Annotated in this window: 52 protein-coding genes, 1 tRNA gene, 1 pseudogene and 1 riboswitch (1 of these 55 running past the window's edge); of the genes and pseudogenes, 32 read left to right on the plus strand and 22 right to left on the minus strand. The window is 69.1% G+C overall.

Annotated elements, in window-relative coordinates; genetic code table 11:
- Positions 1–186: 186 nt before the first annotated feature.
- The 4 genes from ddaH (at position 187) to RCH12_RS12025 (ending at position 6,612) form a co-directional block, all read left to right on the plus strand.
- A complete protein-coding gene (gene ddaH, locus RCH12_RS12010) occupies positions 187–999 on the plus strand; it encodes a dimethylargininase (protein ID WP_327017011.1) in 813 nt (270 codons plus the stop codon).
- A 440-nt stretch (positions 1,000–1,439) separates the two neighbouring features.
- A complete protein-coding gene (locus RCH12_RS12015) occupies positions 1,440–3,290 on the plus strand; it encodes an ABC transporter ATP-binding protein (protein ID WP_088458105.1) in 1,851 nt (616 codons plus the stop codon).
- Positions 3,287–5,092: an ABC transporter ATP-binding protein gene (locus RCH12_RS12020; protein ID WP_088457111.1), complete on the plus strand. Its 1,806-nt coding sequence runs from the start codon at positions 3,287–3,289 to the stop codon at positions 5,090–5,092. Before RCH12_RS12015 ends, RCH12_RS12020 begins: the two co-directional genes overlap by 4 nt.
- A gap of 272 nt (positions 5,093–5,364) precedes the next feature.
- Positions 5,365–6,612, plus strand: a complete 1,248-nt coding sequence (locus RCH12_RS12025) for an NAD(P)/FAD-dependent oxidoreductase (protein ID WP_327017012.1) — start codon at positions 5,365–5,367, stop codon at positions 6,610–6,612.
- On the opposite strand, the gene RCH12_RS12030 is transcribed toward RCH12_RS12025, so the two are convergent.
- Together RCH12_RS12030 and RCH12_RS12035 are read right to left on the minus strand one after the other, a co-directional pair.
- The gene (locus RCH12_RS12030; RefSeq protein ID WP_088457110.1) at positions 6,587–6,907 is read right to left on the minus strand and encodes an MGMT family protein; all 321 of its coding nucleotides are present in this window, start codon (positions 6,905–6,907) and stop codon (positions 6,587–6,589) included. The genes RCH12_RS12025 and RCH12_RS12030 overlap by 26 nt on opposite strands.
- Before the next feature lie 3 nt (positions 6,908–6,910).
- A complete protein-coding gene (locus RCH12_RS12035; protein ID WP_088457109.1) occupies positions 6,911–7,363 on the minus strand; it encodes a GNAT family N-acetyltransferase in 453 nt (150 codons plus the stop codon).
- Between the two features lie 164 nt (positions 7,364–7,527).
- On the opposite strand from RCH12_RS12035, the gene RCH12_RS12040 reads away from it, so the two are divergent.
- The 5 genes from RCH12_RS12040 (at position 7,528) to RCH12_RS12060 (ending at position 13,532) form a co-directional block, all read left to right on the plus strand.
- Entirely contained in the window at positions 7,528–8,742 is a 1,215-nt protein-coding gene (locus RCH12_RS12040) for an NADP-dependent isocitrate dehydrogenase (protein ID WP_327017013.1), read from the plus strand.
- Between the two features lie 197 nt (positions 8,743–8,939).
- Positions 8,940–10,835, plus strand: coding sequence for a heavy metal translocating P-type ATPase (locus RCH12_RS12045; RefSeq protein WP_327017014.1), 1,896 nt, complete (start codon positions 8,940–8,942; stop codon positions 10,833–10,835).
- 44 nt (positions 10,836–10,879) lie between these two features.
- Complete coding sequence (locus tag RCH12_RS12050; protein ID WP_088457106.1) at positions 10,880–12,139, plus strand: MFS transporter; 1,260 nt, start codon at positions 10,880–10,882, stop codon at positions 12,137–12,139.
- Between the two features lie 69 nt (positions 12,140–12,208).
- A complete protein-coding gene (locus tag RCH12_RS12055) occupies positions 12,209–13,084 on the plus strand; it encodes a helix-turn-helix domain-containing protein (protein WP_327017015.1) in 876 nt (291 codons plus the stop codon).
- A gap of 55 nt (positions 13,085–13,139) precedes the next feature.
- The gene (locus RCH12_RS12060) at positions 13,140–13,532 is read left to right on the plus strand and encodes a DUF1761 domain-containing protein (RefSeq protein ID WP_088457104.1); all 393 of its coding nucleotides are present in this window, start codon (positions 13,140–13,142) and stop codon (positions 13,530–13,532) included.
- Positions 13,533–13,535: 3 nt separating this feature from the next.
- Here the strand turns inward: RCH12_RS12060 and RCH12_RS12065 are convergent, their stop codons facing one another.
- Both RCH12_RS12065 and purU read right to left on the minus strand, forming a co-directional pair.
- Entirely contained in the window at positions 13,536–13,895 is a 360-nt protein-coding gene (locus RCH12_RS12065; protein ID WP_103432199.1) for a YrdB family protein, read from the minus strand.
- 21 nt (positions 13,896–13,916) lie between these two features.
- On the minus strand, positions 13,917–14,792 hold the full coding sequence (gene purU, locus RCH12_RS12070) for a formyltetrahydrofolate deformylase (protein WP_327017016.1): 876 nt from the start codon (positions 14,790–14,792) through the stop codon (positions 13,917–13,919).
- Between the two features lie 233 nt (positions 14,793–15,025).
- On the opposite strand from purU, the gene RCH12_RS12075 reads away from it, so the two are divergent.
- Positions 15,026–16,294 (plus strand): MFS transporter, encoded by a 1,269-nt coding sequence (locus RCH12_RS12075; protein ID WP_327017017.1) that lies wholly within the window; start codon positions 15,026–15,028, stop codon positions 16,292–16,294.
- 92 nt (positions 16,295–16,386) lie between these two features.
- On the opposite strand, the gene RCH12_RS12080 is transcribed toward RCH12_RS12075, so the two are convergent.
- Positions 16,387–17,823: an amino acid permease gene (locus RCH12_RS12080; protein ID WP_327017032.1), complete on the minus strand. Its 1,437-nt coding sequence runs from the start codon at positions 17,821–17,823 to the stop codon at positions 16,387–16,389.
- Positions 17,824–18,066: 243 nt separating this feature from the next.
- Here RCH12_RS12080 and RCH12_RS12085 point away from each other — a divergent pair, with 243 nt between their 5' ends.
- The 8 genes from RCH12_RS12085 (at position 18,067) to RCH12_RS12120 (ending at position 26,900) form a co-directional block, all read left to right on the plus strand.
- On the plus strand, positions 18,067–21,135 hold the full coding sequence (locus RCH12_RS12085; protein ID WP_327017018.1) for a Na+/H+ antiporter subunit A: 3,069 nt from the start codon (positions 18,067–18,069) through the stop codon (positions 21,133–21,135).
- Complete coding sequence (locus RCH12_RS12090) at positions 21,132–21,632, plus strand: sodium:proton antiporter (protein ID WP_088457098.1); 501 nt, start codon at positions 21,132–21,134, stop codon at positions 21,630–21,632. Before RCH12_RS12085 ends, RCH12_RS12090 begins: the two co-directional genes overlap by 4 nt.
- On the plus strand, positions 21,632–23,191 hold the full coding sequence (locus tag RCH12_RS12095; protein WP_327017019.1) for a Na+/H+ antiporter subunit D: 1,560 nt from the start codon (positions 21,632–21,634) through the stop codon (positions 23,189–23,191). Before RCH12_RS12090 ends, RCH12_RS12095 begins: the two co-directional genes overlap by 1 nt.
- Positions 23,188–23,817, plus strand: coding sequence for a Na+/H+ antiporter subunit E (locus RCH12_RS12100; RefSeq protein WP_121678497.1), 630 nt, complete (start codon positions 23,188–23,190; stop codon positions 23,815–23,817). Before RCH12_RS12095 ends, RCH12_RS12100 begins: the two co-directional genes overlap by 4 nt.
- Positions 23,814–24,086 carry a monovalent cation/H+ antiporter complex subunit F gene (locus RCH12_RS12105; RefSeq protein ID WP_088457095.1) on the plus strand — a complete coding sequence of 91 codons (273 nt, stop codon included), beginning with the start codon at positions 23,814–23,816 and terminating at the stop codon, positions 24,084–24,086. Before RCH12_RS12100 ends, RCH12_RS12105 begins: the two co-directional genes overlap by 4 nt.
- On the plus strand, positions 24,083–24,421 hold the full coding sequence (gene mnhG, locus RCH12_RS12110) for a monovalent cation/H(+) antiporter subunit G (protein WP_103432207.1): 339 nt from the start codon (positions 24,083–24,085) through the stop codon (positions 24,419–24,421). Before RCH12_RS12105 ends, mnhG begins: the two co-directional genes overlap by 4 nt.
- Positions 24,422–24,426: 5 nt before the next feature.
- A riboswitch (ZMP/ZTP riboswitch) is annotated at positions 24,427–24,516 on the plus strand.
- A 30-nt stretch (positions 24,517–24,546) separates the two neighbouring features.
- Positions 24,547–25,845: a serine hydroxymethyltransferase gene (glyA, locus tag RCH12_RS12115; protein ID WP_279327050.1), complete on the plus strand. Its 1,299-nt coding sequence runs from the start codon at positions 24,547–24,549 to the stop codon at positions 25,843–25,845.
- A 170-nt stretch (positions 25,846–26,015) separates the two neighbouring features.
- The gene (locus RCH12_RS12120) at positions 26,016–26,900 is read left to right on the plus strand and encodes a bifunctional methylenetetrahydrofolate dehydrogenase/methenyltetrahydrofolate cyclohydrolase (RefSeq protein WP_327017020.1); all 885 of its coding nucleotides are present in this window, start codon (positions 26,016–26,018) and stop codon (positions 26,898–26,900) included.
- Between the two features lie 54 nt (positions 26,901–26,954).
- On the opposite strand, the gene RCH12_RS12125 is transcribed toward RCH12_RS12120, so the two are convergent.
- Positions 26,955–27,488 (minus strand): gamma carbonic anhydrase family protein, encoded by a 534-nt coding sequence (locus RCH12_RS12125; protein WP_327017021.1) that lies wholly within the window; start codon positions 27,486–27,488, stop codon positions 26,955–26,957.
- A gap of 136 nt (positions 27,489–27,624) precedes the next feature.
- Here RCH12_RS12125 and RCH12_RS12130 point away from each other — a divergent pair, with 136 nt between their 5' ends.
- A complete protein-coding gene (locus RCH12_RS12130; RefSeq protein WP_088457091.1) occupies positions 27,625–28,107 on the plus strand; it encodes a YbaK/EbsC family protein in 483 nt (160 codons plus the stop codon).
- Between the two features lie 475 nt (positions 28,108–28,582).
- Here the strand turns inward: RCH12_RS12130 and galK are convergent, their stop codons facing one another.
- Together galK and galT are read right to left on the minus strand one after the other, a co-directional pair.
- Positions 28,583–29,740 carry a galactokinase gene (gene galK / locus RCH12_RS12135; RefSeq protein WP_134408108.1) on the minus strand — a complete coding sequence of 386 codons (1,158 nt, stop codon included), beginning with the start codon at positions 29,738–29,740 and terminating at the stop codon, positions 28,583–28,585.
- The gene (gene galT / locus RCH12_RS12140) at positions 29,737–30,918 is read right to left on the minus strand and encodes a galactose-1-phosphate uridylyltransferase (protein WP_088457089.1); all 1,182 of its coding nucleotides are present in this window, start codon (positions 30,916–30,918) and stop codon (positions 29,737–29,739) included. The genes galK and galT overlap by 4 nt, the downstream gene beginning before the upstream one ends.
- Before the next feature lie 85 nt (positions 30,919–31,003).
- Here galT and RCH12_RS12145 point away from each other — a divergent pair, with 85 nt between their 5' ends.
- From RCH12_RS12145 to RCH12_RS12165, 5 genes are all read left to right on the plus strand, one after another.
- The gene (locus RCH12_RS12145) at positions 31,004–31,831 is read left to right on the plus strand and encodes a DeoR/GlpR family DNA-binding transcription regulator (protein WP_088457088.1); all 828 of its coding nucleotides are present in this window, start codon (positions 31,004–31,006) and stop codon (positions 31,829–31,831) included.
- Positions 31,832–31,845: 14 nt separating this feature from the next.
- Positions 31,846–32,811 carry an aldose 1-epimerase family protein gene (locus tag RCH12_RS12150; RefSeq protein WP_134497735.1) on the plus strand — a complete coding sequence of 322 codons (966 nt, stop codon included), beginning with the start codon at positions 31,846–31,848 and terminating at the stop codon, positions 32,809–32,811.
- Positions 32,812–32,882: 71 nt separating this feature from the next.
- A complete protein-coding gene (locus tag RCH12_RS12155; RefSeq protein WP_121678496.1) occupies positions 32,883–34,199 on the plus strand; it encodes a DUF445 domain-containing protein in 1,317 nt (438 codons plus the stop codon).
- Positions 34,200–34,263: 64 nt separating this feature from the next.
- Positions 34,264–34,875 carry a hypothetical protein gene (locus RCH12_RS12160; protein ID WP_134493529.1) on the plus strand — a complete coding sequence of 204 codons (612 nt, stop codon included), beginning with the start codon at positions 34,264–34,266 and terminating at the stop codon, positions 34,873–34,875.
- A gap of 84 nt (positions 34,876–34,959) precedes the next feature.
- Entirely contained in the window at positions 34,960–35,967 is a 1,008-nt protein-coding gene (locus RCH12_RS12165) for a serine hydrolase domain-containing protein (protein WP_088457085.1), read from the plus strand.
- Positions 35,968–36,097: 130 nt separating this feature from the next.
- Here the strand turns inward: RCH12_RS12165 and RCH12_RS12170 are convergent, their stop codons facing one another.
- Entirely contained in the window at positions 36,098–36,343 is a 246-nt protein-coding gene (locus RCH12_RS12170) for a hypothetical protein (protein ID WP_088457084.1), read from the minus strand.
- Positions 36,344–36,430: 87 nt separating this feature from the next.
- Here RCH12_RS12170 and RCH12_RS12175 point away from each other — a divergent pair, with 87 nt between their 5' ends.
- Both RCH12_RS12175 and RCH12_RS12180 read left to right on the plus strand, forming a co-directional pair.
- Entirely contained in the window at positions 36,431–36,871 is a 441-nt protein-coding gene (locus RCH12_RS12175; RefSeq protein ID WP_088457083.1) for a MarR family winged helix-turn-helix transcriptional regulator, read from the plus strand.
- A gap of 33 nt (positions 36,872–36,904) precedes the next feature.
- The gene (locus RCH12_RS12180; RefSeq protein WP_088457082.1) at positions 36,905–37,237 is read left to right on the plus strand and encodes a cupin domain-containing protein; all 333 of its coding nucleotides are present in this window, start codon (positions 36,905–36,907) and stop codon (positions 37,235–37,237) included.
- A gap of 87 nt (positions 37,238–37,324) precedes the next feature.
- On the opposite strand, the gene RCH12_RS12185 is transcribed toward RCH12_RS12180, so the two are convergent.
- Positions 37,325–37,600, minus strand: a complete 276-nt coding sequence (locus tag RCH12_RS12185) for a DUF6457 domain-containing protein (RefSeq protein ID WP_088457081.1) — start codon at positions 37,598–37,600, stop codon at positions 37,325–37,327.
- Positions 37,601–37,604: 4 nt separating this feature from the next.
- A complete protein-coding gene (locus tag RCH12_RS12190; protein ID WP_168195329.1) occupies positions 37,605–38,450 on the minus strand; it encodes a HesA/MoeB/ThiF family protein in 846 nt (281 codons plus the stop codon).
- Between the two features lie 328 nt (positions 38,451–38,778).
- Here RCH12_RS12190 and fdhD point away from each other — a divergent pair, with 328 nt between their 5' ends.
- On the plus strand, positions 38,779–39,627 hold the full coding sequence (gene fdhD / locus RCH12_RS12195; protein ID WP_088457079.1) for a formate dehydrogenase accessory sulfurtransferase FdhD: 849 nt from the start codon (positions 38,779–38,781) through the stop codon (positions 39,625–39,627).
- 82 nt (positions 39,628–39,709) lie between these two features.
- Here fdhD and RCH12_RS12200 read toward each other — a convergent pair.
- Together RCH12_RS12200 and RCH12_RS12205 are read right to left on the minus strand one after the other, a co-directional pair.
- A pseudogene (locus RCH12_RS12200) lies at positions 39,710–42,037 on the minus strand (FdhF/YdeP family oxidoreductase).
- 82 nt (positions 42,038–42,119) lie between these two features.
- Positions 42,120–42,542, minus strand: coding sequence for a hypothetical protein (locus RCH12_RS12205; RefSeq protein WP_165787893.1), 423 nt, complete (start codon positions 42,540–42,542; stop codon positions 42,120–42,122).
- A gap of 196 nt (positions 42,543–42,738) precedes the next feature.
- On the opposite strand from RCH12_RS12205, the gene RCH12_RS12210 reads away from it, so the two are divergent.
- The gene (locus RCH12_RS12210) at positions 42,739–43,140 is read left to right on the plus strand and encodes a VOC family protein (RefSeq protein WP_327017022.1); all 402 of its coding nucleotides are present in this window, start codon (positions 42,739–42,741) and stop codon (positions 43,138–43,140) included.
- A gap of 68 nt (positions 43,141–43,208) precedes the next feature.
- Here RCH12_RS12210 and RCH12_RS12215 read toward each other — a convergent pair.
- Positions 43,209–43,281: transfer RNA gene (locus RCH12_RS12215), tRNA-Lys, on the minus strand.
- 139 nt (positions 43,282–43,420) lie between these two features.
- On the opposite strand from RCH12_RS12215, the gene RCH12_RS12220 reads away from it, so the two are divergent.
- The 4 genes from RCH12_RS12220 (at position 43,421) to RCH12_RS12235 (ending at position 47,069) form a co-directional block, all read left to right on the plus strand.
- Entirely contained in the window at positions 43,421–44,050 is a 630-nt protein-coding gene (locus RCH12_RS12220) for a DNA-directed RNA polymerase subunit beta (protein WP_088457075.1), read from the plus strand.
- Positions 44,051–44,287: 237 nt separating this feature from the next.
- On the plus strand, positions 44,288–44,881 hold the full coding sequence (locus RCH12_RS12225) for a sigma-70 family RNA polymerase sigma factor (protein ID WP_327017023.1): 594 nt from the start codon (positions 44,288–44,290) through the stop codon (positions 44,879–44,881).
- Complete coding sequence (locus tag RCH12_RS12230) at positions 44,878–45,834, plus strand: anti-sigma factor (RefSeq protein ID WP_088457073.1); 957 nt, start codon at positions 44,878–44,880, stop codon at positions 45,832–45,834. Before RCH12_RS12225 ends, RCH12_RS12230 begins: the two co-directional genes overlap by 4 nt.
- Positions 45,835–46,178: 344 nt before the next feature.
- Positions 46,179–47,069: an aminodeoxychorismate lyase gene (locus tag RCH12_RS12235; protein WP_327017024.1), complete on the plus strand. Its 891-nt coding sequence runs from the start codon at positions 46,179–46,181 to the stop codon at positions 47,067–47,069.
- 246 nt (positions 47,070–47,315) lie between these two features.
- On the opposite strand, the gene pstB is transcribed toward RCH12_RS12235, so the two are convergent.
- From pstB to RCH12_RS12275, 8 genes are all read right to left on the minus strand, one after another.
- Positions 47,316–48,095, minus strand: coding sequence for a phosphate ABC transporter ATP-binding protein PstB (gene pstB, locus RCH12_RS12240; RefSeq protein WP_088457071.1), 780 nt, complete (start codon positions 48,093–48,095; stop codon positions 47,316–47,318).
- Between the two features lie 46 nt (positions 48,096–48,141).
- Complete coding sequence (gene pstA, locus RCH12_RS12245) at positions 48,142–49,233, minus strand: phosphate ABC transporter permease PstA (RefSeq protein WP_327017025.1); 1,092 nt, start codon at positions 49,231–49,233, stop codon at positions 48,142–48,144.
- Positions 49,233–50,177, minus strand: a complete 945-nt coding sequence (gene pstC / locus RCH12_RS12250; RefSeq protein ID WP_088457069.1) for a phosphate ABC transporter permease subunit PstC — start codon at positions 50,175–50,177, stop codon at positions 49,233–49,235. Before pstC ends, pstA begins: the two co-directional genes overlap by 1 nt.
- 153 nt (positions 50,178–50,330) lie before the next feature.
- Positions 50,331–51,425: a phosphate ABC transporter substrate-binding protein PstS gene (pstS, locus tag RCH12_RS12255; RefSeq protein WP_370028165.1), complete on the minus strand. Its 1,095-nt coding sequence runs from the start codon at positions 51,423–51,425 to the stop codon at positions 50,331–50,333.
- Between the two features lie 227 nt (positions 51,426–51,652).
- Positions 51,653–52,594, minus strand: a complete 942-nt coding sequence (locus RCH12_RS12260; RefSeq protein WP_327017026.1) for an NUDIX hydrolase — start codon at positions 52,592–52,594, stop codon at positions 51,653–51,655.
- On the minus strand, positions 52,591–54,765 hold the full coding sequence (locus tag RCH12_RS12265) for an RNA degradosome polyphosphate kinase (RefSeq protein ID WP_327017027.1): 2,175 nt from the start codon (positions 54,763–54,765) through the stop codon (positions 52,591–52,593). The genes RCH12_RS12260 and RCH12_RS12265 overlap by 4 nt, the downstream gene beginning before the upstream one ends.
- Positions 54,766–54,821: 56 nt before the next feature.
- Positions 54,822–55,739, minus strand: coding sequence for a mycothiol synthase (gene mshD / locus RCH12_RS12270; protein WP_327017028.1), 918 nt, complete (start codon positions 55,737–55,739; stop codon positions 54,822–54,824).
- Positions 55,714–56,177 carry the 3' portion of a winged helix-turn-helix transcriptional regulator gene (locus tag RCH12_RS12275; RefSeq protein WP_103432231.1) on the minus strand. The gene runs 229 nt beyond the window's last position, so only the last 464 of its 693 coding nucleotides appear in the window; its start codon lies off the right edge, out of view; it ends in the stop codon at positions 55,714–55,716. Before RCH12_RS12275 ends, mshD begins: the two co-directional genes overlap by 26 nt.

Consider the following 56,177-nt stretch of genomic DNA (forward strand, 5'->3'; position numbering starts at 1 on the left):
ACGCTCAACATGGCTACCCCAACCCAACGCCTCGCCGAACTGCTCACCGCAGCCTAGAAACCCGACCCGTTGCATCCACCACTTGACTTTGCCGTGGGTGAGAGGGCACTTTGCGGCAACTGACGGATGCTGCGCTTGCCGCGTTGTCCGCACGGGGAACAATTCGTCTGCGATTAGGCTGAGCGCATGACAACCTCCGGCGACTCGGCCCTCCCTGGCGATGTGACTCTGCCGGGCACCGCTCGGCGCGTGCTGGTCCGCCGGCCCGTCGACATCCTCGCCGAGGGCGAGATCACCCACATCGATCGTGTGCCGATCGACCTCGGGCTGGCCCGGGCGCAGTGGGACGGCTACGTGGCGGCGCTGCAGTCGGAGGGCTGGGCCATCACCGAGGTGGATCCGGCACCCGACCAGCCGGACTCCGTCTTCATCGAGGATGCCGTGATCCTCTTCGGCGACACCGCCGTGCTGGCCAGCCCTGGTGCGCCCAGCCGACGCGGCGAGACGGCCGGTGCCGAGGCGGCCGTGCGCCCCCTGGGACTCGCGGTGCGCCGGATCGACCTGCCCGGCACCCTTGACGGCGGTGACGTGCTCAAGGTGGGCGCCACCGTTTACGTGGGGCAGAGCCTGCGCACCAACGCTGAGGGTGCGGCGCAGCTTGCCGCCATCGTCGAACCCCTCGGCTACACCGTGGTCCCGGTTCCGGTGACCCGAGCCCTGCACCTCAAGACCGCTATCACCGCCCTGCCGGACGGCACCATCATCGGCTACCCGCCGCTCGTGGACGACCCGGGACTGTTCGAGAGGTTCGTGCCGGTACCCGAAGCGGAGGGTACCGCCGTGGTTGTGCTCGACGCGCACACCCTGCTGATGTCGGCCGCCGCGCCGCGCACCACCGAGCTGCTCACCGGGCTCGGCTATCGGGCCGTGACCGTGGACATCACCGAGTTCGAGAAGCTCGAGGGCTGTGTCACCTGCCTGAGCGTGCGCGTTCGCTGAGCGAAAATTCTGCTTGCGCCGGAGTCGTCCGTGGCCCTATCCTGAAAGGCTGCCTGAACAAGGGGGGCACAAGACGATGACACGAAACGCTCAGGAGGCCGACATGACCAAGACAGCTCGCACCAGGTACGCATCGATTGCGACCGGCGCTGCCTTCGTCCCGGCGCTCCGACTCGCCTCAATCTAAGGTCCCGGCCAGAGAACCCCACCCGCCCGCGTCTGCGCGGGCCGCACATTTCAGCGGGCGTCACCGCCCGCTTCCTCTTCCGGACGTGGTCATTCCGCGCCGGCACCGGGCACCACCGCACGCCGCCAGGAGCACCGTCGGCACCGCCGCCAGCACCAACGGCTTCGTCGCGGGTCCCGCACCCACCCAGCCCCGCACCATCCAGCCCACCGGCGCTTCAGCGCCGGAGCCGGCCCAGCCAGGAACCTCTCTCATGACCACCACTGCTCCACAGCATCCGCCGCACACTGCGCCCACGCCCGCTGCGCGCTCCAACACCTTCCGCACCCTGCTGCGGCTCTATCCCTATGCCAAGCCCGCGCTGCCGAGGCTGGGCCTGGGCATGCTCGCGGCACTGCTTGCCTCGCTGGTGGCCCTGGCCATCCCGCAGGTGCTGCAGCAACTCGTCGACGGCGCCCTCAGCCAGGGAGACACTGCACCGATCTGGCCCGCCGTACTCATCGTGCTCGGCCTCGGCGTGCTCGAGGCCGGCATGATCGCGCTGCGCCGCTGGTTCGTGCTCGTTCCCGGTACCCACATCGAATCCCGGATGCGCAACGCCCTGTACGCCCGGCTGCAGGACCTGCCCGTGACCTTCCACGACCGCTGGCCGAGCGGGCAGCTGCTCTCCCGCGCCGTCAGCGACCTCAACATGATCCGCCGTTGGATCTCGTTCGGTCTGGTGCTGCTCGTGGTCAACTTCCTCACCATCATCGCCGGCGTGGTGATCCTCCTGTCGATGAACTGGATCCTCGGCGTGATCTTCCTGGTCTGCTCGATCCCGATCTGGATCTACGGCTACGTGTTCGAGGAGAAGTACTCCGTGATCGCGAGGCGCAGCCAGGACCAGTCCGGCGACCTGGCGACCGCCGTCGAGGAGTCGGTGCACGGCATCCGGGTGCTCAAGGCGTTCGGCCGTGGCAGCTTCGCGCTCAAGAGCTTCGCCAGCCAGGCGGAGGAGCTGCGCGGCACCGAGATCGAGAAGGCCCGCGCCATCGCCGGGATCTGGCTCTGGCTGCTGCTGGTGCCCGACGTCGCGTTCGCGCTTTGCCTGGTCTCCGGCGTCTGGCTGACCAGCCAGGGCCAGCTCAGCGTCGGCGAGCTGGTGGCGTTCTTCGCCACCGCCACCGTGCTGCGCTTCCCGGTGGAGTCGATCGGCTTCCTGCTGTCGATGACCTTTGACACCCGCACCGCCACCGACAGGTTCTTCGACATCCTGGACACGCCAAACACCATCACCGACCCGCCCCGCCCGGTCACGATCACCAGCCCGCGCGGCCGACTCGCGTTCGAGAACGTGCACTTCCGCTACGCGGACTCACCCGAACGGTTTCCCGACCTGCTCGACGGGGTGAACCTGGTGCTCGAACCCGGCGAGACCATGGCGCTGGTCGGTCTCACCGGCTCCGGCAAGTCCACCCTGACGGCGCTCACCACCCGGCTGTACGACGTGACGGATGGCTCGGTGACCCTCGACGGGGTCGATGTGCGGGCCCTCCGCCGCGACGAGCTGCGCCGGCACATCGCCATGGCGTTCGAGGACGCCACCCTGTTCTCGGCATCCGTGCGTGACAACGTGCTGCTGGGCCGCCCGGAGTTCGCCGAGCGCACCCCGGAGGCCGACGCGGCCCTGGCCGAGGCGCTGCAGATCGCGCAGGCGGCGTTTGTGCACGACCTGCCCAACGGTGTCGACACCCTCGTCGGCGAAGAGGGCATGAGCCTTTCCGGCGGGCAGCGACAGCGCGTGGCGCTGGCCCGCGCCGTGGCCGCGGCACCCGCCGTCCTGGTGCTCGACGACCCGCTCTCCGCGCTGGACGTGAACACCGAGTCGCTGGTCGAGGCCGCCCTGCGCCGGGTGCTCGCGTCCACGACCGCCCTGATCGTGGCGCATCGCCCGTCCACGGTGATGCTCGCCGACCGGGTGGCGCTGCTCGAGGCGGGCAAGATCACCGCCGTCGGCACGCACTCCGAGCTGCTGGCCTCGAGCCCGCACTACAAGTTCGTCATCTCCAGCCTGGAGGACGAAGAACGACGAGAGTCCGAGCGAGCGGGAGAAGCACTGTGAGTGTCATCGGTGTCGAAGGCGAAGAGCGCCTCGACTACACCAAGGCCGAAAGCGCGCAGATCCGGCGCCGGTCGTTGCGCCTGCTCGGCTCGCTGCTGTTCCCGGTGCGCTGGTCGGTGGTCATGGCGATGCTCGTCGTCGTCGTGTCCACCGCCGCGCAGGTCGCCGGCCCGGCCCTGATCGCGTTCGGCATCGACAAGGGCCTGCCCGCCCTGCTCGAACAGGACTGGGTGCCGCTGGCGGCGACCGGGGCGATCTACCTGATCACCGGCATCACCGGGGCGCTACTGATCGCCTGGTACACCGTGCTCTCCGCCCGGATCAGCCAGGCCGTGCTCATCGACCTGCGGAAGCGCGTGTTCCTGCAGACCCAACGGCTGAGCCTCGAATTCCACGAGTCGTACACCTCCGGACGCATCATTTCCCGGCAGACCAGCGACCTGGATGCGATCAGGGAGCTGCTGGACTCCGGCATCAACCAGCTCGTGCAGGGCCTGCTCTACATGGCCTTCACCGGCATCGCCCTCTTCGCCCTCGACGGGGTCAGCGGGCTGGTGCTGCTCGTTGCACTCGTGCCACTGCTCGCGCTGACCCGCTGGTTCCAGGTGCGCTCGCAGCACCTGTTCCGCCAGTCCCGCACCGCGTCCGCGAGCCTGATCGTGCAGTTCGTCGAGACCATGACCGGCATCCGCGCGGTCAAGGCGTTCCGCACCGAGAAGCGCAACGAGGGTGTCTTCGGCAAGCTCGTCGAGTCGTACCGGCTGGTCAACGCCCGCGTTATCCAACTGTTCGGCGTGTTCGATCCCGGGCTGATCCTGATCGGCAACGTCACCGTCGCCGCGGTGCTGCTGGTCGGCGGCTTCCGCGTGGCCGACGGGCAGCTGGCCATCGGTGCGCTGCTCGCCGCGCTGCTGTACACCCGCCGGTTCTTCGACCCGATGGAGGAGATGGCGATGTTCTACAACTCCTACCAGTCGGCCGCAGCCGCGCTGGAGAAGATCTCCGGGGTGCTCGAGGAGCAGCCCGGTGTGCCCGACCCCGTCACGCCGGTGGACCTGTGGACCTCGAAGGGTGCCGTGCACTTCGACAACGTGCAGTTCGAGTACCAGGCCGACCGGGTCATCCTGCCGCACTTCAGCCTCACCCTGGAACCCGGGCAGACCATCGCCCTGGTCGGCTCGACGGGCGCCGGCAAATCGACCCTGGCGAAGCTGATCTCCAGGTTCTATGACCCGTCGCACGGCCGGGTGCTGTTGGACGGCGTCGACCTGCGCGACCTGCACCCCAAGGACCTGCGCCGGGCCATCGTGATGGTGACCCAGGAGGCGTACCTGTTCAGTGGCAGCGTCGCCGACAACATCGCGATCGGCAAACCGGATGCGACGCGGTCGGAGATCGAGGCGGCCGCGCGGGCCGTCGGCGCGCACGACTTCATCGTGGGCCTGCCCGGCGGGTACGACACCGACGTGAACAAGCGCGGCGGCAGGGTTTCCGCCGGCCAGCGTCAGCTGATCTCGTTCGCGCGGGCGTTCCTGGCCGACCCGGCGGTGCTGATCCTCGACGAGGCCACCAGTTCGCTGGACATCCCCAGCGAACGGCTGGTGCAGGAGGCTTTGCAGACGCTGCTCAGCGACCGCACCGCGGTGATCATCGCGCACCGCCTGTCGACCGTGGCGATCGCCGACCGGGTGCTGGTGATGGAGAACGGCGTCATCGTCGAGGACGGCACCCCCGACATGCTCATCTCGGGAACCGGCCGGTTCTCCCGGCTGCACGCCGCCTGGCGCGAGTCCCTCGTCTGACCACTCGCGAACTGTCAGCCAAGTACCCGAAACTTGAGGCTTTCGGTGCTTGGGTCGCGGTTCGCGGGTGGTTTGAGTCGGGGGTGTTTCGGGGATGTTGAGGGTCGGGAACCACTTGCCGGGAACCGGCCCGACGCGCTTGACACTCCCTGGGCTGGCAGCGAATCTGGTGCCAGAGAACACAACCGCCGTGAACGAGCAGCCTCGTTCCCGAGCCGGCGCCGCACGGTCATCTGTTGGTGTCAGCCTGTCTGATCGGGGGATCACCCAGCATGGACTCAGTCACCATCGTGGGTGCGGGGGTGGTGGGCCACGCCAGTGCCGTCGCCCTCCGCGCCCACGGCTACACCGGCCGCATCACCGTGCTCGGCAGCGAACGCCACCGGCCCTACGACCGGCCGCCGCTCGGCCGCGGCTTCCTCACCGGGCAGACCACGATCGATGAACTGGCGCTCGAGGCCCCTCACGACGACCTCGACGCCGACTGGCGCCTGGGGGTCGCGGCCGTCGCGCTCGACGCGGCCACGCACCGGGTGACGCTGGCCAACGGCCGCACCGTCGACTCCGACGCCGTGGTGATCGCCACCGGCTCCGCCGCCCGCCGCATGGCGACCATGCCCCGCGGGGTGCACACGCTGCGCACCGTGGAGGACGCCCTGGCGCTCCGCGAAGAACTGCTGCCCGGCGCCCACCTGGTCGTGGTCGGCTCCGGGGTCGTCGGCCTCGAAGTGGCGTCGACCGCCCGTGACCTGGGTCTGCGGGTGACGGTGTTCGTCAGTAGCACGGATGCGCTCCACACGGCCTTCGGCGCCACCGTCGCCGGCGCCGTGTTCGGGCTGCACGAGCGCCGGGGCATCACCGTGCGCACCGACCTGCGGGTGACCGAGCTGATCGGCCCCGGCTGGGTGTCCGGGGTGCGGCTGAGCAGCGGGGAAGAGATCGGAGCCGACCTGGTGCTGCTGGACATCGGCGCGGTGCCGCTGGTCGGCTGGCTCGGCGGCTCCGCACTCGACCCGGGTGGCTGGGACCTGCACGGCGGGGTGGTCGCCGACGCGGCCGGCGGCACCGGCGTGCCCGGGATCGTCGCGGTCGGCGATTGTGCGGCCTGGCTTGACCCGGAAACCGGGGCGCACCGCCGCATCGCGCACTTCAGCGACACCCGCAACCGACCGTCGATCGCCATGGCCGCGCTGCTCGGGGTCGACCCGGGCGGGGCGGCGGCGCCCGCCACGCTGACCTCGGAGCAGGCCGGCGCCCTGGTGCAGTTCGCCGGCCGGGTGCACGGTGGCGAGTCGATGACGATCGAGGCGGGCGGGGTCGACACCGGCGACCTGCTGGCCGTCTACCGCCGTGGCGAGACGCCGGTGGCGGTGCTGGGCATCGACCAGCCCGGGCGGGTCGAGGAGTGGCGGACCCGGTTGCTCGAGCTCAGCCTGAGCCTCACCGACACCGACACCGACGCCCACATTGACACTGCCGGGCCGGCCGGCCCTGTCAGGGACGCCAGCGCGCTCGGCTGAGGTCCACCCTGTAGCCGGACTCCGGCTCGGGACCGGGCAGCAACGGTGTCTGCTCGGCCCGGTAGTGCACCAGCGCCCGGCTCTCGTGGCCGATCGGCGGATGCCCACCGGCGCGGATCACCCGCCACCACGGCGCATCCGACCCGAATTGCGCCATCGTCTGGCCCACCACCCGGGCGGCGCGGGAGCCGAGGGCGGCGGCGACGTCGCCATAGGTCATCACCCGGCCGGGTGGGATCGCCTCGACGATGTCGAGCACGGCCTCCACGAACGGGCTGGCCGGGTTGAGGCGCACCGGCTAGAGGGTGAGCGCGCCGATGACCTCACCGAACTCGGTTTCGCCGATGTCGACGAAGCCGATGCGGTGGAAGAAGGCCTCAGGGCCGTCCTCGCCGGGCTCCCAGATCACCGTGATGCGGTCGAAACCGCGGTGACGGGCCTCTTCGGCGAGGGCATCGGCGGCGAACTTGCCCACACCCATGCCCTGGGCCTCGGCGTCGACGTTGATCCGCCAGATGCAGGCGCGGAATTCCTCCTGGGCGGATTCGGGGTCGAAATTACCGTGGATGAACCCGGCGACCTCGCCGTCGAGCAATACGACACGCTGCCAGGCGGTGGCCGGGTTGATCACGGATGCGGCGACCGAATACGAGACCGGCGCGATGAATTGCTCCTGACCGGGCTTGAGGCTCAGGTTATTGGCCGCGACGATGTTGCGCGCGGACAGTTCTTCAAGTCGGAGTTCAGGCATACACCCAAGGCTATCGCCCGGCCACGGCGGCAGGTAGTCGGGTTTGTGGGGGACTCGGCGGCCGTCACCGAAACGCCGGCCAACTGTCTCGATGTCGAGACAGTTACCGCCCTCGGCTAGGATTGTTGACGGCCACCACGCCCCGACTCACTGAGGAGAATCCATTGTCGAAGATCAAGGTTGCAGGTACTGTCGTCGAGCTTGACGGGGACGAGATGACCCGCATCATCTGGCAGGCCATCAAGGACTCCCTGATTCACCCGTACCTCGACATCGACCTCGAGTACTACGACCTCTCGATCCAGAAGCGTGACGAGACCGACGACCAGATCACCGTCGACGCGGCTCACGCCATCCAGAAGCACGGCGTCGGCGTCAAGTGCGCCACCATCACCCCGGACGAGGCCCGGGTCGAAGAATTCGGCCTGAAGAAGATGTGGGCGTCGCCCAACGGCACCATCCGCAACATCCTCGGCGGCACCATCTTCCGTGAGCCGATCATCATCTCCAACATCCCGCGCCTGGTGCCGGGCTGGAACAAGCCGATCATCATCGGCCGCCACGCGTTCGGCGACCAGTACCGCGCCACCAACTTCCGTTTCGAGGGCGAAGGCACCCTCACCATGACCTTCACCCCGAAGGACGGCGGCGACCCACAGCAGTTCGAGGTCTTCCAGGCGCCGGGCAGCGGTGTGGCCATGGGCATGTACAACCTCGACAAGTCGATCATCGACTTCGCCCGCGCCTCGCTCAACTACGGCCTGGAGCGCAACTACCCGGTCTACCTGTCGACCAAGAACACCATCCTCAAGGCGTACGACGGCCGGTTCAAGGACATCTTCCAGGAGATCTTCGACACCGAGTTCAAGGACCGCTTCGAGGCCGCCGGCCTCACCTATGAGCACCGCCTGATCGACGACATGGTCGCATCGGCGATGAAGTGGGAGGGCGGTTACGTCTGGGCCTGCAAGAACTACGACGGCGACGTGCAGTCCGACACCGTCGCGCAGGGCTTCGGCTCGCTCGGCCTGATGACCAGCGTGCTCTCCACCCCCGACGGCAGCGTCGTCGAGGCCGAGGCCGCGCACGGCACCGTGACCCGGCACTACCGCCAGCACCAGCAGGGCAAGCCCACCTCGACCAACCCGATCGCGTCGATCTACGCCTGGACCCGCGGCTTGTCGCACCGCGCCAAGCTCGACGGCAACCCGGCGCTCGCCGAGTTCGCGCACACCCTCGAGGATGTGGTCGTGAAGACCGTCGAGAGCGGCAAGATGACCAAGGACCTCGCGCTGTTGGTCGGCCCGGACCAGGGCTACCTCACCACCGAGGATTTCCTGGCCGCGATCGCCGAGAACCTGCAGACCCGCCTGGCCTAACCCGCCCGCCCGCACCCGAAAAGGCCCCGTCGATCCGGCGGGGCCTTTTCTGCGCCCAACTGTCGCCGAAACGGACAAATGTGCCCGGTACGCCGGGCGCAATTGTCCGCACCGGGAACAGTTGGCCCGACGGGTACGGCGACAAGCGGAGGCTCTCCTTGCTGGTGCCTACGGGCATCCGAGGTGACAATGGAGCCATGTCCACGCTCACGGGAGCATTCCGCCGGTATCCGGTTGTGGCGGCAACCATCCTCATCGGCCTGCTCGGACTGCTGCTGTGGGCCGCCGGGCTGACGGTCGCCGTGCAGTGGCTGTTCTCCGCCCTCGGCCTGGTCGTGGTCGGCATCCAGGGCGTCGGCATGATCAAACGGATGCGCCAGGGCTCGTTCGGCGTGGACCTGCTGGCGATCATGGCCATCATCGCGACCATCCTGGTGGGCGAGTACGTGGCCACCCTGCTGATCGTGCTGATGCTCTCCGGCGGCGCCGCGCTCGAGGACTACGCCGCGGGGCGGGCCCAGCGGGAGCTGAACGCCCTGCTCGACCGGGTGCCGCAGATCGCGCACCTGCTGCGGGGCGGCTCCTCCGACGTTGACGACGTGCCGGCCACCCTGGTGCAGATCGGCGACCTGCTGCTGGTGCGGCCCGCCGAGATCGTACCCGTGGACGCCGACCTGGTCTCCGCCTCGGCCGCGTTCGACGAGTCCTCGCTGACCGGCGAGAGCCTGCCCGTTGAGCGGCACGCGGGCGACCCTGTGCTCAGCGGTTCCATCAACGGGCAGGCCGCAGCGACAGTGCGCGCCACCGCTCTGGCCGCCGACAGCCAGTACCAGCAGATCGTGGCGCTGGTGGCGGAGGCCGCCGCGAGCAAGGCCCCGGTCGTGCGCCTCGCCGACAGGTACGCGGTGCCGTTCACCGCGGGGGCGCTGCTGATCGCCGGCCTGGCCTGGTTCGTCTCCGGTGACCCGGTGCGTTTCGCCGAGGTGCTCGTGGTCGCCACCCCGTGCCCGCTGCTGCTCGCCGCCCCGGTGGCGTTCATGGGCGGGATGAGCCGGGCGGCCCGGAACGGCATCATCGTCAAGGGCGGGGGAGTGCTCGAGAAACTCGCCCGCGCCAAGACTGTGGTCTTCGACAAAACCGGCACCCTCACCTACGGCACGCCGGCCATCGCCCGGGTCTGCCCGGAGGACCCGTTCAGCGAGGACGAGCTGCTCAGCCTGGCCGCGTCGGCCGAGCAGTACTCGTCGCACGTGCTCGCCGCATCCGTCATCACCGCCGCCGAAACGCGCGGCCTCCCGCTGCAGCGCACCGAGTCGGCCGTGGAGGTGCCCGCGCACGGCGTCACGGCCCGGTTCGGCGACCAGGAGGTGGTCGTAGGAAAGCTGTCGTTTGTGGCCGAGCACGCCCCGGATGCCTACCCGGCCGACCTGTCCGGCGGCGAACTGGCCATCTACCTGGCCGTGGACGGCCGGTACGCGGGCTGCATCGTCGCCAGCGACCAGGTGCGCGACAACGCCCGCGCCACCATCGCGGCGCTCGAGCGGCTGGGCGTGAGCGAATCCGTGATGCTCACCGGCGACACCCGGCCGACCGCGAACCACATTGCCCGGCTGGTGGGCATCACCAGGGTGCGGGCGGACTGCCTGCCGGCCGACAAGGTCGACGCCGTGCGGGCCATCCGGGAGCGGCCGGTGATCATGGTCGGCGACGGCGTCAACGACGCGCCCGTGCTCGCCGTGGCCGACGTGGGCATCGCGATGGGCGCCAAGGGGTCCACCGCGGCCAGCGAATCGGCGGATGCCGTGATCCTGCTCGACGACCTGTCCCGCGCCGCCCGGGCCGTCGCAATCGGCCGGGACACCGTGCGGATCGCCCTGCAGAGCATCTGGCTCGGCATCGCGCTCAGCATCGGCCTGATGATCGCCGCCGCGTTCGGGCTGATCCCCGCCACCGTGGGCGCGTTGCTGCAGGAGCTGGTGGACCTGGCCACCATCCTCAACGCGCTGCGGGCCATCGGCGGGCGCCGCGACGTGCGGGCACGCGGGGTGGCCGCCCGAATTCCCGCGGCCACACAGCCGGTGCCCACCCGCTGACTTTGGCGATCTTCCAGGGGCCCGCGAGCGCCTAATCTGGAGGGATGCGACGCATCCGTTTGCCGTTCGGGCCCACCACCAGCCGAACGGCTAACGAACCCCGCCTCGGCCGGGATGTCTATGTGCTCGGTGTGATCGCGTTCTTCGTCATGGTGGGCTTCGGCGTCGTGGTGCCGGTACTGCCGGTGTACGTGAAGAGCTTCGGCGTGGGCAACCTCGAGATCGGCGCGGTGGTGTCGGCGTTCGCCCTGATGCGCTTCGTCGCCAGCCCGGTCTGCGGCAAGCTCATCGACTGGGCCGGCGAACGCACCATCCTCGCCGTGGGCATCGGCATCGTGGCGGTCTCCAGCGGCCTGGTCGGCATCGCCGGCAGCTACCCGCAACTGCTGCTGTTGCGGGGAGTGGGCGGCATCGGCTCGGCGATGTTCACCGTCGCGGCGATGACCCTGCTGCTGCGCACCACCGCGCCGGGCATCCGCGGCCGCGCCGTGGGTTTCTACCAGGGCGGCTTCCTCATCGGCGGAATGGCGGGGCCGGCGCTCGGCGGCCTGCTCGCCACCATCTCGCTGACCGCGCCGTTCTTCTTCTACGCCGGCACCCTCGCCGTGGCCGGGGTGATCGGGCTGGTTCTGCTGCAGCCGGCCACGCGCGCCGGCGCCGGCTTGACGGGCGCTCCGACACCGATGCTCCCGCTCCGCAGCGTGCTCCGCGACCCCCGGTTCCGCGCCGCCTGCCTGGCCAACTTCTCCCAGGGCTGGTCGTCGTTCGGGGTGCGCGGCGCCCTGGTGCCGGTGCTCGTCGTCGAGGTACTCAAGGGACCGAGCGCCTGGACCGGAATCGCGTTCGCCGTCGCCGCGGTCGCGCAGACCCTTGCTCTGGCGCCCGCGTCCAGGTTCGTCGACACCGTCGGACGGAAACCTGCCATCATCGGCGCTTTCCTGGTGGCGGCCGTGACGATCACGGCGATCCCATTCGCCCCGAACATTTGGCTGCTCACCGCGCTGCTCTGTGTCTACGGCGTCGCCGCGGCATTCATGGGCACCGCGCCGGCGGCATCCGTCGGCGACGCGGCCGGCACCGCGGGCGGCCGCCCGGTGGCGATCTTCTCGATGTTCTCCGACTTCGGCGCCATCGTCGGCCCCCTCGTGGCGGGCCTGCTCGCCGACACCGTCTCGTACCCGGCCGCGTTCCTGCTCGGCGGGCTGCTCTTCGTCGCCACCTCCCTCTACGCCCTGCGGATGCCCGCCGGCCTGCCCGCGCACCCCGCCGCCGAGCCGCCGGTCACCGACGCCGTCGACCGCTGAGCCGCACAACTCCTGCAGACCCTGCCCGGTCGAGTAGCCAGCGGCAGCCGTCGGTCCTACGGTGGGGGCATGGCCTACCTCGAGGTGCCCGTGCCGGCCGATCTGGCCCCGGACGTGTTGCGGCTGTGGTACCTCGAGCAGCCCGCGGAGCAACGCTACGAGCGCATCTTCCCGCAGCCCGCCCTGCACCTGATCCTTAACCTGTCCGACCCGTATCGGGTATTCGACCTGGAGACCGGCGCGGCGCGCACGCTCGGGGCGGGCTTCCTGTCCGGGCTGCAGCCACGGTTCCTGATGACCCAGAGCCCGTCGGCGATCCGGCACGTCGCCGCCGAGCTGGCGCCGTTCGCCGCCGCCAGGTTCCTCGATCTGCCCGCCGACGAGCTGACCGGCACCGTGCGAGAGAGCCAGGGGTTGCTCGGTGACACCGACGCGCTGCGGCAGACCGCGCGGCGGGCCCCCGACCCCGCGGTGGCGGTGGCGCTGCTGATCGACCACCTGCGCGCCCGGCGACGGCCAGGCTCGGCGCCGCAGGCGGTGCTGCGGGCCTGGGCCGGCATCCACCAGAACCCGGATGCGCCGGTGCCGGAGATCGCGGCGGCCGCCGGGCTCAGCCACCACCGCCTGATCGACGACTTCAAGTCCTGGTGCGGGGTCACCCCCAAGGCCTACGCGGACATCGTCCGGTTCCGCCAGTTCATCCAGGCACTGCCGTTGCAGGGGCCGATGCCCAGCTGGGCCGATCTGGTGGCCACGTCCGGGTACTACGACCAGCCCCATTTCATCAGGGTCTTCCGGGCGTTCACGGGCTTCTCGCCCAGCCGGTACCTCGACATCGTCACCCGCGTCGGTGTGGACTACGCCGCCTTCGTGCCGCTGGATGAGCCGGAGGGTGTGCCGTCGCCGACGGTGCCGGAATTTTCTACAAGACGCACCGCGCCCTGATGGTTAGCGTGACAGTGTCCCGGAGTGGCCGGGACCAGGTATCCCGGGAGTAGACATGGACGTGTCATTCAACTGGCTGGCGGTCGCGCTGGCCGCACTCTCGTCGTTCGTGATCGGCGGGCTCTGGTACTCGGTGGTGTTCGCCCGCCCGTGGCAGCGCGCGGCGGGCGTCACCGACGAACAGCTGAAGCACGGCACCGCGCGGGTCTTCATCGGTTCGGCGATCCTGGCGATCGTCATGGCGATCAGCCTGGCCGCGTTCATCGGCTCGAACGGGCCGGGCTTCGGCACGTTCGCCGGATTCGCGACCGGCTCGACGTTCGTGGCCGCAGCCTTCGGCGTGAACTACCTGTTCGAACGGAGAAGCCTCGTGTTGTTCGCCATCAACGGGTCGTACAACGTGGTGTCCTTCACCGTGATGGGCGCCATCATCGGTCTGCTGCAGTAACGCTCAGGCGCCGAGCTCCTTGCGGCCGGAGAGCACACCGCTGACGGTGGCCACCACCGCGAAGACGCCGGCAACAATCGGCTGGCCCAGGTCCCACCAGGCCAACGCCGCGGCGCCGAACACGAAGATCTCCACGATCGCCTTGCCGAACGGGTCGAGCCGGAACACGGCCTTGGGCGAGCGGAACAGCGCCCAGACCAGGATCGCGAAGGCCGGCGCGAGGATGCCCACCAGGATGCCCGGCCACGGCAGCGGCCAGGCCAGGAACCCCCAGAGCGCCAGGCTCACGAAGGCGAACAGTTCAAGCACAAAACGCAGGATGTCGTTGGCGCCGATGGTCGGGGTGGGGCGGGTGTCGTTCACCCGCCAATCCTACCGACCGGGCTACTTGAAGATGATGGTGCGTGCTCCGTCGAGCAGCACCCGGTTCTCGGCGAACCACTTCACCGCCTGGGTGAGGGTACGGCTCTCCTCGTCCTGACCGATCGCGACGAGTTCGGCGGGGGTGCGGGAGTGATCCACGCGCACGACGTTCTGCTCGATGATCGGACCCTCGTCCAGGTCGCTGGTGACGAAGTGCGCCGTGGCGCCGATGAGCTTCACACCGCGGGCGTGGGCCTGCTTGTACGGGTTGGCCCCCTTGAAGCCGGGCAGGAACGAGTGGTGGATGTTGATCGCGCGGCCCTCGAGATACGCGCACAGCTCGGGGGAGAGGATCTGCATATACCGGGCCAGCACCACCAGTTCGATGTCGTTCGCCTCGACGGCGTCGACCACGCGAGCCTCGAACGCGGCCTTGCTGGCCGCATCCGTGATCGGCAGCGATTCGAACGGCACGCCATAGAACCCGACCAGGTCGCGCAGGGCGCCGTGGTTGCTGAGCACCAGCGGCACCTCGACGGCCAGCTGGCCGCCGCGCTGGCGGAAGAGCAGGTCGTTGACGCAGTGCCCGGCGGTGGAGGCCAGCACCAGGGTGCGCAGCGGCCGCCCGACAACGTCGATGACGGATGCCATGGCGTACCGCTCGATGATCGGCGCGAGCGCGGCCTGCAGTTCGTCGCGGTTCGCGGGGGACTCCACCTGCAGACGGATGAAGAACCGGCCGGTGTCGGCGCTGGAGAACTGCTGGCTCTCGGTGATGTTGCCACGGGCCTGAACGATCGCGCCGCTGACGGCGTGCACGATACCGGGCTGGTCGGGGCAGACGAGGGTGACGACCAGGTGGTGGTGGTGCACGGGAGCCGGAAGACTGGGGTTCATCGAACCAGATTACCGGGACTGCCGGTGCACACCGGCATCAGCGGCCGGCCGGCCGGTTACGCCGGGCGACCCTGTCGTTTGCGGGCTCACTCGGCTAAGCTAGTCCGTGGTCGGCGGAATCTCACCGGCCCCGGGCGCGCACGTCGGCGCGCACCGCTTGAAGAACCGCGCAGCCAGCCGTGACAGCCGCTGGCCTCGGGCAAGCGGCATCCTGTCTGTGAGCCACAGCACCCATGTCATTCACCGCGCCCATCACGCTGCCATCGACCGGCGTTCCCGGTCCGAACGAAAAAGCCCCCAGCGGACCGTTCCCCTGGATCGGCCTGATCGCCCTCTCCGCCGCTGTGTTCCTCTCGGTCACCTCGGAGATGCTGCCCACCGGCCTGCTGCCGGAAATGAGCAGCTCGCTGGGCGTGAGCCAGTCCCAGGTCGGGCTGCTCGTGTCCTGGTTCGCCTTCACCGTCGTGGTCACCAGCACACCGCTGGCGTTGCTGACCCGCCGGATGCCCAGGCACGGGCTGATCCTGATGGTCCTGGTCGTGTTCGCGCTGAGCAACGTGCTCACCGCGATCGCCCCCGACTACACCTTCGTGGTGATCTCCCGGGTGATCGGCGGGCTGGCGCACGGCCTGTTCTGGGGCGTCGTCGGCGCGTACTCCGCGCACCTCGTGCCCAGGGACCAGATCGCCCGCGCGGTTTCGATCACCATCGCCGGCGGCACACTGGCGTTCGTCTTCGGGGTGCCGCTGGGCACCTTCCTCGGCCACTTACTCGGCTGGCGGCTCTCGTTCGTGGTGCTCGCCGGGCTGATGCTCGTGGGCGCCGTGGTGATCTGGAAGTTCCTGCCCAAGGTCGACCACTACAACGCCAAGCCGGCACAGCCCGTGACGACGGCCACCGGCACGGTCACGCTGCCCGCGAAGCTGCCGCGGGATGCCACGATCGGCGCCGTCGCGCTGGTCTGCGTGATTACGGCGCTGACCATGATAGGGCACTACACCTTCTACACCTACATCGCCCCGTTCCTCAGCGACACCCTCGGCGTGGGCAGCGACGCCGTGGCACCCCTGCTTTTCGCCTACGGCATCGCCGGGGCGATCGGCCTGTTCATCAGCGGGGTGGTGTTCAGCAAGCGCCCGCAGCTGGGCCTGGTGCTCGGCCTGGCGGTCACCGCCGTCAGCGTGAGCGTGCTGGCACTGTCCACCGAGGTGCTGCCCGTGGCGATCATCGCGTTCCTGGTCTGGGGCCTGGCGTTCGGCTCATTCCCGCCGCTGCTGCAGACCCGGCTGCTGCACACCGCGTCGGTGCGCATCCGCGACACCGCCAGCGCCGTGTACACCACGGCTTTCAACATCGGCATCGGCCTGGGCGCGTTCGTGGGAGCGTTCCTGCTGGACCGGGTGGGGCTCGGCACGGTGCCGTTCGTGTACGTGGCCATCATCCTGCTGTCCCTGGCCCTGGTGCTGTTCAGCGACATCGTCATCCGCCGCCGCGCCGTCTGAGCCCCGCCGCAACTGGTGCCGAAACGGACAAGTGCGCCCGGCGTACCGGGTGCACTTGTCCGCACGGGCAACAATTGGCGGGGCAGACCGGCCTAGCGTTTGGCGGTGGGTAGCGGCGGCCGAGCTGCCGCGATCTCGAGGATCCGGCCACGGCAGGCGAACCAGCCCAGGATCAGCGCCGGGATGATCAGTCCGAGCGAGCTGATGGTGAGGGTGCCGACCGGCCAGTCGAACGCCATCAGCACGAGCACCGTCGCGAGGAAGGCCAGCGTGAGGTACCCGGTGAACGGGGCTCCGGGCATCCGGAACGCCGGCCGGGTGAGGATGCCCGCCTTCGCCCACGCCTGCAACCGCAGCTGGCAGAGCACGATCATGCCCCAGGCGCTGATGATGCCGATCGCGGCCATGTTCAGCACGATCTCGAACGCCTCGTCGGGAACAAGCGCGTTCAGGGCCACGCCGAGCAGGGTGACGACACCGGTGAGCAGGATGCCGCCGAACGGCACCCCATTGCGGCTCACCTTGTCGGCGAACCGGGGCGCCGACCCGGCCAGCGACATCGACCGGAGGATGCGTCCGGTGGAATACAGGCCGGCATTCAGTGAGGACAGCGCGGCGGTGAGGACAACGAGGTTCATGATCACGTCGACGCCCTCGACACCGATCGAACCGAAGAACGTCACGAAGGGGCTCACGCCGGCCTCGTATGCCGTGTACGGCAACAACAGCGAGAGCAACAGGACCGACCCGACGTAGAAGACCGCGATGCGCACGATCACCGTGTTGATGGCCTTGGGCATCACCTTCTCGGGGTTCTCGGTCTCGCCGGCGGCCGTTCCGATCAGTTCGATCGAGGCGTAGGCGAAGACCACGCCCTGCACCACGAGCACCGACGCGAGCAGGCCGTTGGGCAGCCAGCCGCCGTTGTCGGCGATCAGGGAGAAGCCCACCGTCGCGCCTTCCACCGGGGTGCCGAAGATGACCATCCAGGTGCCCACGATCAGGAACACCACGATGGCGACGACCTTGATCAGGGCGAACCAGAATTCCATCTCACCGAACACCTTCACCGAGAGCAGGTTGAGGCCCAGCACCACGGCGAGGGCCAGCAGCGCGAACAGCCACTGCGGCACGTCGCCGAACGGGGCCCAGTACTTGCCGAAGAAGTTCATGTACAGCGCCACCGCGGTCACGTCCACAATCGCGGTCATCACCCAGTTCAGCCAGTACAGCCAGCCGGTCACGAACGCGGTCTTCTCCCCGAAGAACTCCCGCGCATACGACACGAAGGAGCCGGAGGTCGGCCGGTGCAGCACCAGCTCGCCGAGCGCCCGCAGGATCAGGAACGCAAAAAAGCCGCAGATCGCGTACACGAACACCAGGGCGGGACCGGCGATGGCCAGCCGGCCGCCCGCGCCGAGGAACAGGCCGGTGCCGATGGCGCCGCCGATCGCGATCATCTGCACGTGCCTGGCCTTGAGGCCCTTGTGCAGGCCCTGGTCCTCGTGCACGCTCAGGGCGTCGTCGATGTGCTCGAGCGGGGTTTCCTCGTGGCCGGAGCGGTGCGGTGTGGCGCTGGTGCGTGCGGGCGAGTTCTCGGGGCGGTCAGGCCCGGTGGTGCGAGTGGTCACGTGAAGCATCCGATCTGGGGTTTGCGGCAACACTAGTCGACGGATGCTCAACGGTCAGGGTCGAAAGACCCCTCCTGTAGACTGGGCAGCGACACTCTGACCGTAGAGACGACACTCTTTTACAGAGAGCCGGGAGGCCCCATGGCGACAATTCTCCTGGTCTTCCTGCTCGTTTCCGTTCTCACTCCCACGCTCACCCGCCTGATCGGGTTGCGCGTTTTTTATGTCGTGGCCATCCTGCCCACTGTGGCGTTCGGCTACACCCTCACCCAGACGAGCGTGATCACCGCCGGCGGCGCCGTCACCCAGAGCCTGCCGTGGATCCCGCAGCTGGGCATCAGTCTGTCCTTCCGGGTGGATGCGCTCGCGTGGCTGCTGGCCCTCGTCGTCACCGGTGTCGGTGCGCTGGTGCTCATCTACTGCGCTCGCTACTTCGACGCCGACGAGCCCAGCCTGGGCCGGTTCGCCGCGCTGCTGCTCGCCTTCGCCGGAACCATGTACGGTCTGGTCACCGCTGACGACATCCTGGTGATGTTCATGTTCTGGGAGATCACCAGCGTGCTTTCCTACCTGCTGATCGGGCACTACACGACCAAACGGGAAAGCCGCGGTGCCGCCCTGCAGGCCCTGCTGGTGACCACCTTCGGCGGCCTGGTGATGCTCATCGGCGTTGTGATGATCTCCGTCGACGCCGGCACCACCTCGCTGGCCGCGATCGTCGCCGAACCCAGCGGGACCCCGATCGCGATCTGGGCGGTGCTGCTGATCCTGGTCGGTGCGCTGTCGAAGTCGGCTCTGATCCCGTTCCACTTCTGGCTTCCCGCCGCGATGGCCGCGCCCACCCCGGTGAGCGCCTACCTGCACGCCGCCGCGATGGTGAAGGCCGGCATCTACCTCACCGCCCGGTTCGCGCCCGGCTACGCGGACTCGCCGGGCTGGTTGCCGGTGCTGGTCACCATCGGCATCTGGACCATGCTCGTCGGCGCCTGGCGGTCGCTGCGCCAACACGACATCAAGCTGATGCTCGCCTACGGCACCGTCAGCCAGCTCGGCTTCCTCATGGTCGTCGTCGGCTTCGGCACCCGCGACGCTGCCCTCGCCGGGGCGGCGCTGCTGCTCGCCCACGCGCTGTACAAGGCCACCCTGTTCCTCGTGGTCGGCATCATCGACCACCGCGCCGGTACCCGCGACTGGCGCAAGCTCTCGGGGATCGGCCGCCGCGAACCGGCGCTCGCCGCCATCGCCCTCATCGCCGTCGCGTCGATGGCCGGCCTGCCGCCGCTCCTGGGTTTCGTCGCCAAGGAGTCGGTGTTCACCGCGTTCCTCGAGGCCGGCCTGGCCGGCGACGGCTGGGGCTGGATCGCCCTGGCCGGTACCGCGCTCGGTTCGGTGCTCACCGTCGCCTACAGCGCCAAGTTCTTCTGGGGCGCGTTCGGCACCCGCCCGGTGATCAGCGACACCCCCCTGCACGCCAGTCGGTGGGACTTCGCTCTGGCCCCCGGCATCCTCTCGGTCGCCACCGTGCTGCTGGGCCCATTCGTTATGCTGCTCGACCCGATGCTGGCCGCGTACGCCGACACCGTGCCCGGCGGCGGCGATTACCACCTGGCGCTCTGGCACGGGTTCGAACCGGCCCTGTTGGTCAGCACGATCGTGGTGCTGCTGGGCCTGGTCATTTTCGCCCAGCGCAAGCGGGTGGCCCGCTGGCAGGCCGCCGTGCCCGCCTGGGTGGACGCCGGCCACGGCTATGGCCACACCGTGCGATTCATCGACAGGGTGGCCGCCCGCACCACCCACCTGGCCCAGCGAGGCGGTCTGCCGCAGTACCTGTCCACCATCCTCGTGGTGTTCGTGCTCGTGCTGGGCGCGGCGTCCTTCGTCAACCGCACCTGGCCCGACGCCATCGTGCTCTGGGACTACCCGGGGCAGGTGATCATCGGCCTGGTCATGATCATCGCCACCGTGATGGCCGCCAGGGTCGGGCAGCGGATGACCGCGGTGCTGCTGGCCGGCGTCACCGGCTACGGCCTGGTCGCCCTGTTCGCCTTCCACGGCGCCCCCGACCTGGCGCTCACCCAGGCGCTCGTCGAATCGATCACCCTCGTGGTCTTCGTGCTCGTGCTCCGCCGGCTGCCCAGCCGCATCGCCGAGCACAACCGCCCGATGCACCGTCGCCGGCGGGCGATCATCGGCGCCCTCGTTGGCATCGTGATGGGCACCATCGCGGTCATCTCCCTCGGCGCCCGCCAGGCGCAGAGCATCGCCGCGGAACTGCCCAGGCTGGCCGTCGAAGAGGGCCACGGCAACAACATCGTCAACGTGATGCTCGTCGACATCCGGGCCTGGGACACCATGGGCGAGATCTCAGTGCTCATCGTGGTGGCCACCGGCGTCGCGAGCCTGCTGTTCGTGTCCGGTCGCAGCACAGAAATGCCCAGGCTCCGCGAGTCCCGCAAACGCCGCGAGCCGAAGAACCGCCGCCGCGTCGTGGCCGACCCGCACGCGAGCTCCGCCGGCCACGCCGTGACCCGCCAGTCCTGGCTGCTCGGCGGTCGCACCCAGTCGGCCGAGAACCGGTCGATCATCATCGAGGTGCTGGTGCGGCTGCTGTTCCACCCGGCCATCATCGTGTCGATCTACCTGCTCTTCGCCGGCCACAACCTGCCCGGCGGCGGCTTCGCCGGCGGCCTGCTGGCGGGCTTGGCCCTGGTGGCCAGGTACCTGGCCGGCGGCCGGTACGAATTGGGCGAAGCCGCCCCGATCGACCCGGGCAAAATCCTGGGACTCGGCGTGGTGCTCGCCGTCGGCACGGCCGTGGGATCGCTGTTCGTCACCGGGATCCCGCTGGAGTCGGCGTACTTCGAGGCGGACCTGCCGGTGCTCGGCCACCTCTCCTTCGGCACCTCCAGCATCTTCGACATCGGCGTGTACCTCGTGGTCATCGGCCTGGTCCTCGACATCCTCCGCAGCCTCGGCAGCGAGATCGACCGGCAGAGCGAACTCGACGAACCCGGTGACGACGGAGAAGACCACTCCACCGTGCCACCGATCGGCAACGCCTCCAGCGACGCCGGCGACGCTCTCGGCTTCGACGCGTCGTCGGAGTGGACCCCCGCCGAGGCGCCCGCGCCCGGCACCGGACCTGACACGGCCCCGATCACTCAGCCGGCCGGCGAGAGCCGTAACGCACCGGAAGGAGACCCGCGATGAGCGCCTCCCTGACCCTGGTGATCGTGATGGCGGTGATGTACGCCGCGGGCATCTACATCATGCTCGAGCGCAGCCTCACCCGGGTGCTGATCGGATTCCTGCTCGTGGGCAACGCCACCAACCTGCTCATCTTCATCATGAGCGGCCGGCCCGGCAGCTCACCGATCGTCACCGGCACGTCCCTGGACGACACCATGGCAGACCCGGTGCCGCAGGTGCTGATGCTCACCGCGATCGTGATCAACTTCGGCATCACCGCACTGCTGCTCGCGCTGATCTACCGGTCCTGGTGGCTGGCCCAGCTCGGCGACGAGGGCGACACCCTCACCGACGAGCACGCCGCGGAGACCTCCGGGGATTCCGAGGTCACCTTCCGCTCCTCCACCGACGACGAGGCCGCCGTGCAGGCGTCGCTCGACGCCAGCGAGGACGGCAGCGACGACGACAGCAGCGGAGCCGACAACACCGGCAACAGCGACCGGGAGGCCGGCACCTGATGAACATACTCGTGCCCCTCGTGGTCGCCATCCCGCTGCTCGGCGCCGCGCTCACCCTCGCCCTCGGCCGCCGCTCGCGCTACCAGGTGGCGGTGAGCGTGTTCTCGCTGGCGGCCGTCGTGGTGATCAGCGCCATCCTGCTGGTGCTCGTCGACCAGCAGGGACCCGCCGTGGTGCACGTGGGCGACTGGCAGGCGCCGTGGGGCATCGTGCTCGTCGTCGACAGGTTGTCGGCCATCATGCTCATAGTCTCGGCGCTGATGCTGCTGGGCGTGCTGCTCTTCGCCGTCGGCCAGGGCATCGTGGAGGGCGACCAAGAGACCCCGGTGTCGATCTTCCACCCCACCTACCTGGTCCTGGCGGCAGGGCTGTTCAACGCGTTCATCGCCGGTGACCTGTTCAACATGTACGTGGGCTTCGAGATGCTGCTCTCGGCCAGTTACGTGCTGCTCACCCTCGGCGGCACCGGTGCACGCATCCGCGCCGGCGTGACCTACATCGTCGTGAGCCTGGTCTCCTCGATCCTGTTCCTCTCCGCCATCGCCCTGATCTACGGCGCCACCGGCACCGTCACGCTGGCGCTGCTGGCCGAACGCATCCCGGAGCTGCCCGGCGACGTGCAGCTGATCCTCGGGCTGATACTGCTCATCGCCTTCAGCGTCAAGGCGGCGGTGTTCCCGCTCTCGTTCTGGTTGCCGGACTCCTACCCGACGGCGCCGGCCCCGGTCACGGCGGTGTTCGCCGGACTGCTCACCAAGGTGGGCGTCTACGCGATCCTGCGCACCCAGACGCTGCTCTTCCCCGACAACCGACTGCAGGTGCCGCTGATGATCGTGGCCCTGCTCACCATGGTCATCGGCGTCCTCGGCGCGCTGGCCCAGGCCGATATCAAACGACTGCTCTCGTTCACCCTGGTCAGCCACATCGGCTACATGATCTTCGGCATCGCCATCGGCACCGAGGCGGCGATCGGGGCCACCATCTACTACGTCGTGCACCACATCATGATCCAGACGACACTGTTCCTGTGCGCCGGGCTTATCGAGCGCATTGGCGGAACCACCTCGCTGGCCAGGCTCGGCGGGATGCTCAAGGCCGCCCCGTTCGTCGCCATCCTGTTCTTCATCGGGGCGATGAACCTCGGCGGCATCCCGCCGTTCTCCGGCTTCCTCGGCAAGGTAGCCCTGTTCGACGCGGGCGTGCAGGTCGGCGGGGGCCTGAACTACCTGCTGCTCGCCGGCGGTGCCGCGACGTCGCTGCTGACCCTGTACGCGCTGGCCCGGGCTTGGAACATGGCGTTCTGGCGGCCGCGTCGCGACGTGGAAAACTACGACTCCGCCATGCTCAGCGCCCTGCAGGACGACCCGCACGACGAGGGCACCGTGCTGACCAAGACCACATCACCGCTGATGACCGCGGCCACCGCGACCATGCTGGCGCTCACGGTGTGCCTCACCGTCTTCGCCGGCCCCGCCTTCGACCTCGCCGCCCGCGCCGCCGCGAACATCGAAGAGCCGTCGACCTACATCGACGCCGTCTTCCCCGGCGGTGCCCCGTGAGCGCGCGCCGGGAGCGCCTCGCCGCCGCCCTGAACCAATTGCCGCTGTTCCTTGGCCTGGTGCTGCTCTGGGCGCTGCTATGGGGCAAATTCTCCTGGCTGAACCTGCTCACCGGGGTGATCTTCGCCGCTGTCGTCTCCATCGTCTTCTACCTGCCGGCCGTGCAACTGAGCGGCCGAATCAACCTCTGGCGCAGCGCCTGGCTGTTCGGCAAGCTGCTCTTCGACATCGTGCGCGCCTCCGTCGACGTGTCCTGGCTCGCCCTGGGCCCCACCTACACCCCGAGCAACGCCATCGTCGCGGTGCACCTGCGCACCCGCAGCGACCTCATCCTCACCTGGACCGCCGTGGCCACCTCCATCGTGCCCGGCTCCATCGTGGTCGACATCGAACGGCTCGACTCCACCCTGTACCTGCACGTGATCAACATGCACGACGTGGCGGCGACCCAGAAGTTCCGGGCCCGGGTGCTGGCCACCGAGCGACGCATCGTGCTGGCGTTCGGCTCCGCCGAAGACGTCGAGCGGGTCTCCAGGGTGCGCGCCGAAGAAGACCTGCGCCACGGCCTCGACCGGTCGGCCGGGCCGCACACCCCCACAGACCCCCAGAACGGAGCCCCGGCATGACCCCCATGGATATCGTCGCGATCGTCGCCGGCCTCATGTTCGGCGCCGGCGCCCTCGCCGCCGTCTACCGCATCATCCGCGGACCATCGGTGCTGGACAGGGTGATCGCCTCCGACGTGCTCGTCGCCACCATCATCTGCGCGCTGGGCGCCGAGATGGCGTTCAACCGGCACACCGACAACCTGCCGGTGCTACTGGTGCTGGCCCTGTTCGCCGTGCTCGGTTCGCTCAGCGTCGCCCGATTCCTGCCCGGCCGGAACCGCGCATGAACGCCCTCTGGAGCGACGTGGTCACCGCGGTCCTGGTGCTTCTCGCCGCCCTGATGTGCCTCGCGGCCGGCGTCGGCCTGCTGCGCTTCCCCGATGTGCTCACCCGGCTGCACTCCGCCACCAAGCCGCAGATCCTCGGCCTCATGGCGGTCACCCTGGACATCGCGGTGACCAATTTCAGTGTCGGCACCGTGACCCTGGTGGTCGCGATCGTGCTCTTCCAGGCGCTCACCGCTCCGATGGCCGCGCACCTCGTTGCCCGCGCCTCCTACCAGACCGACCACCTGCGGCCCGATCTGCTCGTGATCGACGAGCTTCGGAACGCACGCGGCTGATAGTATTGCCGGGTCGCGACTGGCGTAGCACGAAAGATGGGTCACCATCGGGGAGCGACTGACACGGTTAGTGACCGCACGCCTGGGCCACGACACATCCATCGATAGTCTCAAGGAGTTTTCCCGTGTCCGACAGTGTGCTTACCAGTTCCGTACCCTCCACCTTCAACGAGCCCCTCGAGGTCGTCGACCCCGAGATCGCCGCGATCCTCGAGCAGGAGCTCGGTCGCCAACGCGACTACCTCGAGATGATCGCCAGCGAGAACTTCGTGCCCCGCGCCATCCTGCAGTCGCAGGGTTCGGTGCTCACCAACAAGTACGCCGAGGGCTACCCCGGCCGTCGCTACTACGGCGGCTGCGAGTACGTCGACGTGGCCGAGCAGCTCGCCATCGACCGGGCCAAGAGCCTGTTCGGCGCCGAATACGCGAACGTGCAGCCGCACTCCGGTGCCACCGCCAACGCCGCGGTGCTCTCCGCGATCGCCACCCCGGGCGACACCATCCTGGGTCTGGAGCTGGCGCACGGCGGCCACCTCACCCACGGCATGAAGCTCAACTTCTCCGGCAAGCTCTACAACCCGGTCGCCTACGGCGTCGACCCGGAGACCTTCCGAGTGGACATGGACGTCGTGCGCGACAAGGCGCTCGAGCACAAGCCGCAGGTCATCATCGCCGGCTGGTCGGCCTACCCCCGCCAGCTCGACTTCGCCGCGTTCCGCGCCATCGCCGACGAGGTGGGCGCCAAGCTCTGGGTCGACATGGCCCACTTCGCCGGACTCGTCGCCGCCGGACTGCACCCGTCGCCGGTGCCGTACGCCGACGTCGTCTCCAGCACCGTGCACAAGACCCTCGCCGGTCCGCGCTCGGGCTTCATCCTCTCCCGCGACACCGCGCTGGCGAAGAAGCTCAATTCCAACGTGTTCCCCGGCCAGCAAGGCGGCCCGCTCATGCACGTGATCGCCGCCAAGGCCACCGCGTTCAAGCTCGCCGCGCTGCCCGAGTTCAAGGAACGCCAGGAGCGCACCCTCCGCGGCGCCCGCATCCTGGCCGACCGGCTCACCGCCGACGACTCCCGCGCGGCGGGCATCGACGTGCTCACCGGCGGCACCGACGTGCACTTGGTGCTCGCCGATCTCCGCAACTCGGAGATCAACGGCCAGCAGGCCGAAGACGCCCTGCACGAGGTGGGCATCACCGTCAACCGCAACTCGGTGCCCTTCGACCCGCGCCCGCCGATGGTGACCTCGGGCCTGCGCATCGGCACGCCGGCCCTGGCCACGCGTGGATTCGGCGACGCCGAGTTCACCGTCGTGTCCGACGTCATCGCCGAAGCGCTCAAGCCCGGCGCCGACATCCCCGCGCTCCGCGCTCGGGTGAAGGGCCTCACCGACGCGTTCCCGCTCTACCCCGGCCTGTCCCAGTAGGTCCGTCGGGTCGTGACGGATGCGGCCACTAGCGTCAGCGCATCCGTCACCGCCCGCACCCGGCAGCACTCCGCCGCCCCCGCGTCGGGGGCAGGCAGGGCCGCTGCCCGATTGGCGCGTGGCCCCAGGCTGGGGCCGGCGCGCAGTACTACCAACAGATCGGATGTCGCATGACCGCACTCACCCTCGACGGCGTCGCCACCGCGACCCAGGTCAAGCTTGAACTCACCGAGCGCGTACGCGCGTTGGCCGCGCTGGGCTCTGTGCCCGGCCTCGGCACCCTGCTCGTCGGCGACGACCCGGGCTCGCGCTCCTACGTGGCCGGCAAGCACCGGGACTGCGCCGAGGTGGGCATCGAGTCGATCCGCGTCGACCTGCCCGGCTCCGCCACGTCGGCGGATGTGCGCGCCGCGATTGCCGACCTCAATGCCGCCCGTGAGGTCACCGGCTACATCATCCAGCTGCCGCTTCCGGTGGGCCATAACGAGAACGCCATGCTCGAGCTGATGGACCCGGCCAAGGACGCCGACGGCCTGCACCCCACCAACCTCGGACGCCTGGTACTCGGCATCGAGGGGGAGCTCAGCTCGCCGCTGCCCTGCACCCCGGCCGGCATCGTGGAGCTGCTGCGCCGCTACGACGTGCCGATTGCGGGCAAGAACGTGGTCGTCATCGGCCGCGGCCTCACCGTGGGTCGCCCGCTGGGCCTGCTGTTCACCCGCAAGGGCCTGGACGCCACCGTCACCCTCACCCACTCCCGCACCGTCGATCTGGCCGCCGAGGTGCGCCGCGCCGACATCGTCGTGGCCGCCGCGGGAGTGCCGCACCTGGTGCAGGCCGACTGGATCAAGCCCGGCGCGGCGGTGCTCGACGTGGGCATCACGAGGGTGGAGAACCCGGAGACCGGCAAGGGCATCCTCACCGGAGACGTGCACCCCGACGTCGCGTCAGTCGCCGGTTACCTCTCGCCGAACCCCCGTGGCGTGGGTCCGATGACCCGCGCGATGCTGCTGGCCAACGTGGTCAAGGCCTCCGAGCGCCTGCTCAAGCCCTAGTCTCGTTCCGCGAACCGTGAGGTAGGCCCCAGAATCCCGCCGATTCTGGGGCTCTCAGTTCGCGAGGCGATGCAGCGCTGCGTGGCCCAGGTAGGCCACGGCGTTGTGCCGGATGCCCTCGATTTCGTCTGGCGTGAGGGTGCGGCGCACCTTGGCCGGCACGCCGGCCACCAGGGAGCCCGGCGGCACGATGGTGCCCTCGAGCACCACGGCGCCCGCGGCCACGAGCGAGCCGGCGCCGATCACGGCACCGTTGAGCACCGTGGCGGCCATGCCGATCAGGGCGCCGTCCTCCACAGTGCAGCCGTGCAGCACGGCACCGTGGCCCACCGAGACGTCGCGGCCCACGGTCAGCGGGAACCCGCCGTCGACGTGGCAGGAGACGTTGTCCTGCAGGTTAGAGCGTGCGCCGATGCGGATGGGCTCTGCCTCGGCGCGCAGGACCGCGTTGTACCAGACGCTCGCGTGCTCCGCCAGGCTCACGGTTCCCGCCAGCACGGCGCCGGCGGCGACGAATGCGCTCTCGGCCACCCGGGGCCCCGGACGGTCGGGCAGGGTGATGAGGCGGGCGGCACTGTCGGCGGTCATGGCTCCACCCTAGTAATCCGACGCCGTGTTGCGCTGACCCCTTGAGCCCAAGGCCCAGAGCGTCCTATTTATCGGCCCATGTCCTTCCGACCGTTCGACCAGGTGGGCGGATGGCGGGGGGCTCTAGGATGCAGGAATGGTGAACACCGCGCATCCGGCCGTCGACAGAGTGCGCCTGGCGCTGAACGCCCAGGGTCTCGACCCCGAGATCCGCTGGTTCGACGACGCCGCCACAACCGCTGTCGCGGCAGCCGCCGCGTTGGGCATCGAAGTGGGCGCCATCGCGAACTCACTGGTCTTCACCCTCGACGGCGCCCCGCTGCTGGTGCTCACCTCCGGCGCGCACCGCGTGGACACGGCCTGGCTGGGGGAGCGGCTTGACGGCACCATCGGCCGGGCGTCGAAAGACCTGGTGAAAGAGGCCACCGGGCAGGTCATCGGAGGGGTCGCGCCCGTCGGGCATCCGTCGCCGATTCGCACCCTGGTTGACGAGGACCTGGCCGATTACCCCGTGGTCTGGGCCGCGGCTGGGCACGCGCACACGGTCTTCCCCACCACGTTCGCCGAGCTGCTCCGCCTCACCGGCGGCGAGGCGACCCCCGTCGTTCCGGCGAAATAGGCGTCCGCCACCAGCCTTCGGCACACTGGAACCGTCCGCGGCAGCTTGGGCAGGTCGCCGAGGCGGATCTCCGGAGCCTCACTCACTCGAAGCTGGGGTGGATCGTCGACTGCCTGCCCTCGATCTCGGGCCGGTCGACGATGGGTGATCCGTGACGCGGCCGATCACGCGCTCCAGGTGCTCGCGGTCCTGTACGGACATCTTGGCCAAGACTCTCTCGGCCGCCTGCGCGCGGCGCGCAGGTCCTGTTCGACCTGCTGCACGCGGCGGTGCCTGATGCCCGTGCTCTCGTCGAAGGCGCCGCCAAAGACGGTGTGGATGACGTCGTGGATGGTGGGGGGTCGGCTCGTTCATGTGGACAGCGTGAGCCGAGCCACCGACACTCGGGGCGCCCTGAGACTCAATTGCGGACTTCCCGCCTTAGCTGGTGAAACGAAGGCGGGAAGTCCGCAATTCGATCGCGGACGGTGTCTCGTTAGACGAGGCGGGCGGCCCCGGCCGCGGCGCGCACCACGAACATGTCGGGCGCGGTGAAGCCCGCGGCGGCGAACGCAGAAGACACGGCCTGCTGCACCGCGGGGATCAGTGCGTGCGGGGTGAGCGCGATGGCAGAGCCGCCGAAGCCGCCGCCGGTCATGCGGGCCCCGAGGGCGCCGGCGGTGCGGGCGGTCTCCACGGCGAGGTCGAGCTCGGCGACCGAGATCTCGAAGTCGTCGCGCATGGAGGCGTGCGACGCATCCAGCAATGCACCGATGGCGCTGGGACCCTCTTCGCGCAGCACCTGCACGGTGTCGAGCACCCGCTGGTTCTCGGTGAGGATGTGCCGCACCCGGCGGTATGTCTCCTCGTCGAGAACCGACGCGGCCCGCGGCAGGTCGTCCACGGTGAGGTCGCGCAGCGACCCGACGCCCATCAGCGCCGCGCCCTTTTCGCAGGAGGCACGTCGGTCGGCGTAGCCGCCGGTGGCGTGCGCGTGGCTGACCTTGGTGTCGATCACCAGCAGCTCGAGGCCCGCGGCGTCGAAGCCGAGCGGGATGACCTCGGACTCGAAGCTGCGGCAGTCCAGGAACACGGCGGCATCCGTCTGGCCCAGTAGCGACGCCGACTGATCCAGGATGCCGGTGGGCGCGCCAACGACCCGGTTCTCGGCCAGCTGCCCCACCCGCACGAGCACCCGCTTGTCGAAGCCGAGGTTCCAGACCTCGTCGAGGGCCACGGCGGTGGCGCACTCGATTGCCGCGGAAGACGACAGCCCGGCGCCGATTGGCACGTCGGAGTCGATGTAGGCGTCAAAGCCGGTCACCGCTTCGAGGTCCGCGCCGTGTTCGCCGAGGGCCCAGGCCACGCCGAGCGGATACGCCGACCAGCCCGACACTGTCTCGGGGGAGAGGTCGTCGAGCGAGATCTCGACGACCTCGTCGGTGAAGGAGCTGGCGACCCGTAGCATCCGGTCGTCTCGCACCGCGAGGGCCACGACGGCACGGCGGTTGATCGCGAACGGAAAGACGAAGCCGTCGTTGTAGTCGGTGTGCTCGCCGATCAGGTTGACCCGGCCGGGGCCGAACCACAGGCCGTCGGCGTCGCGGCCGAACCGGCCCTGGAAGCCGCTGAGAATGCTCTGGTGGTCGCTCACGAGTGGGCCTTTCCGGTGGTGCTGTCGGTGGCTGCGGCATCGGCGGCGTCCGACCGCGCGATCGCTGCACGGATGTTGTCGGCCGCCTGCTCGGGCGTCACGTCGCCGATCCAGGCGCCCATGGCGGCCTCGGAGCCGGCCAGGAACTTCAGTTTGTCCTCGGCGCGGCGCGGGCTGGTGAGCTGCAGCATCAGCCGGATGTCGTCCCGGTGCACGTTCACCGGCGCCTGGTGCCAGGCACCGATGTACGGGGTGGGCGTGGAGTAGAGCTGGTCGATGCCGCGCAGCAGCCGGCGGTACAGCACCGCGAGCTCGTCGCGCTCGGCCAGAGTGGTGCCGGCGAAGTCGGCCACCTGCCGGTGCGGCAGCATGTGCACCTCGACGGGCCAGCGGGCGGCGAACGGCACGAAGGCCGTCCAGTGCTCGCCCCGCAGGATGACTCGCTCGCCGGCCTGTTCGCTTTCCAGGATGTCGGCGAACAGGGTGGGGCCGTAGCTCTCGATCGAGTCGATCAGCCGCTGGGTGCGCGGGGTCACGTACGGGTAGGAGTAGATCTGGCCGTGCGGGTGGTGCAGCGTGACACCGATGGCCTCGCCACGGTTCTCGAACGGGAACACCTGCTCGATGCCGGGCATCTGGGAGAGCGCGTGGGTGCGCTCGGCCCAGGCTTCGATCACGGTGCGGGCGCGGGTGACCGAGAGGCTGCCGAACGAGCCCTCGGTGGCGGGGCTGAAGCAGACGACCTCGCAGCGGCCGACCGAGGTGCGGATGCGCCCCAGCCCGATCGTGCGCAGATCGTCCAGGCCGGTGGGCGCGTCGTCGTCGGTGAGCAGCGGGCCGAACGAGGGCGACTTGTTCTCGAACACGGCCACGTCGTAGTTGCTGGGCACCTCTGAGGGGTTCTCCGGGGTGGACGGCGCGAGCGGGTCCAGGTGCGCCGGCGGCAGGAACACCCGGTTCTGCCGGGCCGCGGCGATGGACACCCATTCGCCGCTGAGTGGGTCCTGGCGCATGCGCGCGTTCGCCGGACGCGGACCGAGGTCGCGCAGGTCGGGAGCCCGGTCGGGCGACAGGGTGGTGTCGGGGTCATCGAAGTAGATGAGCTCGCGGCCGTCGGCCAGGGTGTGCGCCTGGCGTGCGATGGCGGTGTCTGCGACGAATTCTGGGGTGGGAGTCATGATGGCATCAACGCTAGCCGATTTGCGCAACCGAAACCACTACTTGCGTATTGAAAAGCGACACAAAATAAGTGAAGATTGCGGTATGGCCTCAGCGGAACATCCGACCGACCGGGATTTGTTGCCCGCCCACCAGCGCCGGGAACAGATCCAGCGGCTCGTCGACGAACGCGGCTTCGTGCGCGTCAGTGAGCTCAGCGACACCTTCGGCGTCTCCGGCGTCACCGCCCGCGCCGATCTCGACCAGTTGGAGAGCGCCGGCACGCTCACCCGCATCCACGGCGGTGCGGTGCCCGCAGGGATCGCCACCACGAGCCGTCCCGACCGGGAGTTCTCCTTCGAGGAAGCGCTCGTCTCCTCGGTGATCCCCAAGCAGCAGATCGGCGAGCTCGCCGCATCGCTGGTGGCCAGCGGCCAGAGCGTGATCCTCGACGTGGGCACCACGACTCTCGCGATCGCCCGGGCCCTGGTGGCCCGCACCGACCTCACCGACATCGTCGTGATCACCAACGGGCTGAGCATCGCCCTGGCCCTGGAAAGCGCCATCCCACGGTTCACCGTGATCGTCACCGGCGGGTCGCTGCGCCCGCTGCAGCACTCGCTGGTCGACCCGCTCGCCGCGACCGTGCTCAGCCAGGTGCACGCCGACCTCGCCTTCATCGGCTGCAACGGCGTCGACGCCGACGGCGGCGTCACCAATATCAACCTGCCGGAGGCCGGCGTGAAGACCCTGATGCTCGCCGCTGCGGCGCGCGCGATCATCGTCGCCGACGGTGCCAAACTAGGGCAGGTGCACCTGGGCCGGATCGGCCCGCTTGCCGCCTTCGACACCCTGGTGACGGATGCGGCCGCCGACCCGCTCACCCTGGCCCCGCTCCGCGAGGCCGGCCTCGCCGTGCTCCAACCGAGCTGATCCGAAAGTCCACCATGTCGTTTGCTGCCGCCACCGGAACCCAATACAGCCTCACCCTGCAGACCCCGCAGGGCCCGGCCACGGCGACCATCACCGAGGTCGCCGCCGGCATCCGTGAATATGCACTCAACGGCACAGACCTGGTGGAGGGCTTCGCGGCGACGTCCGTACCGCCGCTCGGCGCCGGGACCGTGCTGGTGCCCTGGCCCAACCGCATCCGCGACGCGATCTGGACCCAGCACGGCGTGCGGCACCTGCTGGCCATCACCGAGCCGGCGCGGCTGAACGCCATCCACGGGCTGCTCGCCGTCACGGCTTATCGGCTGGTCGCCCAGAGCGACGCCGAGGTGACCCTGGCCGCCACGGTCTACCCGCAGGCCGGCTACCCGTACCAGCTGGACACCACCGTCAGCTATGCGCTCACGGCCGACGGCCTGGCCGTCACCCACACCATCCGCAACGTCGGCAGCGAGAGTGCCCCGGTCGCCCTGGGCACCCACCCCTACCTCAAGATCGGTGACGTGCCCACCGGCGACCTCGTGTTGCGCCTGAACGCGACCAGCCACATCGACGTTGACCACCGGCTCAATCCCATCGGCGTCAGCCCCGTCGACGGCACCGCGTTCGACCTGCGCGCCGGCGCCCGGGTGGACGACCTCGACCTTGACGACGGGTTCGGCGGTGTGATCGTTCGGGACGGCCGCGGGGAGCACTCCCTCACCGCTCCGGACGGCCGCCGGGTCACACTCTGGGGCGACGAGAACATGGCCTACGTGCAGGCGTTCACGCCGCGCAACTTCCCGGTGCGCACCGGCACCGCGGACGGCGGCGAGACCACCGAACTCGGCCAGGCCGTGGCGATCGAGCCGATGACCGCTCCGGCGGATGCCTTCAACTCCGGCCACGGCCTCCGTTGGCTGGCTCCCGGCGAGGACTGGGTCGTTCGCTGGGGAATCACCCCGACGGGTTTCGCAGCCTGAGCAACCCGGCCTAGGGTGGCGGGAGCGCTGCGCACACCGCGCTCCCGGACCGACGAGGAACGACCAGACCCATGGCAACACCCTCCCTGAGTACATCCGCCCCCACCGCTCCCGGCGGCCGAGCCCCACTCAGCGCCTCCGACGAGGCCCGCCGGGTCGCACTCGTGGGCATGAAGCGATTGGCCCTGGGTCTGCTCGTGGCCATGGCCGTGGTCTTCGCGGTGTCGTTCGCGCTGCAGGACCGCTACCCGTGGCTCGAGTACGTGCGTGCTGCCGCCGAGGGCGGCATGGTGGGCGCGATCGCCGACTGGTTCGCCGTCACCGCGCTGTTCCGCTACCCGCTGGGGCTGCGCATCCCGCACACCAACATCATCGCCAACCGCAAGGACGAGATCGGCGAGAGCCTCGGCGAATTCGTGGAGTCGAACTTCCTCTCCGATGCCGTGGTGCGCGGCAAGCTCGAGTCCATCGGCATCTCCCGCCGCCTCGGCGCCTGGCTGGTGCAGCCCGCCAACGCCGAACGGCTCACCGACGAACTCGCGCACGCCGGCACCGGGCTGCTCGACCTGCTCAGCGACGACGACATCAAGGACCTGCTCGAGGGCGTCGCCCGTGAGCACCTGCTCGAACCTTCGTGGGCGCCGAGCCTGGGCCGGTTGGGCGAGAACCTGGTGGTCTCCGGTCGGCACCACGCCGCGGTGGACCTGCTGGTGGACAAGGCCCAGAGCTGGCTGCAGACCCACCCCGAGGCCTTCGGCACCTCGGTGTCGACCCGGCTGCCCCGCTGGGTGCCCGGCTTCGTCGGCGAAATGGTCGACGACAAGGCCTATCGCGAGGTGCTCGGTTTTGTGGCGACGGTGCAGGCCGACCCCGAGCATCCGCTGCGCGCAGCCATCGACCGCTACCTGGCCGAGCTGATGGACGACTTGCAGCACGATGACACCATGATCGAGAGGGTCGAGGTGCTCAAGCTCGAGTTGGTCGACAACGCCAAGCTGCGCGAGTTCGCCGGCGACGCGTGGGAGTCCGTCAAGCAGTCGCTGCTGAGCGCCCTGGCCGATCCGGCCAGCGCCGTGCGCACCGGCATCACCTCGACGGTGCTGGATGTGGGCGGTCGGCTGGTGCGCGACGCATCGCTGGGCGCCCGCATCGACCGCTGGCTGGCGGATGCGGCCGGCTACCTGCTGCAGAAGTACCGGCACGAGATCGCCGGCGTGATCACCGAAACCGTGGAGCGTTGGGACCCGGCCGAGACCACCGAGAAGATCGAGTTGCAGGTGGGCAAGGACCTGCAGTTCATCCGAATCAACGGAACCGTCGTCGGTGCGCTGGCCGGCCTGCTGATCTTCTCGCTCGCCCAGGGGGCGGTGCTCGTGTTCGGCCTGTGACCGCCTGGCACCTGGCGGATCCGGCCGATGCGGATGCCCGGACACTCTGACGGCGCCCACCGCGGTGAGCCATACTGAAACGGTGGAGAACGGTTCGCACAACACCCAGGGCAGCGCCACCCCGGGCCCGGCCACGCCCTCCACCGGCAGGATCGTCGACGAGGGCATGCTCATCGCCCTCGCCGCCGTGCGGATGGCCCTGAAGAACCGCATCATCGTCGGCGCCCTCCGCGACCACAGCGACTATGACCCGGCACAGTATGCCGCGCTCGCCAGGCAGGAACTGCTCGAGGTGGCCCGGCAGAACGACGAGGACTCCACCCGCGTCGAACGCCTCGGCGCCCACCTCTCGCGCACCACCGGTGCGGGCAAGAGCCGGGAGCTGGAGAACAAGCGCAGGGACGTCGTGCGGCTGGGTCGGCGACGCACCCTGCACGACCACGTCGCCGAACGGTTGCGGGAGATAGCCGACGACGACGAACAGGTCGCCGCTCTCGTACAGAAAGCCCGAGCGGATGCGCTCCAGGAGATCAACGACGCGCTCGCGGCCCGTCTCCTGGCCCAGCGCGTCGACCCGAACCAGCCCGGCTACGAGGCCGCCCGCGCCGCCAGTATGCGGGCCGTCGGCAAGATCGACCTCGCCGCCCTGGCCAAGAAGTCCCGGCACCGCGGCTGATCGCTGAGCGCCGGGGCGTGCGGGGCGGCCGGCACCGGCCCAGCCGTCGGCACGAAAGCCGTCGCCGTTCGCTACGCTCGAAGGGTGGATACCCAGGCAATACAGACTTTTCTCGATGACAGCGATTTCTCCGGCGTGGTGTTGGTGCGTGACGGCGACCGCACCATTTTTGAGGCGGCCCGCGGGTTCGCCACCCCGCGTTGGCAGGTGCCCAATACTCTGGACACCCGCTTCGACACGGCGTCGATCACCAAGCTCTTCACCAGTGTGGCCGTGCTGCAGCAGGTGGAAGCCGGCCGGCTCGACCTCGAGGCGTCGATCCACGAGTACGTGGACCTGGGGGGCAGCTCGATCGGCACCGACGTCACCCTGCTGCACCTGCTCACCCACACCAGCGGCATCGCCGATGACGTCGACGAGGAGGCCGGCGAGGACTACGACGAGTACTGGGCTGTGACCCCCAACTACTCGCTGATCGAAACGATCGACTTCCTGCCGTTGTTCGCCGACAAGCCGCGCCTGGCCCCGCCTGGGGTGCAGGTCGAGGACTGCAACGTCGGCTATATCCTCGCCGGGCTGGCCGTGGAGAGGGCCAGCGGTCTGTCCTACCGCGACTATGTGCGCGAAGAGGTCTTTGCCCGCTCGGGCATGGCCGACTCCGGTTTCTTCGACCGCCGCGACGCTGTGGAGCGGGTCGCCGAGGGCTGGGACCGCCGCGAGGACGGCAGCTGGGTCTCGAACATCTACAGCTCCCCGGCGATCGGCTCGCCCGATAGCGGCGCCCACACCACCGCCGGTGACCTGATGAACTTCCTCAACGCCGTCCGCGGCGGCCAGCTGCTCTCCAAGGAGTACACCGACGAGTTCTTCACCCCGCAGGTGGATTACGACGACGACGTGAAGTACGGCTTCGGCCTCGAGTTCGACCTCGACGACAACGGCAAGGTGCGCTCGTACTACAAGGACGGCGTCAACGCCGGCGCCAGCGGCATCCTGCGGCACTACCCCAAGAGCGGTCTCGACGTGGTGGTGCTCAGCAACGCCGAAGAGGGCGCCTGGGACCTCGTGGTGGAGATCGACGCCCAGTTCTAGGTGGATGACGGTACCGGGTGCCGGTCGGCGGGTCAGGCGCCGGTATGCGGGTGGCACGCCACCCGCATAACGGCGCGGCGCCCGCACACCTGACCGCGTGCGCTCCGGCGACGGGATGGCGCGCAGGGTCCTACTCGGCCACCGTGGGCTGCGGGCAGCGCAGCTGGGTGCGCTCGCCGCTGCGGTCGATGTCGTGCGCGGTCATCGGCTCCCCGCAGAGCGGGCACCGGGCCACCGGGCGCTCCTGCGCAGGCACCTCGTCGTCGTACGGGCCCAGCGGCGGCGGGCCGATGAAGGGCAACAATCGACCGTTCAACCACGCCGTGAAGCCGCCGGCCTCCTTGATGGTCGGTTTGCGTTTCTTGGCAGAGGTCATAATAGTTAGTGTACTAACTAAATGGCGGCGTGGCCACGGGTGCCAGACGACGGATGCCCGGCCCCGGATGCCCGCTCAGGAGACGCGATGACCGAACCGAACGTGCTCGCCCTGGAGAACCAGGTCTGCTTCGCCCTCACCGTGGCGGCACGCACGACTGTGGCCCTGTACAAGCCGATCCTGGAGCCGCTGGGCCTCACCCATCCGCAGTACCTGGTGATGCTGGCGCTGTGGGAGCAGCATCCGCGCACCCTTCGCAGCCTGGCCGAGGTGCTGCGGTTGGAGCCGGCCACCCTGTCACCGTTGCTCAAGCGGCTGGAGGCGACCGGCCACATCCGCCGCGAGCGGTCGGCGACCGATGAGCGTGCGCTGCAGGTGACGTTGACCGAGCACGGCCGCGAGCTGCGCCACATCGCCGAAACCATCCCGGAACGGGTGGCCGGCACCCTGGAGATGTCGCCCGAGGCCCTGATCGCCCTGCGGGACACCCTCAACGAGGTCATTCGCGCCACCAGCGCGACCCGGTAACCCGAACCGGCGGCGGAGTCGTACGCTGGCGACATGCAGAAGATCTCGATCGACGCCCTCGCCCGCCAGCAACTCGCCGCGGCCACCACCGCCAGCAGCGGCCGGGCGGCCGACACCGTGTACGGCGGCCACGAGAAGGTGCTGCGCCAGACCGTCATCGGCATGGTCAAGGGCACCGTCCTGGCCGAGCACGAGAACCCGGGCGACGCCACCGTCTTCGTGGTGAGCGGGCGGGTGCGCCTGATCGTGGGGGAGGACTCCTGGCAGGCGCGCACCGGCGACCTGCTCATCGTGCCCGACGCCAGGCACAGCCTCGAGGCCGAAGAGGATGCGGCGATCCTGCTGACCGTCGCGAAGCGGCCCTAGGGAACGCCGAAATGCCCTGTTCCGGACGAGATGCCCCGGTGTGCCTGGGCAACTCGTTTGAGCGGGGGCTACTCGGTGGGAGAGCCGTTACTCGGGCGGGGCGGGCCAGCCCAGAGCGAGCTCGGTCGCAGCGGCGCTCGCCGCGGTGATGTCCTCGGCGCTGCCGCCGTTCTGCGCGGCAGCCAGCCCCACTAGGAACAGGCTCAGCGGCGCCGCCGGCCGGGCCACATTGTGCGCCACGTCCCGGGCCACGTCCAGTAGCAGTCCGGTGGGGACCACGTCGGCGTCGAGGCCGAGCCGGGTCGCGAGGGCGGCCAGCCACTCGTCGAGGGCTTCGGGAGGGAGCGGGATGTTAGTGCTCATGGTGTCACTCCTCGGTGGCGGTGGCGGTGGCAATAATGGTGGCACCGGGTGAGGCACCGGGCGCGGATTCCGCGCCGTCGGTCTCGATCACGGCACCGGAGGCGGCAGGCTGAGCCACCGGCAGCTGAGCGGCGTCGAACCGGCCGGACTCGGCATCGATGGTGAGCACCCGGCCGATCAGCGGCTCGCCGGTGCCGGTGATCAGGCGGACGGCCTCCGCCGCCAGGATCGCGCCGGCCTGGCCGCGCAGCGCACCGAGCACGCCGGGGTCGGCGGGGGCAGCGGCCGCGCCGGCCGCATCCGTGCCGAAGAAGTCGCGCAACCGGGTCGAGCGCTGGCCGCTGCGTCGTGGTGGGCTCGACCAGAACACCGACACCTCGGCGTTGCCGCGGGCCACGGAGCCCCACACCAGCGGCAGGCCGAGGCTGGCGCAGGTGTCGCCAACGAGGAACGGCTGCGGGGTGAGGTCGCTGCCGTCGATCACCAGGTCGTAGCCGCCGAGGATGCGGGTAGCCGACTCGGCCGTGAGGTCCTCGTCGTGCGCCGTCACGGCGGTGTCGGGGGAGAGGGTCAGGATGGTGGTGGTGGCGAGCACCAGGGCGTCGACGTCGAGCGGGCCCACGTCGGCCAGCCCGATGGTGCCCACCCCGGCCGCGGCGAGGGAACGCACGGCGGGCGCGCTGAGTCCCGTGGTGCCCAGCACCAGCACGCGGGCGGCCGCGAGGCGGCGGTGCCCGAGGTCATCGATCGGCGGCAGTCGCAGCTGGGGCAGGTTGCGCACCTGCTGCAGACGCGCGGTTTCGGTGGGGCTGAGCGGGCCGGTGGGCTCGACGAGAGGGGGAAGTGCCATGACACCACGGTACGCGGCAATCGTCCCCGGCATGCCCACGCCGCCCCGACCATCCAGCAACCACAGTCCCGCTCTAGCGTGTTGTCCCTTCCGCGAGAGCGGCCGGATGGCTACTTCGCGGCGCTCGAAGCAGCCACGCTCCCGCTCTCGCGTGTTGTCCCTTCCGCGAGAGCGGCCGGATGGCTACTTCGCGGCGCTCGAAGCAGCCATAGGCCCGCTTTCGCGAACGGCCCGGTCCCTCCCACCATTCGAATCCGAGGATTAGGCTCGAAGGAGGTTCCGGTGATCCCGCACGGGCACACCCGACGCACTCCCGAGGAGGGCACCCATGAGTAGAGTCACGGCACGGCGCAAGATCACCCGGCTTACGGTGGGCCAGCCGCCGATCCGCCGGGAGGACGTGCTCGCGGTGGAGGAGCCGCTCGAGATGCGGGTCAACGGCCGTTCCCTGGCCGTGACCATGCGCACCCCCGGCCACGACGTCGATCTGGCCGCCGGTTTCCTGGTCTCCGAGGGCATCCTCACCCAGGCGGAGCACCTCGCCACCGCCCGGTACTGCGCCGGTGCCACCGCCGAGGGCGTGAACACGTACAACGTGCTCGACCTGCGCCTGGCGCCCGGCGTCGCCGGGCCCACCCCCGGCATGGAGCGGAACTTCCTCACCACCAGCTCCTGCGGGCTGTGCGGCAAGGAAAGCATCGATGCCGTGCGCACCAAGTCCACCTGGGACGTGCGCGCGGATGCCGTCCGCGTCGACGCCGAACTGCTCACGACGTTCCCCGACACGCTGCGCCAGGCGCAGGCGGTGTTCGAGAAGACCGGGGGCCTGCACGCGGCCGCCCTGTTCGTCGGGGCCACGGGCGAGATGCTGGTGATGCGGGAAGACGTGGGCCGGCACAATGCCGTCGACAAGGTGATCGGCTGGGCGGTCAAAGAAAACCTGCTTCCTTTGCGCGGGACCGTGCTGATGGTCTCCAGCCGGGCCAGCTTCGAACTCGCCCAGAAGGCACTGATGGCCGGCATCCCGGTGCTCGCCGCGGTGTCAGCGCCGTCGTCGCTCTCCGCCGAGTTCGCGCACGAGGTGGGCCTGACACTGGTCGGCTTCGTCCGCGGCGACTCGATGGTGATCTACGCCGGTGAGGAGCGCATCGTGCAGGGCGCGCTCGCCGCGGTCTGACCCAGCCGCGACTGTGCCCCGATCGGACTTCTGCGTCCGGCGCACCGGGCGCAGAAGTCCGATCGGGCAACAGTTGCCCGCCTCAGCGGCCCGGCGTCAGCTCAGAAACCGGTAGCCCGGCCTCGTGTGCGATGAACCGCACGCTCATGGCCTTGTAGCCGGGGGTGTTCGATTCCCGGGCCACCAACTCCCGGTGCATCAGCTGGTTCGCCTCGGGGAAGTACGCCGCCGCGCAGCCGCGCGGGGTGGGGTACACCACGAGCCTGAACTTGTCGGCCCGGCGTTCCTGCCCGCCGAAGGTGCTGATCACGTCGACCAGATCGCGGTCCGCAAAGCCCAGCTCGGTGACGTCGTCAGCGTGGATGAGGATCACCCGGCGGCCGTCCTTGATGCCGCGGTAGCGGTCATCCAGCCCGTAGAAGGTGGTGTTGTACTGGTCGTGGCTGCGCATGGTCTGCAGAATCAGGTGCCCGGGCGGCGGGGTGAGGTACTCCAGCGGGCTCACCGTGAACCGGGCCCGGCCGATGTCGGTGGCGAAGCTGCGGGTGTCGCGCGGCGGGTTGGGCAGCACAAAGCCGTTCTTGTCGCGCAGCCGCTTATTGAAGTCCTCAAAACCCGGCAGCACCCGGGCGATGTGGTCGCGGATGACGTCGTAGTCCTCCGCCATCGCCTTCCAATCCACCGGGTGGTCGTCGCCGAGCGTGGCCCTGGCCATCCGCGCCACGATCACCGGTTCGGCCAGCAGGTGCTCGGAGACCGGGGCGAGCCTGCCCTGGGTGGCGTGCACCATCGACATCGAGTCCTCCACCGACAGAACCTGCCGGCCCGACGGATGCTTGTCATCGGTGTCGGTGCGGCCCAGCGTCGGCAGAATGAGCGAGGTGACCCCGTGCATCACGTGCGACCGGTTCGGCTTGGTGGAGATGTGCACGGTCAGGCCCACCCGCTGCATCGCGGCCTCGAGCAGGTCGGTGTCGCTGCATGCGAGCGCGAAGTTGCCGCCCATCGACACGAACACGTCGACGTCGTCGTTCTCGAACGCCTCGACGGTATTCACCGAATCGAGGCCGTGCTCGCGGGGTGAGACGATGCCGAACTCGGCGTCGAGCGCGGCGAGCATGGCCTCCTTGGGCTTCTCCCACACCCCCATGGTGCGGTCGCCCTGCACGTTGGAATGCCCGCGTACCGGGCAGGCGCCGGCGCCGGGCTTGCCGAAGTTGCCCTGCAGCAACAGCAGGTTGATGATCTCCTTGAGAGTGTTCACCGAGTGCGGCTGCTGGGTCAGGCCCAGCGCCCAGCAGATGATGGTGGCCTTCGACGCGGCCAGCATCTTCGCCACCACGCTGATCTCCAGACGCGACAGCCCGGTGGCCTTCTCGGTTTCGACCCAGTCGATCTCGGTGCGGGCGGCCCGGTACGCCTCGATGCCGTCGGTGTTCAGGTCGATGAACTCCTGGTCCACCACGGAACCGGGTACCCGGGCCTCCTCCTCGAGCAGCAGGTGGCCGAGCGCCTGGAACAGGGCCAGGTCACCGCCGACCTTGATCTGCAGGTACTCGTCGGCCAACGGCACCCCGTGGCCCACCAGACCGGTGGGGGTCTGCGGGTCCTTGAAGTTGAACAGCCCGGCCTCGGGCAGCGGGTTCACGGCGACGACCTTGCCGCCGTTGGCCTTGCAGTCGGCCAGGGCGGACAGCATCCGAGGATGGTTGGTGCCCGGGTTCTGGCCCACCACCAGAATCAGTTCGGCCACGTGGATGTCCTCCAGCGAGACGGTGCCCTTGCCAATGCCGATCGTGGGGTTCAGTGCCGACCCGGAGGATTCGTGGCACATGTTCGAGCAGTCCGGCAGGTTGTTGGTGCCGATCGACCGGGCGAACAATTGGTACAGGAACGCGGTCTCGTTGGCGGTGCGGCCCGAGGTGTAGAACACGGTGCGGTCCGCGGTGGTGGCGCGGATCTTCTCGCCGATCAGCGCGAAGGCGTCTTCCTAGGCGATGGGGGAGTAGTGGGTGTCGCCGGGGCGCACCACCACGGGCTGCGAGATGCGGCCCTGGTTGCCCAGCCAGTACTCGGTCTTGTCGGCCAGGTCGGCGAGCGAGTGCTCGGCCCAGAATCCCGGTCCGACGGTGAGGAGGGTGTTCTCCTCGGCCACGGCCTTGGCGCCGTTCTCGCAGAACTCGGCGGTTTTGCGGTGCCCGGTCGACTCCGGCCAGGCGCAGCCCGGGCAGTCGGTGCCGTTTCGCTGGTTGAGCCGCAGCAACGCCCGGGCGGTGCGACCGACCCCGGCCTGCGCGATGCCGCGGTCCAGCGCCACCACCACCGCCTCGAGGCCGGCGGCGGCCTTCTTGGGGGTGCCGATAACGAGGTCGTCTTCGTTGATGTCCTTGACCGGTGCGCGACGTGTCATGACCCCATCCTGCTCCTGTCGGAGCCGGATGCGTGCACCGGGTGCTCGCGGGTTTTGCGCTTTTACCGGGCCAAACGGATGCTCACGCGGCCAGCCCGTGTGAGCGGCGACCGTCCGCGCCCACGTTGCCTGCGGCCACGTCGGTGCCGTCGGGCACCCGGGTGTCCCGGTCCAGGCGTACACCGGCGGCGATCCGCACGTTGCGGCCGATGCGCACATGGCTGCCCAGGTGGGCACCGCCCGAGACGAGGCTGCCCTCGCCGATGTGCACGTTCTGGCCGACGAACACCTTGTCGCCGATGACGACGTCGTGGTCGATCCAGCTGCCCGGCCCGACCCACGACTCCCGGCCCACCTGCGCGCCTGACTCGATGTAGGCGGACTCGGAGATGAACGCGCTCGGTTGCACGGTCGACTTGCCGGACACCCACCCATTGCCGTTGGGGTGTCGGCGGTACTTCTCGATCACGCCGGTCTCCACCTCGACGTCGATGTTCTTGCGCACTGGGCTCCTCTCCTGACGCGCGGTATGTGCGCCGTCCTGCGCCGAAGCGCCGATTACGCGCCCGCGGCCGGACTACAGCACACCAGAATGCGCGTCTAGGGAGGGGGAAACACTGAAGACTCGCAGGACATTCCGTGCGCGTGCCCAGTCTCGGCCGGCCGTTGTGGGATTGCGGTGACGATCCTAGGGTGGGGCCATGGCCAGAGGTGAGCTGTTCCTGGTCGTCAATTGTGTCGATCTCGCGACCACCTGGAGATGGTATGTGAGCGTGCTGTCCGGCGTTGTCGACTACCGGTTTCCCGAGCGCGGTGAGCCGGACTACCTCACCCTGCGCATCGGTGACGGTCACGTGGCTCTCGGTCGGGGCACGGCGCCGGCCCTCTACGGCGAGACCCCCCGCCCGGCGACCGGCCACGCCGTGGACCTGTGTATGTACGTGCCCGACCTGGCGGCCGTGGTCGAGGCCGCGGCCGCGGCTGTCGTGGTGCCGCCGGCCGACATGCCGTGGGGTGAACGGGTCGCGTACCTGCGCGATCCCGAGGGCACCATGCTCCTGGTGATCCAGGATGCCGACAGCAACGAATCGGGGCCGTCCTGAGCCGTCAGACGCGGCACGATCGACCGGCCGTGTCCCGGCACCCGAGAACACCCCCGGCGTTAAGAAAGTGGGCCCCGTCGGGCTCGAACCGACGACCCAAGGATTAAAAGTCCTTTGCTCTACCAACTGAGCTAGAGGCCCGCGGTTAATAACTTAGCGTGGATTGGCGGACGGTTTTTGTGACTAGCGTGGATGCATCCGCCACAGACGTCGGCCGGCAACACCCACACCAACCGGCGACGTACCCGACTACGCTGCCCTGAAAGCCAGGAGGAGAGCGATGGCCGACGATTTCCACAAGCCCACCCAGTTCTCGGGCGCCAAGTTCGAATCGATGATGGGCGGCGAAGATCCCGCGCAGATCAGCCGGGTCGCCCACGAGACCGCCCAGGCGTTGATCGCCAGGGTGCGTGACAGCCCCGACCCCGAGGTCGTGGAGCGCCTGGTGGCGTACACCGACGAGCACGGCATAGACGCGGTGGCGGAGCTGTGGTCGCGGGCCACGCCGCGCAGCCTGCCGGGCGCGCTCTGGCGCATCTACCTGGTGCGGTTGCTGATCCGGCAGGATGCCGATGGCACGGCGTTCCTTTACCAGCGCGGTATCGACGTGGCCGTCACCATCGACCCCCTCGTCGCCGGTGCGGCCGTGCCGACCGGTCCAGCCGAGATCATCCTGCTCGCCGACGAGATCCTCCGGGGCGTATTCACCGGCGACTTCGCCGTCGCCCTGGACCGGGCAGCCGCCTTCTGCCGGGTGATCGGCGCCGGCTGCGCGAGTGTCGCCGACGACCTGGACAGCACCGAACCTGGCCGTTCCTCGGAGCTGACCACCCGGGCCCTGCGGTTCTCCACTACCGCGCAGGAGTTCACCTCCTGCGCCCGGCTGTGGCGCAGCGACTCCCTCGAATAATTTCCCGGGCATCCCGGAATGAACTCTCAGCCGATGTCGTTTACACTTGATGCTGGCCGGACCGTAGTAACCCCGGGCTCCAATATTCGCCGTCTAGAACGGCCTCACGCCGAGAGGCGTTCTGCGGTCCGGCCTTCACTTTGCCCGGCGGCCACCCGGGCGGATCTTTTTCGCTCCAGACCAATCCAGCAGGGACTCGGTACCGAACCCTAAGCATGGAAGGGGACTGGACCTGACATGCTGGATCTCATGACTGCTGAGTTCGACCTCGACGCCTCGTCGACAGCGCCTTCGAAAGAAGAGCTGCTCGCTCGGGTAGCCGAAGGCGACCAATCGGCTTTCGGTGAGCTTTACGACCAGATCGCTCCACGGGTGCTTGGCCTTGTCAAGCGCGTACTGATCGATCACGCACAGTCGGAGGAAGTGACCCAGGAGATTTTCCTGGAGATCTGGCAGACGGCATCGCGGTACGAGTCGCAGCGTGGCGGGGCCTCGACCTGGATCATGACCATGGCGCACCGACGTGCGATCGACCGGATTCGGTCGTCGCAGGCCGGCCGCGACCGGGACACCAAAATCGGAATCCGCGACCTCGCGGTGCCCTATGACCACGTCGCCGAAACCGTCGAGGTCAAAATCGAGCATGAAAGGGTGGAGAAGGCGATGTCCAGACTGACCGAACTGCAACGCCAGGCCGTGAGCCTGTCGTACTTCAGCGGTTACAGTCACCGTGAGGTCGCCGACCACCTGCACATCCCGCTCGGCACCGTGAAAACCCGGCTGCGCGACGGGTTAATTCGTCTGCGAGATGAACTGGGGGTGGGCGTATGAGCGACACCGACAAGCCCGACACCGATCTGACCGGCAACGGTCCCACCAACAACCCGGCCGACCTGGCCGGCGCATACGCCCTGCACGCCCTCAGCGCCGACGAGGCCGCCGAATACGAGCGGTACCTGGCTCAGTCGGAGCAGGCCCGCATCGAGGCCGCCGAACTCAGTGACACCGCCGTGGCCCTCAGTCTGTCGGTGGCGCCCGTGCAGCCCTCCAGCGCGCTCAAGGCCGGCCTGATGGCCCAGCTGGCCTCCACCCCGCAGCTCTCCCCGCTCCCGCCCGCGGCCGACTCGGTGACTCCTGACGAACCCACCGCCACGACGGATGCGCCGCCCGCGGCCATCCCGATCGGTTCCGCGTCCGCTCGCGCCGCTGCCGTTCCGGGCAGCGCCTCGACTTCGGCGTCCTCGGCCGACAAGTTCGCCGCCGGCAAGGGATCCGCCGGCGCCCCGGGCTCTGCCGCCGAACGGGCCCAGCGCCGCTGGTTCCAGCGTCCCGCCGGGTACCTCGTCGCGGCAGCGGCCGCCGCCGCCCTCTTCGTCGGTGGCACGTTCGCCGGCCAAGCCCTCTACGGCGATCCCAGCCAGGACTTCGCCCAAGAGCAGGCCGCCAGCCTCGCCGAGATCAACGCGGCCTCCGACAGCCAGCGGGCGTCGACCAAGACCGCCGACGGCCAGGATGCCACGCTGGTGTGGTCCGGAGAGCTCGGCCTGTCCGCGATCATCGTCGACGACCTGCCCGCCCTCGGCGACGACCAGGACTACCAGCTCTGGTACATCGGAACCGCAGGGCCCGTCCCGGCCGGCACCTTCGACTCCGACGGCTCCGGCACCGCCTGGCGGGTGCTCGACGGCACCATGTCCGCCGGCGACGCCGTCGGTGTCACGGTGGAACCCTCGGGTGGATCCGAGCAGCCCACCAGCGACCCGATCGTCGCCATCCAGAGCTAGCTCGCTCGCCAACGGGCCCGCACCCGGTGCCGGCACCTGCCGGTCCGGACCGGGCCGGCGCGTACCTGCCCGGCCGGCACGTACCTGCCCGGCCGGCACGTACCCGCCCGGGCCTGCCCGTACCTGCCCGTACCTGCCCGTGCCGGCAGCATCCTTACTTGCCGCAAAGCCCCCCCCGCCGGAAGGGGCAGCAACTGGCAAGTCGGCCCCGCACCCAGCGGTGAGTTGCCGGTTCGGGCCCCTTCAGGGAGCCGGAAGGGGCGCCAAATGGCAACTCGCTGGCGCATGCTCGCTGTGGGCCCTAGAGCTGGAGGCCGGCTGCGCCGGGTGGGTAGGCTCGAGACATGACCCTGCCTTTCACGCTGCTCATCGACCCGGAGCCGGCCGACTCCACCCGCACCGACTTCGTGGACACGTTCCACGAGATCGACTCCGGCGCCCCGGCACTGCGGGTCGCCGAGCTGAGCACCCAACGTGGCGACGGCATCTTCGAGACCCTCAGCGTGGTCGACGGGCACCCGCAAGAGGTTGAGCCGCACATCAGCCGGCTCATCAACTCCGCCCAGATCTGCGACCTGCCGGTGCCCAACCCCGCCCAGTGGCGCGCCGCGATCGCCTATGCAGTGGCCCGGATCCCCGGCGAGGGCGAACTGGCGCTCAAGTTCGTGCTCAGCCGCGGCGTCGAGCACGGACCCGCGCCCACCGCCTGGCTGCACGCCACCCGCGCCGCCGACTTCACCGCGGTACGCGAGAACGGCATCAGGGTGATCACCCTCGACCGCGGCTACCCGCGCGGGGTCGCCGAGCAGGCACCCTGGCTGCTGATGGGCGCCAAGACCCTCAGCTACGCCATCAATATGGCTGCCCTGCGCGAGGCCAAGCGCCGTGGCGCCGATGACACCATCTTCCTCACCCACGACGGCTATGTCATGGAGGGCCCCACGTCGAGCGTGATTCTGCGCATCGACGGCCGCTACGTCACTCCGGCGCCGAGCGGCGCCATCCTGCACGGCACCACCCAGCAGAGCGTGTTCGAGTACCTCACCGCGCACGGGGAGAGCGTCGAGTACCGCGATGTCACCGTCGATGAGCTGCGGGCGGCGGATGCGGCGTGGCTGGTCTCCAGCGTGCGTCTCGCGGTCGCTGTGATCGCCCTGGACGGCGTGGAGTTCCCCCACGACACCGAGCTCACCCGCGCCCTGAACGCGTCCCTGCTGGCCCGCACCGGCGCCTAGCGCAGCCACCCGTCGCGCGAGAGCGGCCGCGTGGCTGCTTCGCGGGGCACGAGGTGACCGTTTGGCCGCTCTCGCGACACGACGGTTCCGCGAGAGCGGCCGCGTGGCTGCTTCGCGGGGCACGAGGTGACCGTTTGGCCGCTTTCGCGACACGACGGTGGTAGACGGGGAACACGCACGGCGGGAACGAAAGACCGCCCGGGCGACCTTGGGGTCGACCGGGCGGCGGGAGCAACGGGTGCGTGGTTAGCCGAAGCGGCCGGAGACGTAGTCCTCGGTGGCCTGCACGGTGGGATTGGAGAAGATCGTGGTGGTGTCGTCGTACTCGATGAGCTTGCCCGGCTTGCCGGTGCCCGCGATGTTGAAGAACGCGGTGCGGTCCGAAACCCGCGAGGCCTGCTGCATGTTGTGCGTCACGATGACGATCGTGTAGTCGGTCTTCATCTCTTCGATGAGGTCCTCGATCGCGAGGGTGGAGATCGGGTCGAGCGCCGAGCAGGGCTCGTCCATCAGGATCACGTCGGGCTGCACGGCGATGGCGCGGGCGATGCAGAGACGCTGCTGCTGGCCGCCGGAGAGGCTCGAGCCGGGCTTGTCCAGGCGGTCCTTCACCTCGTTCCAGAGGTTCGCGCCGCTCAGCGAGCGTTCGATCAGCGCGTCGGCGTCGCTCTTGGCCATCCGACGGTTGTTCAGCTTGACGCCGGCCAGAACGTTGTCACCGATCGACATGGTGGGGAACGGGTTGGGCCGCTGGAACACCATGCCGACCTGACGGCGCACGAGCACCGGGTCGACGCCGGGGCCGTAGAGGTTGTTGCCGTCGATGAGCACCTCACCGTCGACGTGAGCGCCGGGGATGACCTCGTGCATGCGGTTGAGGGTGCGCAGGAACGTGGACTTGCCGCAGCCGGAGGGGCCGATCAGCGCGGTCACCGTGCGCGGTTCAATGGTCAGCGACACGCCCTCCACGGCGAGGAATTTGCTGTAGTAGACGTCGAGGTCGTTGACTTCAATGCGCTTGGACATGTGTTCCTTCGAATCTGTTGAAGCTGGAGTCTGGGCGGCGGCTGCGTCAGCGGCCGAGTTTGGGGGAGAAGGTGCGCGCGACCAGCCGGGCCACGAGGTTGAGCAGCATGACGATCACGATCAGGGTGAGCGCACCGGCCCAGGCCCGGTCGATGTAGGCCTGCGAATCGGCGCCCTGGCTGGCGTACTGGTTGTAAACGAACACCGGCAGGGTCATCATCCGCTCGTTGAACAGGTCGTAGTTCATGCTGGCGGTGAAGCCGGCGACGATCAGCAACGGCGCGGTCTCGCCGATCACGCGGGAGATCGAGATCATGATGCCCGTGACGATGCCGGCCAGTGACGTCGGCAGCACCACCTTCACGATGGTCAGCCACTTGGGCACACCGAGTGCGTAGGCGGCCTCGCGCAGCTCGTTGGGCACCAGCTTGAGCATCTCTTCGCTCGAGCGCACCACCACCGGGATCATCAGCACCGACAGAGCCACCGAGCCGCCGAAGCCGAACCGGATGCCGGGGTCGTTGAACAGCAGCGAGAACAGGGCGTAGGCGAACAGGCCGGCCACGATCGAGGGGATGCCGGTCATCACGTCGACGAAGAAGGTGATGCCGCGCGCGAGCCGGCCGCGACCGTATTCGGTGAGGTAGATGGCCGTGAGCAGCCCGATCGGCACCGAGATGAGGGTGGCCAGCCCGGTGACGAAGAGGGTTCCGACGATGGCGTGCAGGGCCCCGCCGCCGGCGCCCACGACGTTCCGCTGGGACTCGGTAAAGAAGGTGGGGGTCATGAAGGCGGGCAGCCCGTTGACGATGGTCGTGCCGACCAGGGAGACCAACGGGATCAGCGCCACCACGAACGCGATGGTGACCAGGGCGGTGACCAGGCGGTCTTTGGCCCGGCGGGTGCCCTCGACGAAGTAGGAGAACAGGAACAGGGCGATGCAGTACAGGACGGTTCCGAAGAACAGCGTGCCGGCCCAGTTGAAGCTCTCGGTGGCGCCGGAGAGGAAGATCACCAGGAAGATGGCGCCCACGACCAGCCAGCTGGCGGCGAGCACCATCATGGGGGCGTTCTTGGGCAGTTTGCCGGCGGTGAGGGAGTTCGTCACGGGAGAGGAGGCGGTCATGGTGATGCTCATCAATTCGCTCCTGAGAAGGCCTTGCGGCGGTTGATGATCACGCGGGCGATCATGTTCACGATCAGCGTGATGACAAAGAGTACGAGGCCGGTGGCCAGCAGGATGTTGACCCCCACGCCGTGTGCCTCGGGGAAGTTCAGCGCGATGTTGGCCGCGATGGTGTTGGAGTTCTGCGAGGTGAGCAGTTGGAAGATCACCTCGGGGTTGGGGGAGAGCACCATGGCCACGGCCATGGTCTCGCCGAGCGCGCGGCCCAGGCCCAGCATGGCGGCGGAGATGATGCCGGCGCGGCCGAAGGGCAGCACGGCCATGGTGATCATTTCCCAGCGGGTGGCGCCGAGGGCCAGCGAGGCTTCCTCGTAGAGCACCGGGGTCTGCAGGAAGATCTCCCGGCAGATGGCGGTGATGATCGGCAGCACCATCACGGCGAGCACGATGGCCACGGTGAGGATCGTGCGGCCGGTGCCGGACACGGGGCCGGCGAACAGCGGGAACCAGCCGAACCAGTCGACGAGGTTGGCGTAGAACGGCTGCACCATCGGGGCCAGCACTCCGATGCCCCAGAGGCCGAAGACCACGGAGGGAACGGCGGCGAGGAGGTCGATGAGGTAGCCCAGGCCCTGCGCGAGTTTGCGCGGGGCGTAGTGCGAGATGAAGAGGGCCACGGCGATGGCGACGGGCACGGCCATCAGCAGGGCCAGGAAGGCCGACCAGACCGTACCGAAGGCCAGCGGGGCCACGTAGGACCAGAAGTTGCTGAAGTCGCCCTTGAAGGCGTCAGCCGGCGCCACGAAGGCGGGGATGCTCTGCACGAAGAGGAACAGGGCCACGGCGGCCAACATGGCTAGGATCAGGCTGCCTGCTACCACCGTTGCGGTGGAGAAGATGCGGTCGCCCGGTCGTTCCTTGGCCTTGATCGCAATACGGTCAACTGCGGTCGTCATTCCGAGCGTCTCCCTGGAGGGGTGAGGTGATACCGGTAAGGGTGGATCTTGAGCCGGACCCCAAGCCTCAGTGTGCCCGGCAGGGCGACCGCGTGCAACGCGATCGCCCTGCCGGGCGGTGTTACTGAAGCCGGAAGCTCAGCGGATGTTGAGTTACTTGACGGTCTCGAGGACAGCGGCAACCTTGGCCTGCAGGTCAGCGGACAGCGGTGCGGCGCCGGCGGATGCCGCAGCCTCAGCCTGGCCGTCCTCGCTGGCCATGTAGCTGACGTACTCCTTGACGAGGGCGCCCTGTTCGGCGTCCGCGTACTCGGTGCAGACCAGCGCGTAGCTCACCAGAACGAGCGGGTAGTGCGTCGCGTCGGTGGTGAGGCGGTCCAGCTTGACGGCCAGATCGTTGTCGGCGCGGCCTTCGACGAGCGGCGAACCGTCGACGACTGCTGCGGCGGCCTCGGCCGTGTACTCGACGAACTCGTCGCCGACCTTGATCTTGGCGACACCGAGGTCACCGGCGCGGGAAGCGTCGGCGTAGCCGATGGTGCCGGTGCCGTTGGTGACGGCGTCGACGACACCGGAGGTGCCCTGGGCGCCCTCACCGGTGGCGTACGGGAACGGGTCGGCCGGCTTTTCGGTCCACACGTCGGGTGCGGCCTGGAAGAGGTAGTCCGCGAAGTTCTTGGTGGTTCCCGAGTCGTCCGAGCGGTGCACGGCGGTGATCGCGGTGGCCGGCAGGTCGGCGTCGGCGTTCAGCGCGACGATGGCCGGGTCGTTCCAGGTGGTGATGGCGCCGGTGAAGATCTTGGCGAGCGTGTCGGCATCCAGGTTGAGGTCGGTGACGCCCTCAACGTTGAAGATGACGGCGATCGGGGAGATGTAGACCGGCAGGTCGACGGCGAGGGTGTCGGGGGCGCAAGCGGCGAACGTGCCGGCCAGCTCCTCGTCGCTCAGGTAGGAGTCAGAACCGGCGAAGTCGGTGCCGCCGGCGATGAAGGTCTCGCGGCCGGCGCCGGAGCCCGACGGGTCGTAGTTGATGGTGACGTCCGGGTTGGCCGTCTGGAAAGCGGAGATCCACGCTTCCTGGGCCGAGCCCTGCGAGGAGGCGCCCGCGGCGTTGATCGTACCGGTGAGGGTGCTGTCGGCGGCGTCGTCGGTAGCCGTGCTGCCGGCTTCGTTCGAGGCGCAGGAGGAAAGAACGAGGGCTGCGGCAATAGCAATGACCGCGGGGCGGCCAAAACGCATGAGATTCACAAGGATCCTTTTCAGGTTGACTACAGGGAATGCGATCACAGGAGAATCCTGCGAACTTCGGGCCGGTGCTGGCCCTCGGTAGACGCTAATCCGTGTGGTTAACGACACTCCCCCTCCTTGGTGAACGGGAGGTAAACGACATCCGTCGAGTGGACCTCGTGCCACCTGCGCTGCGCACATCAGCGCCCGCAGTCCCGGTCGGGTCTGTGAGCGCTGGGAGAACCGGGTCAGAGGCGCGGCGGGTGGGTCTCGATGGCGAGGATGCCCGCGCTCGGGTTGTCGCTGGAGAGGTGCACGACCGAGAACCCGCTGGGCGACAACGCCGCGGCGTTGCCCAGCTGCTGGGTCATCGGGGAGCCCGTCGCCAGGGCGATCTCGCGCAGGATGTCTGGCAGCACTGGGCCGTGGCTGCAGAGCACCGCGGTCTTGCGGGCGCGGATGCGCTTGCCTACGTTGTGGCGCACATCGGAGGTGCCCTGCTCCCACGCATCCTGGCTGATCAGGTCGGTGCGCTTGAACGGCACCCCTGTCGCGGCCGACAGCGGTGCCACGGTGGTCACGCAGCGGGTGGCGGTGCTGGTGAAGATGCGCTGCGGCTGCCAGGCGCTCACCGTGGGGACCAGGGCGGCGGCCTGGGTCACTCCGCGTTCGCTGAGCGGGCGGGTGGCGTCCGGGCCAGACCAGTCGTGCGGCGCGGTGGCCTTGGCGTGGCGCAGCGCGATGATCGCGAAGGTGCTCGTGATGCCCTGGGCCACCAGGCGGGCGAACGCGTCGATGATCTCCACGTCCGGGGCGTAGCTGAGGTAGGTCCTGGCCTTCTTGATGGTCACCCATTCCAGGGCGGCGACCTCACCGTTGGGCACAAAGGTGGAGCGCAGAATGTGCTCCGGCAGCACCTCGGCGGCCCAGTAGTGCACGATCTTGGCCTTGCCGTTGGGCATCGGGTACTCCGACACGCCCAGCGGCACGCCCAGGGCGATGGCCAGCCCGGTCTCTTCCTCGGTCTCCCGCACGGCCGTGACCGGCAGTGTCTCGCCGGGGTCGACCTTGCCCTTGGGGATGGTGATGTCGCCGTGCACGGTGCGGTGGATCAGCAGCACGTGCATCCGGCCGTCGATGAGGCGCCAACAGACGGCTCCGGCCGCGAACACGGGGGCGAGGTCGCTCATCGGCGGCTCACGGGTCGCTTGCGCTGGCCGATCTGCTGCATCAACCGGTTCTGCATGTCGTCCAGCGGCTTCCCGTCGGCGTCCTGGTGGTGCCGGGTCCACTCACCGTTCTCGTCGAGCCACCACGACGAGGTGCGCTCGTCCATCGCCCGGGTGAACAGGGCATCCACCTCGCCCAGGTGCCGCGGGTCGACCAGGCGCACCAGCGCCTCCACCCGACGGTCGAGGTTGCGGTGCATCATGTCCGCGCTGCCGATGAAGACCTGGGTCTCGCCCAGGGTGTGGAACGAGAAGATCCGCGAGTGCTCGAGGTAGCGGCCCAGGATCGACCGCACCCGGATGTTCTCGCTCATGCCGGGCACGCCGGGCTTGAGGCTGCAGATGCCGCGTACCCACACGTCAACGGGCGCACCGGCCTGGCTGGCGCGGTACAGCGCGTCGATGATGTCCTCGTCCACCATCGAGTTGACCTTGATGCGGATGCCGGCGGGCTTGCCGGCCAGCGCGTTCGCGGTTTCATCGGCGATGCGCTTGAGCAGGGCCTTGCGCAGGTGGAGGGGAGCAACCAGCAGGCGCTTGAACTTCTTCTCGATCGCGTAGCCGGAGAGCTCGTTGAACAGCCGGGTCAGGTCCTTGCCGACCTGGTCATCCGCGGTCAGCAGCCCCATGTCTTCGTAGATGCGGCTGGTCTTGGGGTTGTAGTTGCCGGTGCCGATGTGGCTGTAGTGCCGCAGCACGCCCTTCTCATAACGCACCACCAGGGCCAGCTTGCAGTGTGTTTTCAGGCCCACGAGGCCGTAGACCACGTGCACGCCGGCCTTCTCCAGCTTGCGCGCCCAGGAGATGTTCGCCTGCTCGTCGAAGCGGGCCTTGATCTCCACCAGGGCGAGAACCTGCTTGCCCGATTCCGCGGCGGCAATCAAAGCCTCCACGATCGGGCTGTCGCCGGAGGTACGGTACAGGGTCTGCTTGATGGCCAGCACGTTCGGGTCCGCGGCGGCCTGCTCGAGGAACGCCTGAACGCTGGTCGCGAAGGATTCGTACGGGTGGTGCAGCAGCACGTCGCCGCGGCTGATGGCGCGGAAGATGTCGGGTTCGTCGTTGGGTTCGCCGGTGAGCAGCTGCGCGGCCGTGGTGGGCACGTGCTTCGTGTAGTGCAGGTCGGGACGGTCGATGCGCAGATCGAACAGCCCGCCGAGGTCCAGGGGCGCCGGCAGCCTGTACACCTCCTGCTCGGTCACGTCGAGTTCACGCACGAGCAGGCCCAGGGTCACCTCGTCCATGTCCTCGGTGACCTCGAGGCGAATGGGCGGGCCGAACCGGCGGCGCAGCAGCTCCTTCTCAAGGGCCTTGATCAGGTTCTCGGTGTCGTCTTCCTCGATGACGACGTCCTCGTTGCGGGTGACCCTGAACACGTGGTGTTCGAGGATGTCCATGCCGGGGAAGAGGTCCTCGAGGTGGTTGGCAATGAGGTCCTCGAGGGTGATGAAGCGCACCTTGTCGACGGACTCGGTGCGGTCCACCCGCACGAAGCGCGGCAGCATGGAGGGCACCTTGAGGCGGGCGAACTCCTGCTTGCCGGTCTTGGAGCTGTGCAGGCGCACGGCCAGGTTCAGCGACAGACCGGAAATATAGGGGAACGGGTGCGCGGGGTCGACGGCCAGCGGCATCAGCACCGGGAAGATCTGATTGCCGAAGTAGCCGCGCAACGACCGGCGGTCCACGTCGCTCAGGCTGTCCCAGGTGACGATGTCCACGCCGTGTTCGGCCAGCGCCGGGCGCACCAGCTCCTGGAACGCGTGAGCGTGCCGGTCCTGCAGCACGTGGGCGGCGGCGGCGATGTCGGAGAGCACATCCTGCGGGGCTCGGCCCACATTGGTGGGCACGGCCAGCCCGGTGAGGATGCGGCGCTTGAGGCCGGCGACCCGCACCATGAAAAACTCGTCGAGGTTGTTGGCGAAGATGGCCAGGAAGTTCGCCCGTTCGAGCACCGGCAGGGCCGGATCCTCGGCGAGTTCGAGTACCCGCTGGTTGAAGGCCAGCCAGCTCAGCTCCCGGTCGAGGTACCGCTCGCTCGGTAGCGCCGGATCGTTTTTGCCGATCTGGGGGTCAAAATCGTCGTCGAGTTCGCTCTCGAGCCCTGAGGTGCCTGGGATGTTGTCGCCGTCCATCTGTCCATCTTGACACCCGGCGCCGAGCGGGCGCGACGTTCACGGTGAACGGAACGTTAACGAGGCGAACGGTGGTACTGCACATCCACCGTGCGGTCGGTGAATCCGAGGCTGCGGTACAGGCGAACCGGCCCGGTGCTCTCGGCCTCCACATACAGTTCCACGCTCGAGCAGCCGCGCCGCCGGAGGCGGGCCAGGCCCGCCAGCATGAGGGCGCGACCGAGGCCTGCGCCGGCGGCATCCGGATGCACGCCGAGCACGTAGATTTCGCCGAGCGGGGCGCCCGGTTCGATCTTGACCCAGTTGTAACCCAGGATGCGTCCGGGCGCGGCGTCATCCGTGCTCGCCCGGGCCAGCAGCAGGTCGCCGGCGTCGAACCAGGGTTCGGCCATGCGGGCGGCCAGATCGGCCTCGGTGACGGCGCCCTGCTCGGGATGCGTGGCGAAGACCAGCGCGTTCAGGCTCACCCAGTCGGCGTTGTCGCCGGGCTCGTCGGCGGTGGCCGCCCGGAACCCGGTGATGGCGACACCGTCGGGCAGCACAGGGGAGGCCTCGGTGTCGGCGTCGGTCAGCGGACGTTCCAGCTGCAGCAGGGTGCGCACGGCGCTGAAGCCGAACCTGTCGGCCAGGGTGCGGGCGCCGGGCAGGTCGCCGTGGGCCCAGGCGGTGAGGTCGCCGGACATGCCGCCCTCATCCTCGAACAGGCGGCGAAGCGCCGCGGTGGCGTGGCCGCGCCGGCGATAGCGCGGATGCACGACGAGGGCGATCTGGCCTTCCCCGACGATCGCGGCGCCGACAGCGTCTTCGCCCTCGAGCAGCAGCTGCGGGCTGCGCCGCCCCGACCGGGCATCGAGCAGGGCCTGTTCGTTGAACGGGCGGTAGCCATCCGTGTGCGCCGCCGCATCGGTCACGTCGTGGAAGCGCGCCGCGAAGGCGGCGTCGGACAGGTCAGGCGCCGACAGAGTGCGGGACACGATCTCCTTCTTCCTCGTACACGTTGAACCTGTAGCCGACGTTCCGCACCGTCCCGATCAGGGACTCCTGGTCGCCGAGCTTGGCGCGCAGCCGCCGCACGTGCACGTCGACGGTGCGCGTGCCGCCGAAGTAGTCGTAGCCCCACACCTCGCTGAGCAGCTGCTCCCGGGTGAACACCCGCGACGGGTGCGCGGCGAGGAAGCGGAGCAGCTCGAATTCCTTATAGGTGAGGTCGAGCGGTTTGCCGTGCACCTTGGCGGAGTAACTGGCCTCGTCGATGACGACACCGGCGGCGCGGATGGTGGGGGAGGGCGAGTTGTGCGGGGTGCGGCCGGCGGCGAGCCGGATGCGCGCATCGACCTCGGCGGGGCCGGCGGTGTCCAGCACCACGTCATCGACACCCCAGTCCGGACTGACCGCGGTCAGACCGCCCTCGG

The organism is Cryobacterium sp. MP_3.1, from assembly GCF_035984795.1.
In the GTDB taxonomy this organism is placed as follows: domain Bacteria; phylum Actinomycetota; class Actinomycetes; order Actinomycetales; family Microbacteriaceae; genus Cryobacterium; species Cryobacterium zongtaii.

Excerpts from the sequence above, each read along its gene's own strand:
- ddaH (WP_327017011.1), top strand. The coding sequence starts at position 187 with ATGACAACCTCCGGCGACTCGGCCCTCCCTGGCGATGTGACTCTGCCG.
- RCH12_RS12015 (WP_088458105.1), top strand. The coding sequence starts at position 1,440 with ATGACCACCACTGCTCCACAGCATCCGCCGCACACTGCGCCCACGCCC.
- RCH12_RS12025 (WP_327017012.1), top strand. The coding sequence starts at position 5,365 with ATGGACTCAGTCACCATCGTGGGTGCGGGGGTGGTGGGCCACGCCAGT.
- RCH12_RS12035 (WP_088457109.1), bottom strand. The coding sequence starts at position 7,363 with ATGCCTGAACTCCGACTTGAAGAACTGTCCGCGCGCAACATCGTCGCG.
- RCH12_RS12045 (WP_327017014.1), top strand. The coding sequence starts at position 8,940 with ATGTCCACGCTCACGGGAGCATTCCGCCGGTATCCGGTTGTGGCGGCA.
- RCH12_RS12050 (WP_088457106.1), top strand. The coding sequence starts at position 10,880 with ATGCGACGCATCCGTTTGCCGTTCGGGCCCACCACCAGCCGAACGGCT.
- RCH12_RS12055 (WP_327017015.1), top strand. The coding sequence starts at position 12,209 with ATGGCCTACCTCGAGGTGCCCGTGCCGGCCGATCTGGCCCCGGACGTG.
- RCH12_RS12060 (WP_088457104.1), top strand. The coding sequence starts at position 13,140 with ATGGACGTGTCATTCAACTGGCTGGCGGTCGCGCTGGCCGCACTCTCG.
- purU (WP_327017016.1), bottom strand. The coding sequence starts at position 14,792 with ATGAACCCCAGTCTTCCGGCTCCCGTGCACCACCACCACCTGGTCGTC.
- RCH12_RS12075 (WP_327017017.1), top strand. The coding sequence starts at position 15,026 with ATGTCATTCACCGCGCCCATCACGCTGCCATCGACCGGCGTTCCCGGT.
- RCH12_RS12085 (WP_327017018.1), top strand. The coding sequence starts at position 18,067 with ATGGCGACAATTCTCCTGGTCTTCCTGCTCGTTTCCGTTCTCACTCCC.
- RCH12_RS12090 (WP_088457098.1), top strand. The coding sequence starts at position 21,132 with ATGAGCGCCTCCCTGACCCTGGTGATCGTGATGGCGGTGATGTACGCC.
- RCH12_RS12095 (WP_327017019.1), top strand. The coding sequence starts at position 21,632 with ATGAACATACTCGTGCCCCTCGTGGTCGCCATCCCGCTGCTCGGCGCC.
- RCH12_RS12105 (WP_088457095.1), top strand. The coding sequence starts at position 23,814 with ATGACCCCCATGGATATCGTCGCGATCGTCGCCGGCCTCATGTTCGGC.
- mnhG (WP_103432207.1), top strand. The coding sequence starts at position 24,083 with ATGAACGCCCTCTGGAGCGACGTGGTCACCGCGGTCCTGGTGCTTCTC.
- RCH12_RS12120 (WP_327017020.1), top strand. The coding sequence starts at position 26,016 with ATGACCGCACTCACCCTCGACGGCGTCGCCACCGCGACCCAGGTCAAG.
- RCH12_RS12125 (WP_327017021.1), bottom strand. The coding sequence starts at position 27,488 with ATGACCGCCGACAGTGCCGCCCGCCTCATCACCCTGCCCGACCGTCCG.
- RCH12_RS12130 (WP_088457091.1), top strand. The coding sequence starts at position 27,625 with ATGGTGAACACCGCGCATCCGGCCGTCGACAGAGTGCGCCTGGCGCTG.
- galT (WP_088457089.1), bottom strand. The coding sequence starts at position 30,918 with ATGACTCCCACCCCAGAATTCGTCGCAGACACCGCCATCGCACGCCAG.
- RCH12_RS12145 (WP_088457088.1), top strand. The coding sequence starts at position 31,004 with ATGGCCTCAGCGGAACATCCGACCGACCGGGATTTGTTGCCCGCCCAC.
- RCH12_RS12150 (WP_134497735.1), top strand. The coding sequence starts at position 31,846 with ATGTCGTTTGCTGCCGCCACCGGAACCCAATACAGCCTCACCCTGCAG.
- RCH12_RS12155 (WP_121678496.1), top strand. The coding sequence starts at position 32,883 with ATGGCAACACCCTCCCTGAGTACATCCGCCCCCACCGCTCCCGGCGGC.
- RCH12_RS12170 (WP_088457084.1), bottom strand. The coding sequence starts at position 36,343 with ATGACCTCTGCCAAGAAACGCAAACCGACCATCAAGGAGGCCGGCGGC.
- RCH12_RS12175 (WP_088457083.1), top strand. The coding sequence starts at position 36,431 with ATGACCGAACCGAACGTGCTCGCCCTGGAGAACCAGGTCTGCTTCGCC.
- RCH12_RS12180 (WP_088457082.1), top strand. The coding sequence starts at position 36,905 with ATGCAGAAGATCTCGATCGACGCCCTCGCCCGCCAGCAACTCGCCGCG.
- RCH12_RS12185 (WP_088457081.1), bottom strand. The coding sequence starts at position 37,600 with ATGAGCACTAACATCCCGCTCCCTCCCGAAGCCCTCGACGAGTGGCTG.
- RCH12_RS12190 (WP_168195329.1), bottom strand. The coding sequence starts at position 38,450 with ATGGCACTTCCCCCTCTCGTCGAGCCCACCGGCCCGCTCAGCCCCACC.
- fdhD (WP_088457079.1), top strand. The coding sequence starts at position 38,779 with ATGAGTAGAGTCACGGCACGGCGCAAGATCACCCGGCTTACGGTGGGC.
- RCH12_RS12210 (WP_327017022.1), top strand. The coding sequence starts at position 42,739 with ATGGCCAGAGGTGAGCTGTTCCTGGTCGTCAATTGTGTCGATCTCGCG.
- RCH12_RS12220 (WP_088457075.1), top strand. The coding sequence starts at position 43,421 with ATGGCCGACGATTTCCACAAGCCCACCCAGTTCTCGGGCGCCAAGTTC.
- RCH12_RS12225 (WP_327017023.1), top strand. The coding sequence starts at position 44,288 with ATGCTGGATCTCATGACTGCTGAGTTCGACCTCGACGCCTCGTCGACA.
- RCH12_RS12230 (WP_088457073.1), top strand. The coding sequence starts at position 44,878 with ATGAGCGACACCGACAAGCCCGACACCGATCTGACCGGCAACGGTCCC.
- RCH12_RS12235 (WP_327017024.1), top strand. The coding sequence starts at position 46,179 with ATGACCCTGCCTTTCACGCTGCTCATCGACCCGGAGCCGGCCGACTCC.
- pstB (WP_088457071.1), bottom strand. The coding sequence starts at position 48,095 with ATGTCCAAGCGCATTGAAGTCAACGACCTCGACGTCTACTACAGCAAA.
- pstA (WP_327017025.1), bottom strand. The coding sequence starts at position 49,233 with ATGAGCATCACCATGACCGCCTCCTCTCCCGTGACGAACTCCCTCACC.
- pstC (WP_088457069.1), bottom strand. The coding sequence starts at position 50,177 with ATGACGACCGCAGTTGACCGTATTGCGATCAAGGCCAAGGAACGACCG.
- RCH12_RS12260 (WP_327017026.1), bottom strand. The coding sequence starts at position 52,594 with ATGAGCGACCTCGCCCCCGTGTTCGCGGCCGGAGCCGTCTGTTGGCGC.
- RCH12_RS12265 (WP_327017027.1), bottom strand. The coding sequence starts at position 54,765 with ATGGACGGCGACAACATCCCAGGCACCTCAGGGCTCGAGAGCGAACTC.